Here is a 57,671-nt window from a genome sequence, read left to right on the forward strand (position 1 = left end):
AACTAACGATGCTTACACTACGCGCTTTGTTTGGCAGCCCGGCTCAGTCGCGTTCTGGGATAATCGGGCAACATGGCACTACGCCCTCAATGATTATCACGGTGATTTTCGTCTCATGCATCGCATCACCATTGAGGGCTGTCCGTTGGTTTAAGCTTTGCCAACACACCAAAGCGCGAAGGCGTGGCTGTCGGCTACTTCTTTCAGGCGGTCAAAACGACCGGATGCCCCGCCGTGGCCTGCTGTCATATTTACATCAAGTAGGAAGGGACCCGCGTCTGGGCTGAGTTCCCTAAGCTTTGCCACCCATTTGGTTGGCTCCCAATAGGTCACCTGACTGTCTGACAAAGCCGTCTGAGCAAATAAGGGCGGATAGGGCTTGGTGCCTACTTGGTCATAAGGGCTATAAGCCATCATGTAATCAAAGGCTTCTTTCGATTTGATTGGATCACCCCACTCGGTCCATTCTGGCGGGGTAAGGGGTAGCTCCGCGTCGGAAATTGTGTTGATAACATCGACAAAGGCGACACCACCAATAACCCCTGCAAAAAGCTCTGGGCGTTGGTTCATAACAGCGCCCACCAAAAGACCACCTGCTGAGCGGCCTTCAATCACGATTTGTTTGGGAGCCGCAAATTTCTGCTCCACAAGGGCTTCCGCGGCCCTGGCAAAGTCTGAGAACGTATTTTGCTTCTTCATCAGCTTGCCATCTAGGTACCATTGATAGCCCCGCTCTTTGCCGCCGCGAATATGCGCGATGCAATAGACCATACCACGATCGACCAATGGCAGACGCGAGATAGAGAAACTTGCAGGCATGGAAATGCCATAGGACCCGTAGCCATAGAGCAGAGCTGGTGCGGTCCCATCGATCGGCGTCTTCTTGTGGTACAGGATCGTCAGCGGAACGCGTGCGCCATCGCTGGCAACCGCCACTGTTCGCCGCACCACGTAATTGTTCTTATCGTGTCCCGATGGGATTTCTTGCGTCTTGCGCAAAGTCCGCGCTTTTGAGTCTAGGTCATAATCCCAGGTCTCGGTCGGGGTGGAGGGCGAATTATAGGTAAAGCGCAAAGTGGTTGTCTTCCACTCAAAGCCACGCAATACCGACAAATCATATGCTTCCTCTGAGAAGTCGATTTGATGTTCTCTGCCGCTTGCCATATCCCTAACCGTCAAGCGGGGTAGGGCGTCGACCGATTCTTCGCGTACCATATGGCCAGCGTAGAGGTGCACAGACTCAATAAAGCGGCCTGCTTCGTGTGGGATAAAGTCTGCCCAGTTGGCAGCATTGGTCTTGGTAACGGGTGTCTTCGAGATCTTGAAGTCCGTGGCTCCGCCGGAATTGTTGCGAATATAGAAATGCCCGCCATGATGATCTGGAAGATATTCTACCCCCTTCCGATACGGCGTGAACCTCTTGGGTTTCGCTGTTGGCGTGGCTAAGGGCAGGAATAAAACGTCGGAGCTTTCGCTTTGTGAACGATAGATGATCAGATATTCCCCAGAGGCGGTTTTGCCGATACCCGTCTGGAAAGATGCGTCCTTCTCTTCGAAGATCATGACGTCAGTCTTCGGGTCTTCGCCCACGACATGGCGCATGATTTTGGCAACGCGGAAATTGTCATCTAGCAGACAATAGAAGCAGGTCCTGCCATCCTTGGCCCAGACAAGACCTGCAGAGGCACCTTCAATCCTGTAGGGAAGGTCCGAACCATTCGCCATCGCACGGAAACGCAAGGTAACCTTATTGCCGCCTTCATAGTCGACAAAATAGGCCAGAATGTCATGTCCTGGGCTTTGTTCCCAATCCTGCAGGCGCCAGAATTTTTCCCCTTTCGATTCTTTGTCTCCATCGATCAGGACCTGTTCAGCACCTGTGGGTTCGCCGGTCGCTGCATCTACGGATTTACGGTACACGATTGGATATTGCCCACCCACCCGAAAACGGGTCGCATAAGCCCAATCGCCATCGCGGGCTGGTACGCTTGAATCATCCTGTTTAATTTTGCCCTTTAGCTCTTCAAACAGTTCTGTGCGCAACTTTGCGGTTGGATCTAGAAGGACGCTTTTTGTGTAGGCATTTTCCGCCTCAATGTGGATGCGTATTTCCTCGCTCAACTTTGAAGGTTCATCAATCACAGCTTGCCAGTTAGGGTCGCGCAGCCAATGATAGTAGTCCGTGCGCATCTGGCCATGTTGCGTGATCTTATGGGCTACCTTCTTGGCAATCGGCCCTAGCGGCGCGCCACGGCGTGGGGCGGTTGATTGTGCGAAGGCCGGTAAAGCGACTGAAGTGGTCATGGCGACACCTGCAAGTAGAACAGATCGACGGTCAAATGATTGTTGCATGTTATTCTCCTACACGCGTGGAGGCGTAACTCTACGTAGGACGGGCATGAGCGATCCCAACATGGCCGTCAAGTTGCATTTCGGTCATCTTGAAGGGGATAATGACAATCCTGCGGTTTGGGGTATAGCAATTCGATGTCTCAACCAACGTTACGCCAACTATCCTTTCTGACTGCGATCGCAGATCATGGTTCGTTCGTCGCCGCAGCGGAACAATCACTCGTGACCCAGCCGTCTTTATCGGCCGCGATAAAGGAGTTGGAGGCGGTTCTTGGCGCGAAACTGATTGAGCGTGGCAGAAACGGTGCCACCCTGACCCCTGCAGGCGAAATAGCCGCTTCAAGAGCGCGCGCCATCTTATCTGCTGTGGATGAGTTAGGTGAGGCCGTACAAGGTGCGGCAGAACCTTTGACGGGTCCTTTTCGCCTAGGGGTAATCCCAACCATTGCGCCCTTCTTTCTTCCGAAAGTTTTGCCTCGCGCCAAAGAAGCTTTTCCGAAGCTAAAGCTCTATTTGCGTGAGGACCTTACAAGTCGATTGATTGACGGATTGCGTGCCCATACTCTTGATGCAGCTTTGATCGCCTTACCCTATGAAGCCCAAGGGATCGACACGTTGCCACTCTTTGATGATGAGTTTTTGTTCGTCGGGCCGGCAAACCACCCGCTGTCAAAGAAGCCAGTTCTTTCAGCTTCTGACCTTGAAGGAGAGTCAGTTCTGCTGCTTGAGGATGGCCACTGCTTGCGAGACCACGCTATTGGAGTGTGTGGCATGACACGTCCTGGCCAAGAGGAAGTTCGCGCGACTTCCTTGTTTACATTAGTACAAATGGCTGCTGGTGGGCTGGGTATATCACTTTTGCCAAAAATGGCGGCCGATGCGGGCATTGTTGCAGATGGCTTGACCATTCGTGCCTTTACGCCACCCGTAATTGGCCGCCAAATTGGTCTTGCTTGGCGACGGAGCTCCGGCCGCTTGATCGAAATCAAAGCACTGTCTGCCATTTTGAAATCGGCATGACTGACGCGTCGCTGCGCCTTGCAACAACATTGGGCTTATTCGCCTTGTTTGCCGTGCTTGAATGGGTGCGCCCGGCTCGGCCGTCTCAGCTAAGTTTAACGCGGCTTATTCGTCATGGTGCGCTATCTCTTCTGGGGTCATTTCTGTCGCGTCTTGCTTTAGCTGGCGGCTTGGCATCGGTAGCAGGCTTTGTGCACTCAATTGACTTTGGCCTCGTCAATTGGCTGCAATTGAGTGGTTTCTGGGTTTGGATTGCGTGCTTCCTGATATTGGACTTTGCGGTTTGGGGACAACATGTGTTGAGCCACAAGGTTCCGTTTCTTTGGCGCATGCACCGTCTGCATCATTCTGATGTGGTGATGGATGTGACGACAGCATTGCGATTTCACCCGCTCGAAATTCTCGCATCGCTGATATTCAAGGCCGGGGTTGTCGCGTTACTGGGTGCACCCCCTGTCTTGGTCTTTGCCTTTGAGCTGGTTCTGGGTGCCGGGGCCCTTTTCACCCATGCAAACATCGAACTTCCCAAACCCATGGATAAAGCGTTGCGCTGCATCTTTGTGACCCCAGCAATGCATTTGATCCACCACAATCCAAACCCCAAAGCGACAAACAGCAATTATGGCTTTAGTTTCTCGATCTGGGACCGGCTCTTCCGCACCTATCGGGGCCATTGTCCGGCTTCATGCTCTGATATTGGTCTTGAAGAATGGCGTGATCCGAGAGATCAGACGCTCAAAGCTATGGTGCTAAATCCTTTTGCTTAGGTCTTGGTTGTATCCTTGGGCGGTCTGTAGCACGCTAGAGCAAATCAGGAGAAACAAGATGGGCCACGAAGTTCCAGCATCGATCAGTCAGGCAGAGATTGCCGCTGTCAAAACCCAAGTTCAGGCAATGACCGATCAGCTTCGCGAGCCGCCTAGCATCATGCAGTTGCGTGAAAGCTATGATGCAATGGGGCAAGTCTATCCAATCGCTGAAGGTGTAACTGTGACCACAGTCAGCCTTAACGGGGTTGCCGCCGAGAAGCTTACCGGCACCATAAACGGCGACGATGCCACTTTGCTTTATCTTCATGGCGGTGGTTATGGCATTGGCTCGCCCTCCAGCCATAGGCATTTGGTTGCCCAATTTGTTGCAGTCGCCGGCGTGACCGCTTACTCGGCCGATTATCGCTTAGCGCCAGAACATCCTTTTCCAGCCGCGGTTGACGATGCCGTTGCGGCTTATCGCGCCCTGCTGGACCAAGGTATACCGGCTGCCAGTATCATTATCGCAGGCGATTCTGCCGGGGGTGGTCTGACCGTGGCCACTGCGGTCAAATTGAAAGCAGAGGCTTTGCCTCAACCCGCGGGTCTATTCATCATTTCACCTTGGGTCAATCTTCAACAAGAAGGGGCAAGCTATGCTGCTAAAGCCAACTCTGACTTCATTGTGGATATGGCCAGCCTTGAGCGTTGGGCGTCGCTTTACTTGAATGGCACCTTAGCAAGTGAACCCCTTGCGTCTCCGGTGCTTGCAGATCTATCTGGTCTCGCACCCCTCCTCATCCATGTTGGTTCCGAGGAAGTTCTTCTCGCAGATTCTCTGCGCTTAGCTGAGGCAGCCGGGATGGCTTTAGTTGATGTGACTCTCAAGATCGTGCCATATATGCCGCATGTTTTCCATTATATGTGGCCGCAAGTGACTGCTGCCCGCATCGCTATCGGCGAAGCAGCAACCTGGATACGGGCGCGAACGACTTAACTCTATTGAGCAACAAACCTTATTGCTTGGCCACCACCAGGGGCCAAGCGAATGTCCAAGACAGTATCCCGCGTCACAACCCGTTCTTCAAAAACAATATTGAGCGGGTTTTTGTCCCAATCGGCACCAGGTCCGTCACGATAGATTTGGGCCTTATAGGTCCGACCTGCATCGAGAAAAGTAAGAGGTGTCTTGAGGCGCCGCGCGTGTTCATCTGTGATTGCGCCCAAATACCAATTGTCGCTCGCGCGATCCTTACGGACGATGGTGACATAGTCGCCGACCTCGCCATTTAAGGCCCGCGTTTCCGACCAATCGACGGGTACGTCTTTGATGAACTGGAAGGGCATCGGATTGGCAAGATAATGCTCTGGCAGGTCAGCCGCCATTTGAACGGGACTATACAGCGTGACATAGAGGGCCAATTGTTTTGCAATCGTGGTACGCGCCCGGTGGCCCTTTTGGGTAGGATTGATGGCGAAAATGCCCGGCGTGAAGTCCATGGGGCCAGCTAGCATTCGGGTAAATACAAGATTGACTTCATGCTCTGGCGGGTTCTCTGGATTGCCCCAGGCATTATACTCTTGGCCGCGGGCTCCTTCGCGAGAGACCCAGTTTGGGTAGGTTCGACGCAGCCCCGTGTCCTTAATCGGCTCGTGGGCGTTGATTGCAATTCTGTGGTGAGCGGCGGTTTGAACGACGCGCAGATGGTGTTGTGCGGCCGCTTGACCATCATGCCATTCAAATACAATTTGGCCATCAGGACCGCGATAGCGTGCACCGCCTGCGTCGGCGACGTATCCAGTCTTTACGCTATCTACGCCCAAGCTTTCATAAAGCGCAAAAGCTGCTTCCATCTGGGGTTCATAATTGGCGATGTTGGCTGCCGTCTCATGGTGGCCCACCAAACGTACCCCTTTAGACCGTGCATAGTCTGCGACAGCCTTTAGGTCGAAATCTGGATAGGCAGTGGTGAAATCAAAGCCTGTTTGGCCGCCAAACCAATCGCCATCCCAACCCAAGTTCCAGCCTTCGATCAAGACACCGCGAAAGCCGTGTTCGGCGGCAAAATCGATATGGCGTTTGGCATTTTCTGTGGTCGCACCATGCTTGGGGCCGCTGCCCCAAGTCGACTTATTGATGTGCATCTCCCACCAGATGCCGACATATTTAAATGGCTTTACCCAAGACACATCCCCCAAGGCGTTGGGTTCATTAAGGTTCAAGATCAAATGGCTCATGACAAGCCCGGCCGCGTCATCGCTAATCTGGATTGTCCTCCACGGGGTGGAGAAGGGTGCGCTACGCACGACTTTTGCCCCCCGCGAACTCGGTGAAAGAGCTGATATGAATTTTGTGCCGCCAACGTGGCGTAACCACATGGCGGAGTAGTCCACCAAGGCAGCTTCGTGAAAGGAAAGGTGCAGGCCACTCGTCGTCCGCATCGTGATGGGAGTATGGGCTTGGCCTACCTCGCGGATTGGCGTGCGATTATAGAGATATTCGTAGCGATTCCATTCCCCAGCTGGAATCCACCAAGCCGTACCATCTTCGGCAAGATTGAATTCGGTCATTTCCTCGCTGATTGCGACGTGTTTCAAATCTGGTTGGTCTGGGAAACTGTAGCGAAAGCCAACGCCGTCATCAAAAACGCGGAAGGTGACAGAGAATTGCCGCGGCTTGCCTCTACCATCTTGAAAAGTGACGGTCAGCTCGTTGTAGCGGTTCAGGATCGACTTAACTTCGCCCCAAGGCAACTCCCACTTCTCTTCAAAGGATCGGGTGCTATGGCTGACGGCGGATAAGGAGCGGTCGAATTTGGGTGCGTTTGTAAACAGAAAGCCCATCTTTGACCGGGTAATCACAGGCTTGCCGGAATAACTGATCTGATAGGTGGCTTCACCAAACGAGCTGCCAACCTCGACCACAATCTTCCCATTGGGGGAGGTCGTCTTAAACGACGGATCTGCGAAAGCGGGACTCGCCCAGATTAAGCATAAGCAGGCGATCAGAAAACGCAGCATGAACATTCCCCTAGAGACTGGTTTAGCTTCCAACTTTGTCGCACATTAGGTTTTTCTGGCAAGCGGGTCTTTTGGGCCTTAGCCCACAGTCCACCCGCGTCGTGCACAGGCCGCTTGCACTGTGTTTTGCAAGAGGCAGGCTATGGTCATTGGCCCGACTCCGCCCGGAACCGGTGTGATGGCACTGGCTACCTCAAAAGCTTCATCATAGGCCACATCCCCGACTAGGCGCGTTGCGCTAGGCCCCTTGGCCGGATTATCGACCCGGTTGATCCCAACATCAATAACCGTCGCGCCGGGCTTAATCCAATCGCCCTTGATCATCTCTGGGCGACCAACGGCTGGCACCAAGATATCGGCTGATCGGCACACAGTGGTGAGATCACGCGTGCGGGAATGCGCCAAGGTCACTGTGCAGTCCTCAGCCAAGAACAGAAGGCCAGCTGGTTTGCCGACTAGAATGGAACGGCCGACCACGACCACATGTGCGCCTTTGAGGTCGGTTATAGTGCGCTTTGCCAATATGACGCAGCCCGTAGGCGTGCAGGGGCGCAGGCCCGGACGACCTAGAACCAACCGCCCAGCCGAGACTTCGGTTAATCCATCGACGTCCTTGGCGGGATCGATGCAGGCAATTACGGCATCGCTATTCAAGCCTGCAGGTAAAGGTAATTGCACCAGAATACCATCGACCTCTGGGTCAGCCGACAGGGCTTTGACATGGTTTTCGAGTTCGGCTTGACTAACGCTTGCAGGGAGTTTGATCTCTCGCGAGATCATACCAGCCGCTTGGGTTCGTCGGCCTTTATTGCGTACATAGACTTGGCTCGCAGGATCATCACCAACAAGCACTACGCATAAGCATGGTGGCGCGCCGTAGCTTTGAACGAGACGCTCGACGTCGCGCGCAACTGCTTGATCGACCGCCTCTGCTATGGCTTTGCCGTCAATTATCCGTGCGCTCATCGCAAGTCCTCACTTTAGGGTCTGTGAGGGGGTTCTCTATCCTGTATGGCCCTGTCCGAACAAGGTCAGGGCGCTGTGTTATGATCAGAAAGGAATGAGAGGAACAGCGAAGTTTTGCAGAAATTGAATGCCAATAATCAAGGCAACTGGCGACAAATCGACACCACCAAGGCTTGGTATCACTTTTCGGATCGGGTTAAGCGCCGGAGTCGTCAAGCGCTCACACGTGTCATAGATGGTGGCCACGAAGCGATTTCGCAGATTGATGACATCAAAGGCAACGAGCCAGCTCATCACAGCACCTGCAATGACGACCCATAGGTAGAGACCCAGAACTGTACCCGTAAGCCACTCAACTGGACCTGGTGCACCCATGACTTTTCTCCTCGCGTGGCCTATTTGCCTCCACTTCCAGATTAACAAGTGGGCGAAACCACGCCTCAATTCAAGGGGTTTGCTGTTGATCGCGTTCAAACCGAAGTGACAGGGCTGCCTGCAAACGGTAAGTGTTTGCAGGTGATGGAACTTGCTGCGGTGGTGCGCACGCCAAGGTCCGGGCAATTTCAGCGTGCTTTGCAAGCGTCGCAACTGGTTCAACCACCGTTGAAAAAGGCAACCCACTTGCGGCGAATAGCCTTGACCTAGCATCAAATTGAAGCGCGAGAAGGAGCCTAGGCTCATTTGACTGACAGTCTATACTATAGGTGCTGATGCTTCTGCTGCTCCACAATCCAGAGGAAATCTTGTGTCGTGCCTCGCTCTTTTCCTCGCTGTCTATGATCATTGTTATGGTTGTCGAGCGGCCCTCCTTGCTGGCAGACGCCGCATAGATGATTGTATGGTTGGGTTCTGCGGCGGCAAGTCGCCAATTAGTCTCCTCTAAGGCTTTGATCTGGATTGAATATTTGGCTTCACAATCACTAAGCCTAGGAAGCGAAATGGTCGTATTGCCTTCTATACTGGGGTTGAAATCCGCAGGACCTTTCGCCGACAGGGCGAGCAAGAGTACAACTTGGCTATTCGTTTGGCTGGGGTCAGTGCCTGTATTCGGAGTGAGGTTCCAAGAGGGCTTCTTTGGGTCTGGACCGTACGATTCCACTAAGCCAGTAAACGCTGCTCTTTGACATAATGTTAGTTCGGATTGAGACTGGAGTGATTTGCTTTCGTTCATGACGGTAGCAGCTTGCTTGTCACTTTCCGCTCGCCCCCTCAGGATTGGCCCCTGAGTTGCAGAAGCTGTCCGCTCGCCTCCAGCCCTTTGGGGGGCTTTGGCTTGCAGTTCCACGAGTGCGGCCTTGGCGATTTCATTTTCGGGCATTAGCAGCAAGGCCTGATTCAAATACTCCATCGCTTGTACCTGATTAGGTGGCCCAAACATGCCCATTTTATGCATAAGTCCCAAGTTCGCGCAGGCCATGGCGTTCTCCGACTGGCAAGCGCGCTCCATAAATGCTCTTCCAGCCTTTGCGTCTTCGGCAATACCAATGCCTTGCACCAGCATTAGGCCGATGCCTTGGCATGCATTCGCGTTGCCAAGTTCACAGCCGCGCTTAAACAAACCCGCACTTTGCTCAGGTGTAGCGAGTGAGGCTTGACCTTGAATGATCAATTCGCCCGCAAATGCGCAAGCTATTGCCGTCCCTTCTTGGCAGGCACGGTCCGCAGATAGAAAGGCTGCATCAACCACCCCTTGGCCAATCGCAACTTGTGCGCTAACCCAGTGGCTGTTTCCGCTTGTTGTTGTGCTGCCGACACTGCCCGTTTTGGGATCAGATGCTTGAGCTTTTACTTTAAGATTACACGTAAAAGCCAACAACAAGATCGTCATCGCAAACAAAGGTATGCGCATTGATTTATCTATACCTTTCCGCACTAACGGCCCCGACAAGAGCTTATACTAGTTGGCAGATTAATGGGAATACGAATGATTCATGAGCCCATTTATCGGCAAATATCTGTTTCTTCATGGCTGTAAAAATGAGTATTTTATACTTGGTGATCACGGTTTGTGGCCATGACAATCAGTCATCATCAGCTCTAAATCTAGAAAGTGCACAATTTTTCAGCGGAATGGCCGCCTAAAGGCTTCCTTGATATGAGTTTGTTCTTAAATATCCATAATTTTAATCAATTATAAATCATGTATTTGATATTTAATCGCCGTATTGATAGTATTGGTAGGTTTTTTGTAAAATTTTATCGAATATAAAACCCAAGTTTTATTAAGTTCATGCGAGGCTGCCCTCATCTGATGGGGATAGTTTCGTGCAGTTACGCTCACTCCGCTTTTTTCTGTTAAGCCCTTTGGTTTGGCTGGCAGCCGCCTGTGCGACCGTTCCTCCCCAATCTCAGCAACAAGCGTCAAAAGCCTATAGCGCCTCTCTGCCGACCGGTGGCAGCGAAGCTAGCCCCGTTGAGCGCGGGGCTCCGGTAGAATCTATAGTTCTTCCAACGCGAGCTTTTCAGGGCCCCACGAGGCAGGTGGATAGCTCAAGCGGTTTCAGCGCTGCAGGTGGACAACGCGCAACTGTGCATGCGCTTGGCTTTGGTGCGCCTGAAACGGCCCCACAGGGGCTCTTGGACTTTTGTGCCCGGCAGCCTAGCGAGTGCGATCAGTCAAGCCCTGCTTGGAATCATCGCCAGCAAGCTCATGGCTTGATGCTTGCTAGTTGGGGGCCAGACCTATCTGATTTGCCGTTGGTTTCTCAGTCAAAGGTTAACCGTGTAGGGCCCATTCGGAGTTTTGCTGCAACCTCAGCCGACATTGAAGTGATCAACCGCGTTAACCGTCAAGTCAATCGGGCGATGGTTGGGGTTACCGATCAGGCGGCTTTCGGTCGAACCGAATTCTGGACAATGCCGCTTTCTGCGCCGGAAGTTCGCAGCATTCGAACCAAGCCATTAGCTGACTGCGAAGATTTCGCGTTGGAGAAGCGGCGAGCCTTGATAGCCGCTGGCATTCCTCAGTCTTCAATTTACTTAGCAGTTGCCGTTTCGCCTCGAACTAACCTGCACGCGGTAGTTATTGTGGCTACAGACCGCGGTGATTTGGTATTGGATAATTTGAACGATTGGCTCTTAGGTTACCAGGAAACCGGCTACACGTGGGTTAAGCGGCAGTCGACGACGTCGCTGTTGGATTGGACGGATGCCCGTGTTGCAGTTCAGGCTGGTGTTCAATCGGCGCGCGTTTCCCAGCCGGATCGAACCTATAGTGAAGCTCAAGCAACCGTTACGAGTGCAGCGGATGACTGGTCCACGCCCCGCTGGCGCGACACGACTTCACAAACAGCCCGAGGCGGTCGGTAAGATAATCTGCGCACCGTAAGTCCGATCGGCCATTTGGTTTTGATCTTGGCTTCACGGTTGCTGCTGTGGCTCGCAGCACCATTGCCTTCGCAAATGATCCCAAATTGTATAGAGTGTTTGCAACGACCGCGGATACAGATTCCAGTGGTTTAGAAGGTGCATTTGGGTAAATGTCTTTTTGGAAATGGCTTCGACAAGATAAGGCGCGTACCCAATTTATGCCTGATGGCAAGATCGCCTATGCTATCGGTGACATACATGGCAGCGTTGGCCTCTTGCACGCGATGCTGGACATGATCATCGAGCGCCATTTGGCAGACGACACCGCAATCAAGCCCAACATTGTTTTCTTGGGCGATTACGTCGATAAAGGTGATGATCCAAAAGGGGTTGTAGATGCCTTGATTCAAAGATCAAAGGATCAACGCTTCACGTGGATTTTCCTTAAGGGCAATCATGAAGATGCGCTCTTGACGTTTTTGAAGTATCCCGAGTTCGGACCTCAGTGGCTGCAGTTTGGTGGTGCACCGACTTTGCTGTCCTACGGCGTAAACCCGCCTACGGCTCGCGCGGAGCCAGAAACTTGGGTTGAGACGGCAGAGGCGTTTTTGGGCTCAATTCCGTCCGACCACATTGAATTTTATCAGAATTTAGGCCTCGCTTATCGCTTGGGTGGCTATTTCTTTGTTCATGCTGGCATTCGACCGGGCAAGCCGATCGAGTCGCAGAAGGATCAGGACCTGCTCTGGATTCGGAGCGAATTCTTAGAAGACCGGCGAGCGCTTCCGGTTGTCGTTGTTCATGGCCATTCACCGGATATGGAGCCTTATTCAGACCACCGCCGAATTGGCGTTGATACAGGTGCGTATGCAACTGGGCGTCTGACGGCAGTGCGGCTGGAAGGAGAGCGGGTTGACTGGCTGCATGTTACGCGGGCGGACATCAAGGCTGAATGAAACCAAGTTAGAACTCTAAAGGCCAAAACTAATCGGAACAGCCGCGATTAGCTGATTAATAGGATTTTACTGAGATAGGTTCGAGCCTCACGGGCTAGTTGGGAAAAAGGGGCAATCAAAGTGCGCGTATTAGTTGTCGGAGGAGCGGGCTATATTGGAAGTCATGCCTGTAAGGCCCTTCACAAAGCTGGCCATCAGCCTATCGTTGTCGACAGTCTCGTTTATGGCCACAAACAGGCGGTCAAATGGGGGCCGCTAGAAGTCGGCGACATTAGCGACGGGAATTGGTTGGACAGCGTGTTCGCGCGTTACAATCCCGAGGTTGTCATGCATTTTGCTGCTTTCGCGTATGTCGGCGAATCCGTAACTGATCCGGCGAAGTACTATCATAACAACGTTAGTGGCACACAATCACTGCTGGACGCGATGCGGCGCAATCACGTCTGGACCCTGATTTTCTCGTCCACTTGCGCCACCTATGGCGAAGTGACTAAGCTGCCGATTGAAGAAGACACACCCCAAGTACCCATCAATCCCTATGGCTATACGAAATTGATCGTAGAGCGCATGATGGCTGACTACCAACGAGCCTATGGCTTGGCTTGGGTTGCTCTTCGGTACTTTAATGCTGCTGGTGCTGACCCAGAAGGTGAAATTGGCGAAAGTCATGACCCAGAGACACATGCCATTCCCTTGGCAATTGCCGCGGCTTTGCGAAGCGGCGACGGATTTAAGGTCTTTGGATCAGATTATGAAACACCCGACGGGTCGGCTCTTCGCGATTACATCCATGTGTCCGACCTCGCGGATGCGCATGTGAAGGCAATGGACTATCTATTGGGTGGTGGTGCCCCGACGGCTTTCAACTTAGGCACAGGCACGCCAACATCGGTTTTTGAAATCATCAATGCTGTCAGCCGGGTAACGGGCTCGAATCTCCCACATGATCTTGTCCCGCGTCGCGCCGGGGACCCCCCAGCACTCTATGCAGCCGCCAACAAAGCAAAAGCCTTATTGGGCTGGGAGCCGACGCGATCTGACATTGATACCATCGTGAGAACGGCAGTTAATTGGCATCGCCAGCCCGCCTATTAAGGGCCAGAGAGCTATAACTGTATTCTTTGGGGGTGTAGTTGGAATTTCGACGACGCGGTTGGCGTGAGAAACCTGCAGCTGCAACCAAGGCGGTCCACTGAAGAAGGCCAATACCACTCATTGTGAACACAGTGGCTTCCCCAATTGCGCACAAGATAAACAAGATCGCCATTGATCTCCCAATTGAGCCCGTCGCTGCAACCCGCGACAAGACCCAGAAGAACAAACCAAGCCAGAACGGTGCTCCGAGTATCCCGTTCTCTTCCACAATGGCGACGAAGCTATTGCCCTTGTCAGACAAAATGATGAATTTACCTTCAGTCTTCAGAATGTGGAGGTTCTCGGCGGCAACAGCGGGATCGATTAAACGTGGGTCCGACGGAACCGCGAAACCAATTCCAGTTGCCAGATTGTCTTGGATATTGGCAAAACTTCGAGCTAAGGGACCGCTTCTTGAACTGGCGTAGCCCTCTAAGCTAAACACCTGCTTTTCCGCGCCTGGCTCAACTTGAACCACTGAAGTGCTGCTAGCAAACCAAAGTGAAGTCACCACGGCGGTAACAAAAACTATGGCGAGCATATGTTTCTTGAGTTGAAAGAGCACACTCCGGCGAGGCGGACTGTGAAGCGGCTTCAGGATAGGCAGTTTGTGCGCGCCACGTCGCAACAACTCAAACAGGGCAACAACAAGGATTGCAGCTAAACCCGTTCGACTCCATGCAGCCCATATCAAGGCAGCAGCCCCAAAGGCCCCTCCGATCCGCAGCCAAAGCGGCAAACGTCTCAAATTCAGCATCAGAAGCGCCATAGGGGCCATGCAAAGCCCAAGAATCTGTGGCTGCCAAACCACTCCATTGAGGTCTAAGCGATTGTAGTCAAAACCATTGCCTTGGAAAAATACAAAGGCGGATCCGATGGCCAGAGCCAATAAAGTACCGGCTACAGCATATGCACCTTCATAGGCATGGGTCGAGGGGCGGAACAAATTGTCGAGCCAAGCCAAGAGAATGAAAAGAGGAACCAAAAACTGGGCCAGGCCGAGCATGCTTGTCTGGGGGTCAGTTGTCGTGGACACCGTTAAAACAACTGCTAATGCGCATCCGCCAAACGCCAGCAATGTACTGCCGTTAATTCTCCATTGACCTAACGTTAGAAGGTAACATACTTGAAGGAAGGCAGTTCCAATCAAAGATTGTTCTATGAAGGGGGCCTCGGCTTGCAGTCCGAAAAGCGACAAACTTCCTTGCGGAAGGATTGCAGCCATACTAAGCAAAGCGAGTATAGAAGTCGCGGGCCGCATCATCGTGATGCAAAACATCGCAGCCAAAGCGCAACTCAGCCAAGGGTTGACCATAATAGCAGTGCCACTAATCAACCCGATCAAAGTCGATCGCCAAAACACACTTGGGCGCGTTCTGGCTTTCCAGTTTACTGTGGCGGTCAAATGGGGAAGTGCGTTCATACGCTTTGCTCATTACCCACTATAGGCCGTCTAGCGCCCGACTCTTGGGTGCCTCACGCCGTGTTTGTGGCAGGGGAGCCGTAGCGGGGGATGTCTGAGCGCTTTGCGGCAGAGGTGACGGGTTGGTCGCAATTTTTGGCTTGGGGATCAAAGTGGCAATGTCTGGATCAGGCATAAGGCCATCCTTGCCCGGCTCTGGCAGTGTAAAAGGGGTTGCCGCTTCTAGGGAATCCCCGCCGTCGACAGAGGCTTGTTGTGATGCAAGCGACTCGGCACGAGCCAATGCTCGTGCTGTGGGACTGAACTGATTGGGGTCTTGAGTCTGAGAAGCAAAATTTCCTGCGCTTGTGCCTCTTAACCCACTTACATCATCTGGTTTTTGTGAGAGCGCCGCCGCTGCTGCTGCAGATAGGATCTCGCCTTCCGCTGCACCGAGCTCAGGCGCAGTTGCCGCCGCTTTAGCTGGCCAAGCTTCTTTTCCTGCATAGGTGTTGGTAAAGGCGATCGGCGTGCCGCCCTTCCCTTTCCAAGTGTAGAAGATATGCGTCCCGATTTTGGTCAATTTTTTTAGTGTCGGGGCCCATTTAGGCGCAACCCAGTCGGTATGATAGTGGGTTGCAAGACCAACATCGGCTTGAACATACCCTGTGAGAGCAGCATACGCGACGCTTTGGGACGCGCGCCAGCGCCGCCCGGAAGGCGGCTTACGAAGTGCGCCATCGCAGGTGAATGTGAATTGGCATCCCGTTTTGCGCTCAGACCCTTGGAAAACTACACCGCAAATAGAATGGGGCCAGGCTGGGTGTCGCATGCGGTTAATCACGACCTGTGCAACAGCGTGTTGGCCGTTAAGGCTTTCTGATCCGGCTTCATAATAAACGGCTAAGCTCATACAATGAAGCGCACGGGCTCGGTCAATCGGCGTGCTGGCTGGCAGAATGAACGGGCGTGCCGCTGGACCTACTTCGGGCGCGAATGGCAGGGACTCGTTGAATTTGCGTGCTTCTTCTTTTGAGATGTTGGCATAGACAGAGGGGTTGTTCACCGTTTCTTCAACGTTGAATTCGGCCAAATTCCAATCTGGCCTATCGGTCCCAAATGCTAATTCTAAAGGGTCGTCCGGAATTGGAGGCGCAGCCGGAAGTTCTGGCAGTTTATCAATGCCATGTGGTAACTTTGGCTCAGGATTGTAGCTGGTCCAAATTAACACACCCAATGAACCGAGCACGAGGCTTGCTAGGCTCGCCAAGGCGATCAAGGCTGGCGTGCGGTTTGGGCGTGGCCTGAAGCCTCCTGGAAAATTCATCGATGTTACACCCGATTACCGAAGTTTGGACACCTGCTGGGTCCAGAAATGAGAAGTCCTACGAAAGATAAGCAATTTCGATGCCGCCAATGAATAAGACTGTTATGATTGCACCAGACCACGCATCGGGGGTTGATACCAATCTTATACCTTATTGAGGCCTAGATGAACCCTGCCTTAACCTGACATTGCTGCGGGCATGCTTTGAGTTCCACATCTCTGGCCTTGCTAGTTAAACGCCAATAAGGCAAATGCGGCCAATGTGAAAAGATCACAACTGATCGGGCATAGGATAGATGCCAGCTGGAGACTTGGATAGTGAAAACTGGATCATCCAAACGACTTCAGGAGACCAGTAATGACCTTCGAAGCAGTACGATAGCCATGCCTCGCAGACCTTCGGAATTTGAGCAGCTTTGGCAGGAAGTCATCCGTCCGTGGCTATGGCCAAGTTTGGTGGTCGGCCTACTCTTCGCATCAATTTACAGGCAAGGCGCAGAATCGCCGCTTGATACGATGTTGTTATCAACTGCTGCATCAACTGCATTGGTCCTTGCCTTGTTAGATCGAAGCAATTTGGACGCTTTAGCAAAGCTGCGAGACTGGAAATGGGCAGGCATAGGCCTTTTGGCAGTTTGGATGATTATGATCATTCAATTGCTTCCAATCCCTTTCCTATCGGGAAATTTGGAGCTCTGGGGACGCAGGGATTCGGTTACAGTAGATCCTGATCTTACCTTCCGTGCGATCGTAGCAATGGGGTCTGCGGCAGCGTTTTTTGTGTTTGGTGCGCTTTTTGCCGCTGACCGCCAGCGGCGAGAAATTGTGTTGCTGCTCGTAGCGATCATGTTGCCATTTCTGTTTTTCCAGGCCTTTGATGGGTATCTTTCGCGGGTGGCTCTTTTTGACTTACCGGATCAGCGAGCCTCGATAAGGATGGAAGGCACGTTTTTGAATGCCAATACTTTCGCAATCATGATGGTGATGTTCTTTGCCTGCAGCGTTGGTGTCTTCTTGTCGGAAAGCCGAACTTACAAAGGCAAGGAGAGGGTTTGGGTCCGAATTCTGGCGCTGCTAATCGCAGTTGGTGCTGGCTATTGCATCTATCTCACCATGTCCCGCGCGGCGTGGCTTCTGTCCTTTGGAATTTTGTTTGGCTTAGCTTGGCTTTTGCGTCCGGCCTCTCGCGTTCAAACCAGTCTGTTCGGGTTTGCTGCCTTGCTTGTTTTGCTAATCATTTGGAACTCTGCTGAGCAATTGGGTCTATCAATTAGACCTTTGGACTTAACACAGGGGTTCGACGGTAGGTTTAGTGATTGGCAGCCGGGTCTCGACCTAACAGGTACGCGCCCAGTTTTGGGGTGGGGTGCGGGTACATTTGCGCGCGCCATGGAGCCATTCCGCGATACACCAATTGAAGCTTCATCGCTGATTGTGATCACGCCACAGAACTCAATTCTTTTAATCACATCCGAAACGGGTGTGCTTGGTTTGGTGGCGTGGACAATTTTGATTGGCGGCATTTGCATATTCGCCGCAAATGGATTGCGAAATCGTTCTGCCGCGCCTACTTTGGCAGCAGCTTTACTTCTTGGGGCAATGGCTGCCGCTGTTCAAAGTCTCTTCGACTTCCCTATGTCGATACCTGCCATTGCAGCTTTGTGGTCGTTCATACTCGGGTATTGCGGTGGGCTCGGTGGGAAGACTCCCCGAAAACAACGAACGCGTGTTGTTGGCAATTCAGGGGGCAAAGCCCGCAGCCTCAACCCCCGGCACACTTCTGTTTAGCTCGTTCGAGCCTTAGAGCGGTAGCTAACGCGGCACCTTGCCCAGCTGCTGCAACAAAATCTAAAGTTTTTTGTCGTCCCCAGCGCATGCATAGGTTCTCGGCATCAGCAAGTGCCAAAAGCCGCGCCTCCGGAGCCAAGCGCCCCCATCCAGCTGCTGCAATCGAAAGCCGCCAGTCTTGAAGTGTGACGTCATGTGGTGCCAGCTTGTACCAAGCCAGAAATAGGTCGTTGAACTTATCTGGCGTTTCCGGTTTACGAAGAGCCAAATAGGTCTCCCTCATGCGGATTGACGGTCGCATGGGTGCTAATTGTCGAGCACGCCTCAAGGCCTCTCTTGCTGCAGTCGCATTAGCATCGATATTGAGCTTAATCAGACGGTCAGCCTCTAACTCCCACAGGCGTGCATCGCGTGGTTCTTTAAGGTCAAGTGCAGCTTGGTCCATCTTGGCCTTTGCCGATGGACCCAAAGCAAGTCCAGCATAGATATCAAGGCCGATAGCGGCTCGCTCACCACGCCACGACTGAAATGCTAAGAAGCTCCCAGCGATCACCAAAGCCGTCCCAATGGTAGTAATCCCTATGGTGCCTATGCCAATCGTGCGCATTTGCCTTGCCTTCAGATTTCGTCATCCAACGAATGCATGTTTGGGTTCCAGATAAGGATATTTGAATGAACAGCAATGGACTAAGTCATTTTGGAGCCGATCTTTAATCACTTCAAGCCGATTAGCCATTTTGGGTTCCGTATCTGAATTGCCACATTATTAATCAAAATGAGCTGAAAGCGATTTTGCATTGACCAATTTGTCATCTCTCCCGGCTCAAAATATTTCAAGTTTACCTAATGATTGTCATGTTCAAGTACCGATTAAATAGGGGCTTGGCTCTATTTTAATCTCAAATTTTGGCGATGTCTCCACCATAGGTAATCCGATTCATCATGCGACAAGTCAATCCTTTTGTACTTGCGATTTTTTCCTGAAAACATCATTGAGGACCTGCTAGGGACAAGCATAGAATTTTGTGAGTTTATTAATGTCACGTCGTAGAGCTGGATTGGTGTCGAATGCCTCAGGGCGTGGATTATCGCGCCTAACCATTACCCAAAAACTTGATGCCTCGAAAATCACGCCACGCCTCGTTGGTAAGAAGAGGTATGAGAGGATGAGGGGAAGGGTTTTGAGTGTAGAGAGGTTGGAGGGGCATTATGGTGAGGGAGACGTGTTGGGTGCGCGTGTGAACGGCTATGGTGCGAAGCGTTGGTTTGATTTGGGGGTGAGCGGTTCTTTATTGTTGTTTTTGTTGCCATTTTTATTATGTGTATGGATAGCGGTGAAGGTAACGAGTAAGGGTCCTGGTTTATATTGGTCGCGTCGGGTGGGGCTTGGTGGCAGCATGTTTATGATGCCGAAGTTTCGGACGATGCAGGTTGAGGCTCCATCGATGCCGCGAGAGGCGTTTGATGCGACATGTGGATATTTGACGCCGATTGGTCAATTTTTGAGGAAGCTGAGTATTGATGAGCTGCCGCAGCTTTGGTCGGTTGTTGTTGGGGATATGAGTTTGGTGGGTCCGCGTCCGTTGTTGGGGAATGATCCGACGACGAAGATCCGGCGGACGTTGTTTCCGGAGTGTTTTAGTGTGCGTCCTGGGATTACGGGATTGGCGCAGGTGAATGGTCGCAACAGTGTGAAGCCGAAGGCGAAGGCGCGTTATGATGCGTTTTATGCGGTGCATTGTCACGCGGGGATGGATTTTCACATATTGTTGCGGACGGCGGGAGCGGTTTTGGACTTGCGTCGGATATTGTAATTAACTGCTCGCGGGTTGGAGCCTGTGAGGAAATCAGAAAGAGAAGAAACAAAAATCAAATGGGCTGGGGCCTATGAGAAGATACCCGAGCGGGTTGGAGCCCGCGAGAAAACTAATAAGGAAGAGCAATGCTTGTATCTGGTGAGGGTATGAAGAGAGTTTTAGGCGGTTTGTTGCTGGCTTTGTGCGTGGTGATGAGCGGTCTTGGGCTGAATGCTGGCTTTGGGCTGGCCGGGGCTCAGGCTCAGAGCCAGAATCAGGGTCAGGCACAAAGACAATTTGTGCCGCTGGTTCGTGCGGGAGAGAACCAGACGGGCATGCAGCAGACATCGGGTCAGGTGTCTGGAGAGGAAGCGAGCGCGGCTAGCGGTTCGGGCACGGGGCTGGATTATGTCTTGGCTCCCAACGACCGGGTGCGGTTGATTGTGTTTGGCGAGGCGGATTTATCAGGCGAGTTTGTGATTGATTCTGCCGGGATGGCGTCGTTGCCCTTGGTGGGAGAGGTCCCAGCGGCGGGGATGAATTTGCGCACGTTCCAACGCGAAGTAGAGCGCCGCCTGAGAAATGGCTATTTGGTCGATCCGCGTGTGAGTGCGCAGATATTGAACTTCCGTCCGATCTTTGTGTTGGGGGAAGTGAAGATGCCGGGTGAGCATCCGTTTGCGTCGGGACTGACATTGTTGAATGCGGTGGCCCAAGCGGGGGGTTTTACACCTTTGGCCAATACCCAGCGTGTGTTTATTCGCCGGGAGGGTTCGGCTGGTGAAGAAGAGGTCGTGGTGCGCAGTGGCGTGCCGGTGATGCCGGGGGATACGATCCGGATCGAGAAGTCGGCGATGTTTATTTATGGCGAGGTTCGCACTCAGGGTGAGCAGCCTATTCCGCCTGGATTGACGGTACGTACGGCGGTGGCCCAAGCGGGTGGCTTTACGGAATTGGCCGATACGCAGACGGTGTTTGTGAAGCGTGCGGGCAGTGATCAGGAGATTGCGGTGCCGTTTGATTCGGGTGCGTTGGTACAGTCTGGGGATACGCTGCGGGTGGATAAGTCATCGTTCTTCATCATGGGGGAAGTGGCGAGTACGGGCGAGTTTCCGATGCGTCCTGGCCTGTCTGTGACGACGGCGGCGATTTTGGCGGGTGGATTTACGACGCGTGCAGATACGCGCACGGTATTTATTCGCCATGCGGGAGAAGCAAAAGAGAAGCGCTATCGACTGACCAATGATTTGGTCGTGAAAAAAGGTGACACGATCCGAGTACCTGAGAGGTTTTTCTAAAGCGCGTTTTGATCCGCAGGATCAAAGTTGCGCGGTAAGACAGACTGAAGCGCGTTTTGATCCGCAGGATCAAAGTTGTGCGGTAAGACAGACTGAAGCGCGTTTTGATCCGCAGGATCAAAGTTGCGCGGTAAGACAGACTGAAGCGCGTTTTGATCCGCAGGATCAAAGTTGTGCGGTAAGACAAAGCTAAAGGAACAGCTTTTGTTTCTTTAGGTAAGACTGGACTCTTAAAGGTTGCTCATTGATAATAACTAGGCAATTGCCTGAGAGCTGACTGAGAAGTCAGGTGGGGATATTGGTAATGATAAAGAAACTGATGATTGGCCTAGCTGGAATGGCAGTTCTTGGTCTTGGTAGTGTTGCGGGTGCGGCAGAAACATCCCAATCGCTACAAATGAAGTTGATTAGCGCGATCCAAGCAGCGGCTAGCGCGAACCAGCCTGTAGTGCCTGCCGTATCGGCGACGATTGAGGCTTCAGGGGCCAGCTCTGCGGTTGTGGTTGATGCGTTGACGCGCTTGTTGAACCAATGCCCATCTGGGGAATTGCTGGAGGAATTGCGCAAGCGGGCTCCAGAGCGGATTCCTTTATGGTGCAGTGAAGGTGATCAAGCAGGGCTTCGTGGCTTGCGGTCATTGACTTTGGCGTCTTTGGGGTCGGCAACGGGGGATACTGGGGGCGGTACGGGCCTGCCTTTGCCGCCAGCTGGAACCGGTGCCAACACAGGCTCAAGCCATCAACCAGCGCCTTGATGAGGCCTCTGATGGGCTAGGACCCATTGGAGAGAAGGACTTTTGAAAGTCTGGTTGTAACAAAGTTTATGGGGACAGGCTTTAAGTCTGTTGAAGATCAATCCGACGCTGGAGACAGCGTGAGTGTGGTGAACGAGATGATGCGAACGATACAAATGGGACTGGTTGCTGGCCTTGTGGGTCTGCCGAGCTTGGCTTTCGCTCAGGTTATTAACCCCAATCCAACCCTGATCCAGTTTGGAACTCTGCAAGCGGTTGGCTCGAGCACATCGGTGTCGAGCTATCGTGGCCAGTTTGTGGATCGGGGTCGTAACAGCGGCGTACGCGATAAGCCGCGCGCATCTGCCAGTGGCTTGCCATTAGAGCCGGTCAATGTGCGTTTGGGTGCCTTCATCCTCAGCCCGACGATCGACTATGATACGTTCCAGACCGACAATGCCAAACGGGCCAGCACCAATGGCCAAAGCGATACGGGCTATATCATTCGTCCGCGCATGACCTTGGCCTCCAATTGGAGCCGCCATGCGGTGAGTTTTGGGGCAGGGGTTGCGGGTACGGTGTATCAGGATTTCTCGACCGAAGATTCAACCGATCTTGAGCTGCAGGCTGCTGGACGCCTAGACATTCGTCGCGGGGCTAATTTGCAGGCGGCCTATCGCTATTATGAAGGTACTGAAAGCCGCTCGACAGCCGGTTTGCCCGTCAATGTGGCAGAGCCTGGTCAGTTTGAGTCGAGCGCTTTGACCGTAGGTGGTGTGTGGGAACTGACCCGCACGCGTCTGTCGGCCAATGTGGATGTCAGTGACGTCAGCTTTGATCCTGTGCCTTTGACCAATGGCACCACCTTGTCGCAGATTGACCGGAATTCGGAAGGGGCAGCTTTGACCCTGCGCACCGACTTTGCGCTAACACCCAGCACGGCGATCTTTGCCAGCGGAACTTATGGCACGCGTAATTATCAAGAGCGCACGGGTGGATTATTCCCTTCGCGGGATTCCGATCAGAGCCAAGCTATGGTTGGGGTCAATTTTGACTTGTCCAATTTGGCGCGCGGCGAGCTTGCAGTTGGCTATTTGGCGCAAAGCTTTGATGCAGCCCTTTATGATGACAGCGAAGCTTTTGGGTATCGGGCGGCTGTGGAATGGTTCCCATCGACTTTGCTGACGGTCGGTGTGGTAGCTACGCGCAACATCACCGATTCTCCCGTTCAAGGTTCAGGTTCAGCCATTACGACCGGTCTGGGTGGGCAAGTGGATTGGGACGTGCGTTCCAATTTGGTACTTTCGGCTCGCGCGCAACGTGAGATATTTGAGTATGATAATGTTGTGCGCCGTGACGAACGTACCACTTTGACGGCTTCGGGGGCGCTTTTGCTCACCCAATGGCTGTCTTTGGTGTTTAACGTCACCAATGAGAAGCTTGAAACCAACAATGCGGCTGGCCTGAATTTTGAAGAGACACGCTACGGCGTCCGTCTGTCGCTGCGGCGTTAAGCTTCCATAGGGTTCTTGAGGCATCTCAGGACCTCTAGAGAGGCCTAAGCTGGTCGAAGCGATGTGGAGCGTTCCAATTTGGGATGGCCACATTGTATCATAGCAGAATTCAAACTGGGCTGACTGAGACATTCTCAGCGCGCCTGTGTCAGTATGTGATTGGAGTTAGTAATGTCGGACGCAGCCTCGCTGTCGTACTCAAACGCCCGTGCCACCCGAATTGCTCCTAGTGATGACGGCTCAATCGGGACGATGGTAGATACAGCGTTTAATCTGCTGCGTCGTCGCTGGCCGATTTTGCTGGCAGGCATTGTGTTGGGACTGGTGCTTGGCTTTGTAAAAACAGCCGTGACCCCAGTACGCTATGTCGCCTCAACTTCCATTCTGATTGAGGATCAGAGCAATCAGATCGCCAGTGAAGATACCGCTGCGGTTAAAGCGGTTAGCCCGCGTCTGTCCAATGAAGTGCAATCCTTGCGGTCGCCAGCTTTGATGGAGCGGGTGGTACGTCAGTTGAACCTGCAGAATGACCCAGAATTCAATCCTTATTTGTCCTATGAAGCCCCCGCTGCAACTTCTCCTGCAACTGCTAAGCCTGCAGCCCCCGATCAGCCTGCTGTGCAAGCGCCTGACGCCCGCCATGTTGAGATAACAAAGGTTGTTCTAGCCCGCGCCCTCAATGTTGAGGCCGTTACAGGCAGCACCGTCATCGTCATCAAGATGACAGCGTCTAATCCCGTTAAGGCTGCCCGGATCGTTGATGCCGTCGCAGAAGGCTATCTGGCCGAACAACTGGATTCCAAACTCTCCACGACCCGTCAGGCCAAAGTCTGGCTACAACAGCAAGTGGATCAACTAGGTGCCCAACTCAAGCAACAATCGGCCGCCCTGCAAGCCGAACGTGCTTCCAGTGGTCTCAATGTTGGTGGCGCAGGCGGAGGCGTCTCCAGCTTAGCCGATCAACAAGTCAGCAGTCTGTCGGCGCAATTAAGCCAAGCCCGCGCCGATGTGGCTGCCCGCCAAGCGCGTGGATCCTCAGGCTATAGCGGCCCAAGCGGCGTTGACTCATTTGAGTCTCCCGCCGTCCAAGCCTTGCGCGTCAGCGAAGGCGAAGTCCAACGTCGCATCTCTGAACTTTCCGTGCGCTACGGCCCATCCCACCCCCAAATGCAAGTCGCCCGCGAGCAGCTCAACGACATTCGTCGCCAATTGCAGCAAGAAGTGGCTCGTGCCTCACGCGGCACCTCTAACGAACTTCAAGTTGCCCAACGTCGTGTTGCCGCCATTGAAGCCGAACTGGCCCGTTGGACTGCTGTTCTAGGCCGCGACACCCGCCGCGCCTCGGTGCAACAACAATTACAAAGCCAAGTCACTGCTACAGAAGCCACCTATCAAGGCTATGTGCAACGCCTGCAGCAAATCACCGACCTTGAAAAGCTCCAGCGCCCCGACGGCCGTATCATCGTGCGCGCCCAAGTCCCAGGTCGACCAGACTCGCCTAAGCCTGCCCAAGATCTCGCCCAAGGTCTGCTGGCCGGCCTCGCACTGGCCGGTGCCCTCATCGTCCTGCTCGAAAGCCTCCAACGCGGCCTTCGCACCCCGCAAGCAGTTGAAGACTGGACCGGGGCACCCTGCCTCGTCTCCGTCCCCAAACTCACCCTGCGCGAAGTCAAAGACCTCGCCGCAACCGGCGGACAAGGCCCGGCTGACTATGTCGCCGTCAAACCCCTCTCGCTCTATGCCGAGGCCCTGCGCCAACTGCGCGCCGACCTCATCCTCGCCCCAGATGGCGAAAAAGTCCCCCAAGTCATCCTATTCTCGTCAGCCGTCGCCGGGGAAGGCAAGTCCACCACCGCGCTCGCCTTCGCCAGAACCCTCGCCATGTCCGGGGCCAAAACCATCCTCATCGAAGCCGATATTCGCAGGCCAACCATCGCCACGATCGCCGGCCTCGAAGCCAAAACCAATCTCGTCGATGTCATCAATCATCATGACCGCCTCGAGGCCGCCCTCTCGCGCGACCTCCTCACCGACCTCGACATCCTGCCAACCCAACCCATCAACGACCGCACCGGCGTCGATCAAGCCCTCGAGCGCTTCTCAGGCCTCCTCGATACCTTGCGACCCCACTACCAATTCATCGTCGTCGATACCGCACCCGTACTCGCCGTCGCCGAAACACAAACCATGGCCCGACAAGCCGACGCCGTTATCCTCGTCGTCCGCTGGGGCGCAACCACCGGCGACGCCATCCGCATCGCCGTCCACGAACTCCAATCCGCCCGCATCACCCCACGCGGCGTCGCTCTCAACTCCGTCGACTTCAAAGCTCAATCCAAATACACTCGTGGCGACTCCGCATCTTACTACAACTCTTACTCCAAATATTACTCTTCTTAACCATTCTAGTGCTAACCAATTCGCCTTAATGCGTGTGTGGAGTGCGTAAAAATGGACGAGCAAAGCGATCTGGATCGCAAATCAGATTGGTATTTGGTCCATACACATTCTGGGAAAGAGAAGCTGGTTGTTGACCATCTTGAGCGGCAAGGCTACCGCGTCTTTCTACCCCTACACATCAAGAAGATAAAGGTTGGACGGAAAAGCAAAGAGGTCACCGCGGCACTGTTCCCCGCGTATTTATTCGTCAGCTTTGACCGAGCCACACAGAATTGGCGGCCAATTAACGGCACGTTTGGCGTGAAGCAGCTTGTTTGCTTCAACCAATGCCCAGCAAAAGTTCCGGGCGAGATCATGGCTGCTTTGTTTGCCCGCGTGGAAGGCGGCGGCTTGGTTCATCCCATGCCCATTCTCAGCACGGGGGATAGGGTTCGGATCGCGGATGGTCCCTTTGCGGGACAGATTGCAAAGATTGAGGCATTGCCAAGCCGAGAACGGGCGCGACTGCTCCTCGACATCATGAGCCAGTGGGTTCCTATTGAAATCGATCAAGCCTCTTTGGAATTAGCCTGATAAGTTTCCGTATTGCTCAAATCTTGGTCACATAAAGTCGGTAATCGGGGCACGTGGCATCCAGCTCGTTGTTGGCACTGTCTTTGCTGTTCAAAGGCCCGATCGGCGTATGTCTAAAAATACTACATATCTGTCGGATATGAACTAGAAGCTCGCTAATCAGGTGGTGGGCAAGCAAAGCGAAAGACAAAACATTCAGAAGTAATTCTGTCTGTCATGGTTTTGACCTGATCACGATTTGAACACCCGGACCTTGTAAGGCCCGGTGCGGTAGCCATTGAAGCCTGGTTGATTGCCTCACTCACTTATTGGCTAGGACTTGTGGTTAGTTCGAGATCGCCAAAGCAACTCATCGGCAAAACACTTGGAAGCGAAACAACCTCATGAAAAATGACCTCGAGCGCGTTATCAATTTTGTCAACGGTCACCCATTGACTAAAGACGACGTATTTTCTGCGCTATATCGCTTTCTTTCTTGGCAGGTTGTATCCCGGTTGCGGACCGAAATTGAATGGAATTGGATCGGCGGCTCCAAACTTGTTGTCCGGAAGGGGATGACCGGCGCAACCGGAAACATCTATGCCGGCCTTCATGAATTTGCAGACATGGCTTTCTTGTTACACTTCTTAAGACCAGACGATCTCTTCGTGGATGTCGGAGCCAATATAGGAAGCTACACGGTTCTGGCTTCGCGTGTAGTAGGTGCCCGGGCCATATCGGTCGAACCAGATCCCAAAACTATGGAGTATCTCAAAAAAAACATCGAAGTAAATCAAATCGCATGTAAGGTGCAGACTGAAGAAGTTGCTATCGGTGCCAGCCATGGAATGGTTCAATTCACCGTTGGTCAGGACACTACAAACCAAGTTACAAATGACCCAAGCGCCTTAACGCGGTCAGTCAAGCTAACGTCTCTTGACATCTTACTAGGCAACGAGGTGCCAGTCTTCATTAAACTGGATGTTGAGGGATACGAGCCAGAAGCTTTTGCCGGTGCAAATGAGACGCTTGGGAAAGTCAACTTGAAGGCCATTGCTACCGAATGCGACGATCCGGCCATTGCCGAGCTTCTTGTTCGACACGACTTCACACGCGTTTGGTACGATCCTTTTCAGCGCAACCTTCATCTTGAACCGTTTGGCAGACATTCAAACGCACTTTTTGTGCGAGATTTCGACTTTTGTGACACACGGATCAAGACCGCGAAGCGGTTTAATGTCCTAAACAAAGAAGTTTAGTTGTCGGTCCGATTAGGAATACACTTATGTGCGGCATTAATGGCATCTTCGCCTATCACGCGTCTGCTTCGCCTCCGACCGAGGCGGAATTGGTTGCGACGCGTGACCATATGTTCCGCCGCGGACCTGATGGCGTAGGGGCCTGGTGGAGTAACGACCACCGCATCGGCTTTGGTCATAGGCGGTTATCAATCATTGACCTTTCGGAGCGTGCCAATCAACCTATGACGGATGGTTCGGGTCGTTACACCATCGTCTTCAATGGCGAGATTTACAATTACCCCGAACTGAGGCGTGACCTCGAGGCAAAGGGCTGCGTGTTCCGCACAACGTCGGACACCGAAGCACTCTTGCACCTCTACGCCCTCGAAGGTGAAGCTATGGTAGGCCGCCTTCGGGGTATGTTTGCTATCGGAATTTGGGACAGAGATGCCCGCAGCTTGTTTTTGGCCCGCGACCCCTACGGCATAAAGCCACTCTATATTGCCGATGATGGTTGGACGGTGCGCTTTGCCAGTCAAGTTAAAGCCCTTTTAGCAGGCGGTCACGTTAGCCGAGAACCAGAGCCAGCTGGGATTGTTGGTTTCTATTTGTGGGGCAGCGTACCCGAGCCCTTCACCTGCTATCGCGACATTCGCCAATTGCCCGCTGGCCACACACAACTGATCGATGGATCGGGCGTGCATGCGCCAAAGCCTTATGCATCAATCGCCGCTATCCTAGCTCAGTCGACAACTCGCTCCTTCTCGCCCTCTGAAATTGAAGCCCGCATCCAATCAGCTGCTCTCGACAGTGTGCGCGCGCACTTATTGGCCGATGTTGAGGTTGGAGTCTTTCTTTCTGCAGGGATCGATTCCGGTGCCTTACTGGGACTAATGCGTGATGCCGGTCAGGAAAAAATCCGGGCAATTACACTCGCCTTTTCCGAGTTTGTCGGCACGACCGAAGATGAAACACCGTTGGCTCGCCAAGTCGCAAATCTTTATCAGGCAGAGCATGTCGTTCGCACGGTCGATGAAGCGGAATTTAAGCACGACTTGCCTGAGATTCTGGAGACCATGGATCAGCCATCGATTGATGGAATCAATACTTGGTTCGTTTCGAAAGCAGCCAAAGAGGCGGGCCTCAAAGTTGCTTTGTCAGGTTTGGGCGGAGATGAACTCTTGGCAGGCTATCCAAGCTTCCGTGAATTACCTAAGTGGGTCAAGTATTTATCTCTCCCGTCGGCCATCCCCGGGGTTGGTGCGTTGGGACGCGCAGCCTTTAGTTTGTTTAAACAAGCTGGCCTTTCGCCTAAACTGGCCGGCCTTTTGACCTATGGTGGCACTTACCCTGGTGCCTATTTGTTGCGTCGCGGTCTGTTCCTGCCTTTTGAACTCAAGACGATCTTGGATGGTGACCTTCTATCGGAGGGCCTGCGCCGTTTGAATCCTCTCGGACGTGTCGGTGAGAGCTGCACCCCTGACCCTAGATCCGCTATGGGACGAGTCAGTGCTTTGGAATCCTGCAACTACATGCGCAATCAATTGCTGCGTGATTCCGACTGGGCAGGCATGGCACAAAGTTTGGAGATTCGAACCCCCCTCGTGGATCGTGTTTTGCTTGAAGAAGTAGCCCCAACTTTAAGATCTTTTGGCCCAGGCTTTGGCAAGCAGGCCCTCGCAAAGGCCGCTAGCATCCCCTTGCCAGACAGCATTACACAGCGCGCAAAAACAGGCTTTGGCGTCCCAACCGGTCGATGGATCGCCAATCAGCAAGGGTCGAACATAAGTTCAAAAGGCGAGGCCTCTCGTGCTTGGGCCCTCGGGATTTTGGATTTGGAAGTTGGAGAAGCTAACCACGCGCACGGGTTTGGCGAGACTTTGGCTTCGGCTGGGCAAAGAACGTAACATGCGTATTCTTGCTCTTGTAACTGAATCCTATGGCGGCCGAGGCGGGATTGCATGTGCCGCCCGAGATTTCCTAGATGCCTTGGCTCGTGACACCAGGGTGGAGGTAATTGAGGTATTGCCTCGAAGTACTAGCGATCCTGTTTCAGAGTTGCCACCAAAAATTCGTCAGTTACCCGCAGTCAGGAGCCGCCTTGGCTATAGCCTCAAAAGCTTGGTCGCCCTTATCCAGTCATGGGATGTTATCTTCTGCAATCATGTCTACATGGCTCCACTCGGTGCTCTTATTGCGCGCCTTTCCGGTGCCAAGTTGGTGATTCAGGTCCATGGCATTGAAGTCTGGGGTCGGATCGGTGGCTTACGTCGCGCTGCGCTTGAGGCTGCGGATTGGATTGTAAGTGTCAGTCGAGACACCCGCTCCCGAATTCTGAGCGCGTGCGACGTCGCCCCGGAAACCATCCTCGTCATTCCCAATACGGTAAGTGGGGCTTTTGCTCCGGTCGATCGTAACGCGGCGCGCACGAAATTCAGGCTGACCGAGAATCCGGTTCTATTAGCTGTGGGTCGGCTGAGCGACCAAGAGCAATACAAGGGCCACGACCGGGTAATTCGTGCCCTAAAGTCGCTTCTGGCGGGCCATCCCAATTTGCTCCTTTTGGTTGCAGGTGATGGGGATGATCGTGCACGGCTCGAAGCCTTGGCTGAACAAGAAGGCGTGAGTAGACATGTCCGTTTCCTTGGCCAAGTACCGCAACAAGATTTAAATGACCTCTACAATGCTGCTGACCTATTCACTTTGCCATCGACAGGCGAGGGCTTTGGAATCGTCTTTCTAGAAGCTATGGCAGCAGGTACACCAGCAGTTGGTTTGGCAGTTGCAGGTGCCAAAGACGCGCTAGCGGATGGCGATCTGGGATTTTGTGTTTCTGAAGACAAATTCTCCGAGGCTTTGGCTCCAATTTTGAGCCAAATCGAAGGGACATCTGAAGAAGACCGTCAAGGCTTAGCCAAAGAAGTACACCGCAGATTTGGCAAGCCTGCCTTTGAAACTTCGATCCATAATCTTTTGACCCGAATTGCCGCCTAGAGTTTGGAAAACATGACAGAACAGGTTTCCCCAGCAGCCCATGCAGAAGGCATCGCGACCGAAAAGTCGCAGCGCATTCTCATTCTTGAAGCCGGACGAACGGAACGGAACTACTGGTCCGATCTCTGGTCCTATCGCGAATTGTTCGCGATTTTGGCTTGGCGTGATGTTGCCGTTCAATACAAACAGACCGTTATCGGGGTTGCCTGGGCAGTCATTCGTCCATTGTTGACGATGATTATCTTTACAGTTGTATTTGGCACGCTCGCCAAGCTCCCGAGCGAGGGAACGGCACCTTACCCCGTGATGGTCATGGCAGGCATGTTGCCGTGGTTCTTATTCTCAACGATCCTCTCACAGGCTGCCAATAGCTTGGTCACCAATTCAAATTTGATTGGCAAAGTCTATTTCCCCAGACTGATCGTACCTACTGCGAGTTCGATCGTAGCGCTGGTCGACTTCGCAGTTACATTTGTATTGTTGCTTGGTCTTATGGTTTTATTGGGCTTCTTCCCAAGTTGGCAGATACTACTTTTGCCTTTGTTTATCCTGCTGGCCGTATTGGCCGCACTTGGGCCCGCGCTTATTCTGGCGTCGCTTAATGTTCGCTATCGCGACTTTCGCTTCATCGTACCCTTTATTGTTCAGTTTGGAATGTACGTTTCCCCAGTTGGGTTTGCGTCGAGTGTAGTACCGGACAATCTCCGCCTAATCTATTCAATGAACCCTGTCGTTGGCGTAATCGATGGTTTCCGATGGTGCCTTCTCGGTGGGGAGGCTGAGATTTATTGGCCCGGCTTTGCTTTAAGCCTTATCGTCGTCGCTTTCTTCCTTTGGCTTGGAATTCGGACTTTCCGGGCGACCGAAAAAACCTTTGCGGATTTATTCTAATGACATCTGATACTGTGATCCGCGCTGAAGGGCTCGGCAAAAAATACATCATCGGCCATCAAACCGCTGATCGCTCAACGACATTTCGCGATGTGATTACCCAGAATGTTAAGAACTTTGTCCGGGGTGCGAAGGACATGGCGCAGGGTAAGGCAATCGTTGCTGGCGACGAATTGGAGGAGTTTTGGGCGCTTAAAGACGTAAACTTCGAGATTAAGCGGGGCGACGTTGTTGGCATTATTGGGCGAAATGGCGCCGGTAAATCGACATTGTTGAAAGTGTTGTCGCGCATTACGGAACCAACAGAAGGCCGGGTGGAGATCAAAGGGCGGGTAGCCAGTCTTTTAGAGGTCGGAACAGGATTCCATCCGGAGTTATCCGGGCGCGAAAACGTTTATCTCAATGGGGCGATCCTCGGCATGACCCGAGCTGAAATCAATCGAAAGTTCGACGAGATCGTCGATTTCTCCGGCGTTGAAAAGTTCCTCGACACGCCAGTCAAGCGCTATTCTAGTGGCATGTATGTGCGCCTTGCCTTCGCAGTTGCAGCCCACTTGGAGCCAGAAATTCTTGTTGTTGATGAAGTTCTTGCTGTCGGCGATGCCGAGTTCCAAAAGAAATGTTTGGGAAAAATGCAAGATGTTGCGGGCCAAGGTCGCACTGTTCTCTTTGTGAGCCACAATATAGGTGCCATTAAATCACTATGTAAATCCGGGATCCTTATGCAAAATGGCTCTGCCGCCTTTATCGGACAGGTTCAGGATACGCTTGACTTTTACGGACGCCAATTGAATGCCTCAAGGCACGGCGGGAGCGACGGATCTGGTCTTCGGGTTGAAAGCATTACCCTAGATTACAATGGCACTCCGGCTTTGGATATCAGAGTGGATGGGTTAAGTATCCCAACCGGTCGTTACGAGATACGTGCATTCCTAACCTCTGCCTCAGGTACAGCCGTTGGCGTTGGATCAGTTGGTGGATTTGGCAGCAAGGGACTGGAGATATCTGTTAAGAATCAGAGCCTAAACTTGTCCCTCCAACTTCCTAATCTTGCGCGGGATATATACTTAATCACGCTAGAATGGGTCGATGAAGCCACTCATAATGTCGTGGCCCGCCTCAATCTTGATGAAGTTGACTTCTTGCCACCGCCACTCACCGGCGAAAACCATGCCCTAGACTCAAGTTGGGGTTCTGGCTTTGTTCGGCTTCCAATTAGTGTGTCCATGTGAGTCAAAGACACACAAATGTTAACGATCCGCTTAGTGCGGAATCTAAGTATTCCACGCGAATTCCTGATGGAAAACAAATATGAGAATTACTATCACTGGCCAGACGTACTTAGTAAATTGATAACAAAGACGGTTACGACAACTTGGCGAACAAACCGTTCATGGGTTTGTACTCCTCAACACCGGTAATTTGTTGGCGATTCAGCTCCATCGTAACATAAACTGGATCAGACGAGCGCTTAAGCCAATTGACTTCGACACCGCCATTACAGTTGGATCTAGGCTTAGAAATGCCAAGTTGGTGCGCGCCCTTACCCGGGACTGTGAGAAGGAAACTACGTCAGCAAACCTAGATTTGGTTTTGCATGTTTTTGGGTCACCATTCCCATTTGAGCATGAGTCGACAATACCGTGCTTTCTCTATTTGGACTTCACCCAGCGGAATTCAGATCAAGAGTATCCACCTTGGGCAGCTTGCTCCTCAGATCAAGACAGAGAGCAGTTTATCAAAATGAGGACTACCGCCTTTCAGCAGGCCAAAAGCATTTTCGATATGGGCAAGAATTGCTCGGCAGTGCTTGAAAAAGACTATGAAATAGCTGCTGCTAAGATTTCTGTGGTCGGGAGTCCAGGGACGTGCCGCCCTGCCCCCAGCTTTCAACTAGACCTATCGGATATCAATTTAAGGCGCGTAGTCTTGTTCAATGGAACAGAGGTCCACCGAAAGGGGGCATCACTTTAGCCGCGTTCGAAGTAGTTCGAAAACGGCATCCACAACTTGAGCTTCTGGTCTTCGACTTGAGCGAAGGACCGACGCAAGAGAACGTAAGATATCCGGGGACTGTGACATTCGAGCAAATAAAAAGTCTCTAACAGTCCAGTCGAATGGTGATCGCTCCGGCGATTTACGACCCTTTCCCAATTGTGGTCATTGAAGCTCTGGGTTTCGGTATACCTGCCGTTATCTCCCGCAAGTATGGTGTGGCTGGAGACCATGAGAACGAAGGCGCGTTGTTGATTACAGATAATGCCCAAGAACTCGCCCACCAAATGATCTAAAGACTGGAGTCCGAGGCGCTTTGGGTTTCGATTTCGGATATGGCCATGCAACGTGTCGAGCAGGCCTATAGCCAAGAACCTTTCTCTCAAGCAATCTGAAACGAGTTATCGCGATTCACGCCAGAAGCGATTTAATGGCCAGATTTTTGGGCAAGACCCACCTAAATGAGGCAAAGGACTTAACGTGCCGCTTCGCATTTGTATGATCCTCCCCGAATATGATGGCTTCGGTGGCGGCATTATGACCTTTTATCGCCACTTGGCCCCCGCTCTCGTCCGCGCCGGCGCTGAGGTTACAGTGATTGAAGGGAGTGGCTATGCCAGTGCGCCTGAACAAGCACAGCGACTTATCGAGGGCGTCCAGGTTGAGGTTCTCAACAGCGCTCGTGTCGCAAGCTGGGTTGAGCGTTTTGGCGACCTAACGTCCGTGCCAACCTTACGGCGCAATCTAGCCGCCGCGTGGGCTAGCTGGGAACAAGCGCAAGTTCATGGCCCATTTGATGTTGTGGAGGCCACAGACTTTGGTCTGTTGATGGTTCCTCCGATTTTGGAAGCTAAGATTCCTGTTGTGATGCAAATGCATGGCAGCATAGGCCAAATTCACAGCTATGACCCAAATACCGGCGAGGAATTGGCAGGCCTCATGGCACTGGCGATAGAGACGGAAGTTGCGCGTGCTGCGACAATGATTCAGACCCATAGTCGCGCAAATCGTAACTATTGGGCCCGCGCCACCGGTAGACATGACATCGAGTTGTTGCTGCCAGCTTGGGCACCATCAACGGCGGTTGAGCTAACTTCACCAGATGTGCGACAGGTAATCTCTGTCTTTGGCCGTATTCAAATGTGGAAGGGGCCAAAAGTCCTGTCAGAGGCTTTGGAGCAGATACCAAATTGTCCGGATGTCCATTGGTACGGGCGGGATTTGATCGATTCTGAAACTGGTCTAGGATCAACGAAAGCTGAGTTACGCAAGTTATATCCGACGATCTGGGAAAATCGGATTATCACTCATGCTCCTGTCCCACCTGAAGCCGTTCAAGCGCTGCAAGCAAGCTCGCTGCTGAACTTGGTGCCTTCAACTTGGGATGTTTTTAACTTTACGGTTGCGGAAGCCATGGCGTCTGGGCGACCAGTGATCTGTTCTGACCGTGCGGGTGCGGCTGAGCTAATTGAGGATGGTGTGACAGGTTTCGTTTATGACGGCAGTTCAGCCCGTGCACTTGCGACTGCACTTCAGAGAGCGGCACAGCGCGATCCAAGGGATCTGACAAGAATTGGTATTGCAGCAAAAGAGCGCATTCTTTCCACCTTGCAACCCGACAAAATCGCGATCGAGCGATTGAATGCCTACAAAGCGGCAATAAACAGTAAGGTGGCCGTAGGTGAAGTTCCAGACTGGTTGCGGCAACTCGCTACGCCAAAGGGGGTGACCGGGTCTAATTATCGCTTTTTAGAAAAGTTGCCGTTGAGGCCACTAATCGACCATATTCTTGTACGAACAGCTAGAAAGCTAGGGGTATCGTAAACATGTCTAGGCCTACCCTCTCGTTATTGATCCCCGCGTATAATGCTGCGCCCTACTTGCCTCGCTTGCTGGACTCCGCGCGGGCGCAAACTAGGCCTTTTGACGAGATCTGGGTGTATGACGATTGCTCAACCGACAACACGGCCGAAGTCGCTATGGCACATGGTGCCAAGGCACTGCGTGGGGCCGTCAATAAGGGGTGTAGCGCAGGCAAGAATGCCTTAGCCAAACATGTTGAGACAGACTGGATTCATTTCCATGACGCCGACGACGAATTACTGCCGAACTTCGTGGAGCTTGCCCATAAATGGATCGCGAAGGACCAGTTTGATGTTGTCCTATTTGATTATGAGTATCGCGACAATGAAACAAATGAGCTCATTCTAACGCAGCGATTTGACCGAGCGGCTCTTGAAACCGATCCGAAGCGCTATTCAATCGGAAAGCAGATTAACCCTTTTTGTGGCCTATATCGCCGATCAGCCTATCTTGCTCTAGGTGGCTATGATGAGGACCAAAAAATCCTTTATGCGGAAGATTCTGCGTTCCATCGGAAGCTTGCTTTTGGCAATTTGTCATTCTCGAGTGAAGATGAATTGTCGATAATTAATTATCGTTTGAGTAGCTCAATGTCCGCCCAGAACCGGGTGAAATGTGCAATCTCAAATATGGAATCTTTCAAGCTTTGCCTCACCTATTCAGAGTCCAAAGAGTATCACCGTGAGATTGCTCGAGAGCTTTGGCACGTTGCCACCCTGCTTTTGTCCTATGATGAGAAAGAACTCGCAACTGAGTCAGCAAAACTCGCCCTCAAGCTCGCCCCGCAGGTTCGCCCCTCGGGAACGCCGCTGTTTGAAGGTCTCTCGATGTTTTTTCCGCTGACGGGAATCATGCTTCGCGAGCGTGCAATTCGGTTTTTTAAGCCGACACTTCGCGAAATGTCCTAAAACGACTCTACAGCGAGTCGGACGTGCGACGCGGACCGATCGAGCCCATGTTTAATGTTGGCATGACCTGTGCATGCCAAACTCGCCAAAGCGTGTGGAAAAGATGGAATCCATGACGGAGCGTAGAAGGGCGATTTCGGTTTTGATCGCCTGTTATAATGCAGCAGCCTATGTCGAAGCGGCCGTCCAAAGTGTGCTGGGCCAAAGCTTTCAAGACTTTGAAATTGTGATTGTCGACGATGGGTCTAACGACGCGACACGTTCTATCTTAGCGCGCTTCACGGATCCCCGCATCAAGGTGATATCAAAGCTTAATGGTGGTGCCTCATCCGCGCGCAATGCGGCCTTTTCTCAGTCTAACGGCGAATTTATCATTTATTTTGATGCCGACGACATCATGCGCCCGGACCATTTGCATGCACTTTATCAACGCAGCCAGGAAGGGGAAGGCGTCATCGCTTTCTCGCCTTGGGCTAGGTTCAAAGGTGAGAGCCTGCCCAGCCAGTTTGAGGTGCGCCCGAGTCAGATGGATATGCCTGGCCCGGAGTGGCTAGCATGCGAGTGGATGGATGCAAGGCAAATGATGCAATCGGCCATGTTCCTATTGCCGCGCACGATGATTGACCGCTTTGGCGGCTGGGATGAGGGTCTCAGCCTAAATGACGACTTCGAGTTCTTTGGCCGCATTTTGTCTCGTGCAAAAATGATGGCTTATGCCCCTGATGCCGGACTTTATTATCGATCTTCAGTCTCCAATAGTCTATCAGGAAAGCGAAGCCCGGAAGCGATCAGATCCGCATTTCGATCTGTCCATGGAGGCACTTCTGCGCTCCTTGAGGTCTTAGATAATCCGACCACCCGTTTGGCCTGCGCTAATTGTCTCCAAGACTTCATTTATTTGACGTATCCGGACTATACCGATTACCGCGCTGCCACTGCAAAGCGAGTTAAGGATTTGGGCGGTGCCACGCTTGCCCCAGATGGCCCTCCAGGCTTTCAAAGATTGCGCGCCTTGATTGGATGGCGCGCCGCGCGTGTTGTCCAAAAGGCTGCCGAAAGGCTAAGGCTAAACAGTGCCAGCCGCACCCGTTAAGAAACGAGGACATGTTTTGACGACCACGAAATTGAAAATTGCGCTAACAGCAGATCCAGAGCTTCCCGTGCCACCAACGCTCTACGGGGGTATTGAACGGATTATTGATATGCTGGCTCGCGGACTGGTCCGGCGTGGCCATGAAGTAACCTTGTTTGCCCACGCCGGCAGCCAATCAGCCGGCGATTTGGTAAAGTGGCGAGGCACAAATAGCAGGAATTTGTGGGACACCGTTCAAAATGCGACGGCGTTGTGGCGTCAGGTTCAGACTGGCAAGTTTGACATCGTGCATAGCTTTAGTCGGATAGCTTACTTGACACCCATTCTAACCCATTCAACTCCAAAACTGATGTCCTATCAGCGCGAGATCAGTCGCAAGACAACCAAGCTTGCCCACGATTTGGCAAGGGGTAGCCTCGAATTCAGTGCCATCAGCGACTGGATGATAGAGCCCGTAAATGACATTGGGACTTGGCACATGATCCCAAATGGCGTCGATCTTGCCATTTATGACTTTGTACCAAGCGTGCCTGCCGATGCACCGTTTGTTTTTCTTGGTCGCATTGAGGAGATCAAAGGTCCCCATTTGGCGATTGAAATCGCAAAACGGACAAATCGAAAGCTCGTTATTGCTGGAAACATTCCCGCCGAGAAGCAGGCGTGGGTAGATGCACACGTGCTTCCCCACGTCGATGGCGCACAGATTACCTATGTTGGTCCTGTGAATGATGCGCAAAAGAACAAGTTACTTGGCCAAGCGGCCGCGTTCTTAATGCCGATCCTTTGGGAAGAGCCGTTTGGAATAGTGATGGCCGAAGCGCTCGCCTGTGGCACCCCTGTCATCGGCCTCAAGCGAGGTGCGGTGCCAGAGGTAGTCGAGGATGGAATCTCGGGTATCGTCAGAAATACACTGGATGAATTGGTCGAAGCGATCCAGGCACCTATTAACTTAAGTAGGCAGGCTTGTCGGAGTCGCGCAGAAACCGCCTACTCCGAGAGCGTGATCGTGGATCAATATGCAGAGCTCTATCAGCAAATGGTCGCAAAAAGGGGGCATTCGTGACCCTCAAACGCGCGCTCTTTCTTACGAACTATCAACATATTGGCGAAGGTAAAGGCGGAGTTCAACGTTGCACGGCTGAATATTTGGATACGATCGAAGCCATGGGTCTCGGCGTTCGGGTTGTCCGAATAAGCAATGACCAGCGTTTGGACACTAAGGTGCTGAGGCAGCTTAACTCGTCGCCCTACTTTCGGCCTGTGGCGCAGGCGGATTTGGCGAGAGCCTGCGAGGCCGCGCAACAAGCAGACCTGATCTTTCTCAATCAGGTGGCCCTGTGCGCCATAGCGAAGCCATTAAGGCAAGTTGTTGGACCGAAAATCCCGATTATTGTATTGTCCCATGGCTGCGAGATCACGGACCTTTTGCATCTAGCCCGATTGCATCAAAAGTTGCCGCTTTCAGGCCGTCTGCGTCCGACCCCGAAACAAGCTTTAGCACAAGTGTTGACCGATGAGATTACTACCCGGACTGATATTGACGGTGTGATCGGACTTTCTGAATACGACGCGAATACTGAGACATGGCTTGGTTCTCGTAGAAGTACGTGGCTTCCTCGAACCGTAAAGCCGGAGCCCCTAGAATGGTCACCAGTATTGGGCCGATTTGGATTTGTCGGCACATTGGATCATGCGCCTAGCTTGGAAGGTCTGGTTCAGGTTCTTGAAGAAATCGAACGCCAGAAAGCGCGCCAACTATCGGTGCGGGTTGTCGGTGCCCCGCCACGCCTTGGCCGGTGGCTGGCAGAACGCTTTCCAAGTGTCAGTTATCTGGGCGCTTTGAACGACGCAGACCTCAATGAGGAAGCCTGCAGTTGGAATGGCTTTCTTAACCCCATCTTTTGTCAAGCACGTGGGTGCAGCACCAAACTTGCAATGGCGCTTAATTGGCAAATTCCAATTCTGACGACGCCCATTGGGCGTCGAGGCTACCTATGGTCTGAAGGCAGCTTGGCCGAAGCTGAGCATCCGCGAACATTCGTTGAAGCCATGATCCAAGCGCAGGCCAGCGAAGCTGTTGCCCGAACTCTCCAAGATCAGGTCCGGATTGCATCCCTAGCATCGCCAACGCTTCCAGAGGTGGCAAAAGCAATGCGGGCATTTTGTATGTCCGATCACACATGTTGAACACAACAACAAGCCAATTTGCGTCTAAGCCGCCCTTTGCAGGTCAACCCCAGACGGCCAGTTATAAATTCATCGGGCGGCCCACTAGGCTTACAAGTCATTCACATGCAACGGCCGTTAGTCTCAGGAGTACCTTTTGACTAGACCCGCACTTGAAAGCCCCGCGACGTCACGGATTGCGTTTCTGGACGGTTGGCGAGCTGTGTCTGTTTTGTTCGTGATGGTGGGCCATGGCCTAGGTGCCCTAAAACTTCATTCGGCACTTCCGATCGATTTGTCACGCTTGGGCGTGTACATATTTTTTATTATTAGCGGCTATGTGATCACTCGTCTCAGTCTAGCAGAGCGTGTGAGGACGGGGACCTTCAATCAAGGTCACTTTGTGATGCGCCGCGCCTTACGGATATTGCCACCCTTGGTGCTCTACGTGGTTGTCGTAACGACCCTTAGCGGGGTTGGTGATGGTGCATTATTGGCAGCATTTCGAGCACTGAGCTTCACGTGCAACATGGACATTCCGTTTGGGCATTGCGGATTTATCTTCGGTCACACTTGGTCGCTGGCGTTTGAAGAACAATTCTATTTGCTTTTCCCATTCATCTTCATGCGTCGGATATCTTTCTTGGCCGTACTTGCTTTGCTTTTCGCACTTCTACCCCTAGTGTTTGATGTACCTTGGCTTGGTAAGCTCACCTATCTGCAAGCATTTCTGCTGCTGACTTTGGGCTGTGTATATGCAGTCTATCAGAAGCGGATTGAAGAGCTACTCGGTAAGGTACCAACAATCTTGATTGTGGGTATGTGCGCCCTTGGAATCCTCTGGTTTGCGCTGGATATTGGCAAGGTACGCCTCATCACCGCGCCATTGGTTCCCTTCGCCATCCTGCTCTTCGTCTTTGCTATTCCTGCACGCTTTAGCTGGGTCGAACGCAGTCTTAGCTTTAAACCACTCTGCCAAATCGGGCTTTATTCCTATTCAATTTACCTTTGGCAGCAATTCTTCTTGATGCCCGGCAGTGCCGACAGTTTGCTGAAGGTTTGCTCTGCCATATTGATGGCGGTGCTGATCGGGGCAGCCTCTTACCACACCTATGAAGCCTACTTCCGTAAAGTGGCACACAGGTACAACGCGTAGCGCGCTAAGCCAAAAGGTCCTATTTCACGTGCCTAAAGTTGTCATTCTGTCTCCGCATTTTCCTCCGGCCACGCTTGCCGGCGTTCATCGTGCGCGTCATATGGCGAAGTATTTGCCAGCCTATGGTTGGGAACCGATAATTATCCGTGCAGATGAAGCGCATTATACGGAAAAGCTGGACCCAGAGTTGGCAAAGCTTGTTCCTCAGACGGTGCGTCAGATCCGTACTTCCGCGTTTCCTGCCACCATCGCACGGAAGTTTGGCGTAGGCGATATTGGCCTAAGGGCATACTTGCCATTCAAACAAGTCTTAGCCCAAGTCATCCCATCAGAGCGCCCAGATATCGTCTTTATCACTGGCTCGCCTTATTATCCCTTTCTTCTAACGCACTGGATCAAGCAGACCTTTGACATTCCAGTCGTACTCGATCTTCAGGATCCTTGGGTTTCTGCCGAGGGTGCTTTGAGGCCAAAGTTGTCAAAGGGAGGGCTCTCGCATCTGCTGTCAAAAGTTCTCGAGCCAATGGCCATTAAACACGCACGGTTCGTTACATCGGTCTCTGATCGACAGAATGATGAGATGGCTGAGCGCTATCCTTGGCTAAACCGTCTAGCTATGGCAGCGATCCCTATCGGTGGAGATCCAGAAGACTTTGATGCGCTGAGAGTTAATCCACCGCAATGTCCGATTGTCCGATTAGATCACACACGGATCAATCTAAGTTATGTTGGCACCTTTCTGCCGAAGGCCGGGCCCTTAGTTTCGACGTTGTTTAAGGCGTTGAGCCAGTTTAGAGAGAGGGCTCCCGACCTGGCCAATAAATTGCTGCTGAACTTTGTTGGCACCAGCAATCAGCCAAATGGCGGTGGCACGCATTTGATCCGTCCGCTTGCTGCTGCAGCTGGCGTTCAAGACCTCGTTAACGAGGTTCCTCAACGGGTCCCATTCCTTGAAGCTCTGAGTATTCTAGCAAACTCCAATGGGCTGATGATGATTGGGTCTGACGAACCCCACTATACCGCTTCAAAAATTTATCCTGGCTTGATGTCGGCCACGCCATTCTTGTCGATGTTCCATGCTGCTTCAAGCGCCCATAAAATCCTTACGGAAGCGGGTGGCGGTTTCCCGCATAGCTTCAATTCGGTAGACGAGTTGCCCAGCTTGCAAAAGAGCTTGGCTTATGTTTTTGAACGCTTCGCCACCGGGCAAATCAACGTCGCACCGCCCAATCCCGCTGCGTACGAAGATTATACCGCCAAGCATGTCGCTGGGAGCTTTGCGGATGTTTTCAATCGGGTCATTTCATGACCCAGCGCACCGAACGCATCCGCATGTTAGAGTATCTGCGCGGCATAGCGTCATTATCCGTTGCTTGGTTCCATATGACAAACAGCTTTACGGACTCTTGGGTTGCTTGGTCAGGGTCGGGAGGCTGGCTAGGGGTTGAGTCCTTTTTTGTCATTTCGGGCTTTGTTATCCCTTATGCGCTTTGGACCAGCTATCCGCGATACAGCTTGCGGGATATGCCCCACTTCCTTGGACGTCGTGTGCTTCGGATTGAGCCACCTTACCTGATTAGCATCCTCATGGTTTTGGTCTTGGGATGGCTTTCAAGTATGGCACCGGGGTTTCAGGGTCAGTCTCAAGCTTTTGAGCCAGGGCAAGTGGCAGCCCACCTCTTGTATCTGGTGCCCCTTACGCAGTTTTCTTGGCTCCAGCCTGTTTACTGGACGCTGGCTTACGAGTTTGTCTTTTATATTACCATCGCGTGCCTTTTCCCCAGCCTGAGTGGGCCCGGGCGATTTCATGTCTATGCGGCTGTTGCTACTGCTCTCGCCACTATGGTCGCGCTTGGTTTGGCATCGACTCTCTTATTGTTATTTGTAATGGGCGTTGGTGTTTATCGTTGCTTGACCGGCCAAGATCATCACCTCAAGACCTTGGTCATACTTGCAGCTTGTGGGCTCATCATGGCAGTTGAGAATGCACCAGCACAGGCGGCTGTGGGCTTTGTAACAGCCGTCTTCATCCTCTATCACGGCCGCTTAAGTCAATATCTCAGGATTTTCGCCGCACCCTTGGCCTGGCTTGGTGCGATTTCCTATTCGCTATATCTTGTGCATGTTCCGATTGGGGGTCGCGTCGTCAACATTGGGAAGAGATTTGTGCATGATGATGTTGGCTACATGTGCGTTGCGCTCGTGGCCTTGGTATTCTCGCTAGTAGCTGCGTATGTGTTCTATCGGCTGATCGAAGTTCCATCGATGCAACTGGCACAGAAATTGCTGCCGAGCCAGCCTAAGTCCGCGCAACTGGGTCCAGTTTAATGCCCCTCAAAATTCGCCTCGCAATTTTAGCTTCGCACCCTGTTCAGTATTACGCGCCTTTGTTCCGGGAACTCGCGAAGAAGGTTGATTTGCATGTATTTTATGCCCACGCTGCGACACCCGCCCAGCAGGCTGCTGCGGGATTTGGGCATGCCTTTGAGTGGGACATTGACCTAACGGATGGATATTCCTTTAGCTTTCTAAACAATGTGTCGAAGCGGCCCGGAGCGGACTGGTTCGGCGGGTGTGACACGCCGGAAATATATAAGCAGTTGAAGTCTGGCGGTTTCACAATCGTCCTCACCTTGGGGTGGCATCTTAAGTCCATGATCCAGGGCGTCTTGGCGGCAAAGCGGCTCAGATTGCCAGTCTTGGTGCGCGGCGACAGTCAATTGTCAACCCCGAGAAGCTCGGTCAAAAAATGGGTGAAAGCCATCGCCTACCCCATCTTGCTTAGGGCTTTTGATGCCGCTCTCTATGTCGGCAAGAACAATCAAGCTTACTGGCTGCATTATGGGTTTCCAGAACAACGCCTATTCTTTTCGCCACATTGTATTGAAACCAAGCGCTTTGCTGAAGGGGCTACAGCGGAGGCCCGCGATGCCTTGCGTAATCGTCTGGGTATTGCGCCAACGTCCTTCGTTGTCCTCTTTGCGGGTAAACTTCTACCTTTCAAACGACCCTTGGACATTGTTGCTGCCTTAGCAAAGCTCAGAAAAGCTAAGGTTGACTGCCGGATGATGGTTGCAGGATCAGGGCCATTGGAGGCGGAACTCACAGCGTTAGCGGCAGAGCTTCAAGTTCCGTTAGACTTGCTCGGATTCCAAAATCAGTCTCAAATGCCAGCTGCTTATGCTGCAGCCGATATACTTGTGTTGCCATCAGATGGCCGCGAAACATGGGGCTTAGTCGCGAATGAAGCCCTTGCTAGCGGTAAGCCAATCATTGTTTCCGACGCAGTCGGCTGTGCGCCGGATCTAGCTGCCGACGAAAGCTGTGGTCAAGTTTTTACCATGGGCGATCACGATGCGCTGGCAAAAGCATTATCTGTGGCGATGAATTCAAAAATTGATCTCGCATCCATTGCAAGAATAAGCGATAAGCACTCTATGCAGTGCGCGATCGACGGGATCCATGCTGCCATTATAGCATCGGTTAAGTAGAGCGAAAATCTTGGAGAGTAATCGTATGCAAGTTTCCGCGTCTCTCGCACCTGCGCGGCCTATTGGAAAGACTGGGAGGCCACCTGCAGCTAATGCACTTATGATTACGATTGCGTTTCTCACAGGTATCGGCATGCTCTCTAGTTCTGTGCCAACTTTGTTGTTGGGTTGCGCGATATGCCTGATTTTTGTGACTTTGCTTTTGTGGACAGGAGATGAGCCCCCGATACTGCTTCTCCCCATTTTGTTTCAATGGAGCGAAGTTGCAATCTTGCCCTATTCGACAAGTTGGCTTCATGTGCCGTTGGCCGAACTATCACCATATGCAGCCGACCTAAACATGTCGGCCATCTACGGCCTACTCGGTGTGACGGGGATGGCGATCGGGATGAAACTTGCAACCCTGACTGGTAAGCGGCGTGGGCTATCCTTTGCAGAGCGGATTAAGGCAGATGCCATGGCCATCCCGTTTGAGCGGGTCGTGATCATTTCGTTTGTTTTGATCGGCGTTGGATATGTCTTTGCCGCCTTATCCCCTTATGCAGGCCCATTGAGAGAGCCCGCCGGTCAGGTCTCAAGTGTGAAGTATCTGGGTCTCTTTATCCTCACTTATACCTGTCTAATCAGAGAGCGGGGTTATGCACTATTGATCGCTGTGGTCTGCTTCGAAGTTGTGTTCGGGATGACTGGATTTTTTGCTCAGTTCAAGGACTCTATTTTGACCTTCTTTGTGGCAGCTTTGTTTGCAAAGCCGCGAATCCGGGTCACGGACACCTTCGTCGTTTCCTTTGTGGCGATGATTATTCTGTCGGTGGGCATATTCTGGTCCGCGATTAAGCCTGAGTATCGTGATTTCGTAAACAAAGGGTCGGGCGAACAGATTGTCGAAGTACCGCTCGTCGACCGGATCGACTTTTTGTCTAATGCAGCTTTGACGTTCAATAACGAGAAAGTTGCTGAGGGCTTCCAAAAATTAGTCGCGCGGCATGGTTACATCGAGTTTCTTGGTTTGGTGATGCAAAACGTCCCAACGGGACTTGCCTATCAGAATGGCCAGATCACGCTATCAGTTTTCCGGCACATCTCTGTTCCCCGGTTTCTCTGGCCGGGTAAGCCACCGCTCCCAAGTGACACCGAAGTTATGTCAAAATTCACCGGTCTCCCTATGGTTTGGGGTAATGAGACGTCGATCAGTATTGGCTATCTGGGCGAACTCTATGCGGACTTCGGCTATTGGGGCGGCATTTTTGCGGCCGCAGTCATCGGTGGTGTTATTGGACTAGCCTATCGAATCGTTCGTGATGCAAAAAACACCTCACCCCTAATGGCGGCGGGACTGTGCGTCATGATTGCACTAAAGGTCAGTTCTTTTGGGACCGCCTATGTTAAAATGGCAGGGGCGTTCGTCTTAGGCACTGTGGTTGTGTTTCTTCTTATGATGGTGATTTTGCCATTTTTGATGCCGGCACGGCAAGCTACTATTCCACAATTTCCAGACGCAGAATTGCCACGCAGGCCGAAGCGCATATGAGTCCGCTTGTTCAGCCATGACCCCATCATGCCGTCACATCATCGCTGGACTGAGTCGGGAGTCCGGTGGCCCATCCTATAGCGTGCCGGCGCTGGCGGAAGCTCTCGCTGGACAGGGAAAGCCAGTTTCGATCTACTCGGTTCAAGATCTGGCTTCCACATGCCTACCTGTAGAAGGTAGTGTCCCGACACACCGATTCGAGCGATCCAAATTCCCGTGGGTGGCAATGATGAGCGGCTCGCCTGAGCTCAACCATGCGATTGGCAAAGCGATAACCAAGGGTGACGTGATCCATAATCATGGCCTTTGGTTGCTACCGAACCTGTATGCCGCTTGGCATATACAAAGACTACCACAGAGTTCTTCAAAGCTGATCCATGCTCCGAGAGGTATGCTCGGAGAAGCGGCCCGCAAAATTTCATCGTGGAAGAAAGAGCCAATCTGGTTGTTGTGGCAGAAGCAGGCGCTTCAACGCGCGCATTGCCTGCACGCCACTGCAGAGTCTGAGTATACTGAGATCAGAGCAGCCGGACTAACAAATCCAGTAGCAATCATACCAAATGGCATTCATTTGCCACCGCTCCTAAAGCAATCTGTCAAACCAAAACACCAGAATGTGGTGTTATCTCTTGGGCGTATCCACCCAAAGAAGGGCCTTGACCGCTTGGTTCGGGCATGGGCGCAAGTTGAGGACCGCTATCCGGACTGGTGTCTGAGATTGGTTGGGAATGCCGAGGTCGGGCACGATACGGAACTGGCTACGCTTGCGACAAACTTGGGTCTTAAGCGAGTTGAAATTCGTCCAGCAGTCTATGGCGAAGCAAAATGGCAAATGTTCCAGGAAACCGATCTCTTTGTCCTGCCAACACTGAATGAGAATTTTGGCATCACAGTTGCCGAGGCGCTCGCGTGCGAGATACCGGTCATTTCTACGAAAGGTGCACCGTGGCAAGGGCTTGAAGTCGAGCGATGTGGTTGGTGGATTAACCATGGCCCCGATGCAATTGCCGCTGCCCTAGACGTAGGCATGGGCCTAGATGCCAGATCCCGTGCTGATATGGGCAAACGGGGTCGAGCATGGATGATGCGAGATTTCGCGTGGCCTGCAATCGGAGCCGAAATGTCTAGTGTATATGACTGGCTTTGCCATGGCGGTAATCCGCCATCTTGCGTCCGTTTAACCTAGTCAGGGCCCTTCACGAGTTATGTCCAACATCGCCGCACTAGACATTGACGCCAACCGCCGCGCCAGAAAATGGAGCCGCAAAGAGCTCTTTGTGCGCCTGCTCTGGGAAGGTCTGCAAGCGCCCCTGTTTGCTTGGACCCCACGGCAATTCTGGGGCTTTAGAAATAGTGTCTTGCGGCTCTTTGGAGCCAGAATCGGGCGTCATGTTCAAATTCATCCGACCGTTCGAATTGCAATTCCTTGGAACCTAGATGTTCAGGACCATAGCTCTATAGGCGATCGAGCGATCATTTATAACTTGGGACCAATCCGACTGGGAGCCAGTGTTTCGGTTTCCCAGAATGCGCATTTATGTGCTGGCTCCCATGACTTTACCAAGCCAGATCTGCCACTAATCAAACCACCAATCGCAATAGAAGACGGCGCTTGGGTTTGCGCGGATGCCTTCGTAGGTCCAGGCGTGACCGTGGGGTCAATGGCAATCATTGGAGCGCGCGCTGTCGTGACGAAGGATGTGGAGCCAAGTGCAATTATGGTCGGCAATCCAGCTCGAAAACTGAAAAAGCGACGTGAGCTCACACACCCATGAATGTTTCGATTTTGATCCTGACCTATAATGAAGAGGTCAATATCGCTAGGTGCCTGAACTCTTTGGTTTGGTGTGATGACATTGTCGTGGTTGATTCCGGCAGCACAGACCAAACAATCAGCATTGCAGAGCGCGCCGGAGCCCGCATCTTAAGGCGCAAGTTTGATGATTTTGCGGGGCAACGAAACTTTGGACTAGAGCATGGCAAGTTCAAACATGAGTGGGTGCTTCACCTCGACGCCGACGAAGTTGTTACACCCGCGTTTCAGGCAGCACTCAACGATCTTGTGCCGCCGAATGGGATAGACGCCTATTTTGTGCCATCCAAAACAATGTTGTTTGATACTTGGCTAAAGCACGCCGGTATGTGGCCAACATACCAGGTCAGATTGGGGCATCGCGACAGGTTGCGCTTTATCCAAGTAGGGCATGGCCAACGCGAAGACGTTCCCCTTGAAAAAACAGCAAAGTTCGACGAACCTTATCTGCATTACTCTTTCTCGCATGGCCTGAAGCTTTGGCTGCAGAAGCATATTCGATATGCGGACGACGAGGCTGCTGAGCTTGTAAATGCGAGACTTGGTATGGCTAAAGAGATAGCTAATCAAGAGGGGCCAACCCTTGATCGAGACGTCAAAATGCGTCGGCGCATGAAACTGGCTGCCAATAGGTTGCCATTGATGCTTAGACCCATTGCAAGATTTTTTTATGTTTTTGTCTTGCGCCGTGGATTTCTAGATGGCCCGCTAGGCCTTCTCTATAGCTTTATGCTCGCTATATACGAAGGCATGATTGCCATCTTGGCTTACGAGAAGCTTCGTCAGAAGACCTAGCACGAACGCAACGCCACCAGCCTATAGGAAGTTGAGCTTGGCTGGACTGAAGCGATTGAGGTTCGGGAAGATATCTGGCAATGCCGAATCCGGTACTCCCAACCAACTCGCCAATGTTGAGCAGTATTGTTGGTTACTGATTGTTGGGATCGACATGGGGGAGCCACCAACGTTGATCAAGTCATTGCTGTTTTCAGCGATATCGGTCAGCGAACCATAGATATCGCCGCCTTTAACCGCACCGCCGACGACAAAGCTTGCGCCGCCCCAACCATGATCGGTCCCGTCCCCATTTGACTTTGCGCATCGGCCAAACTCCGAGGTTGTGAACAAGGTCACATTGTTGCTCAGGCCCATCGCCGCCAGGGTATCGTAGAAGTAGCCGATTGCAGCGTCTAAACGGAGGAAGTTGCGTCCGTCGAGATCAGCAGCCTGTGCACTATGGGTGTCGAAATTGCGCATATTCACGAAGAACACTTGGCGATTGACGCGCAGAACATTGCGAGCCGCGATACAGCGCGCCACGGTCCGTAAGGCCGCAACCACATCATTATCCCGCCATGCAATCCGATAGTTTGGTATCGACGTGTCAGTGGGGATAGGCGCAAGGTCACTGGTTGCGGCAAAAGCCTGATTGAGCTGGGCATAGGAATCCATGACCCGGCGATTGACTTTTAAATAATCTTGGTCCATCGCTTGGCTCATCGATGTTCGTTGCAGCAATGCGTTGAGTTCTGCAGAAGCTACGGCTGAGCCAAAGACAGCGCCGTTCAAACCAGCGATATTTGAGGCTCTACCCGTCACATCAGCTTTAATGACTTCGGTAGCGCTTCCGACACTGAAGGCGTTGTTTAGCGGGCCAACGGCCATACTTGAAAACAAGTTATCTGGGTTCATGGAGGCTAAGACATCCATCGCCCGGCCCCCCCAGCCATAGCGGGTACCATCGTCACCAAAAGTATGGATCTGGGCGTCACCATTGTTGTGCGAACCGGCAGCCGACGGTAGGCGCACGGCACCACTGAGGAGTTGGGATTTGGAAGCAGGCGCTTCCATGCCCCCATGACCATATACAATGGCCATCTTTCCTTGGTCATAGATCTGCTTCATGCGCGGCAAATTCGGGTGCAAGGCTGCCGTGCGCCCACCTTGGGGTGATTGGGTTCCGAGTGAGCTCAAAGCGGCGCGATCGGGCATTGCTATCCCTGGTCGCAAAGCACGCAAGGCATCGTAATTTGTGGGATCGGATGGAATAATGGTGTGCATGTGATCTAGCCCGCCATCAAGGTAAAGACAGACGAGGGCTCTATAGTCATTGCCTGCCGCTGTAGCATTTGAGGCTGCAAGTTGCAAAGCGAGCGGGGAGAAGCCCCCGAGGAGGGCTGCTCCGCCAAGAAAGTGGCGACGGCTGAGTTTGTGGGCGATCTCTAAGTTTGACATGACTCTTCTCGCTCTTCTTCTTAGCGTTGTACGCGATATTCTGGCGTTAGCATGGTCATCATGACGGCTAGCTTGATCCGATTGGTGCGATCTGTGTCCGTCACGGCTGGCAAACTATTAATGGATCGTACCAAAGCAGGCCGAAGGTCTGAAACGACAACACCAGGTGCGAGCAAAGTAAGCACCTTATCAGCCAACTTTTCGGCATCTGTACCTTCATTCCAAAACTCGTCATATGCGAATGTGTTTTGGACCTTTGCAGCATGGCCACAGCCAGTCCCACCTCTTTGCAATGCATGCAGGACGAAGCGTGACCAATCCAGAGCAGCGTTGGTATCTGTTATCTGCATTTCGGGTGCAGTTAGGTTCATTGCTGCCAAACGACCATTCGCTGGTGTAAAGCTTGGGCGATAGAAGTTAAAGACTGTCGCCGAATTATAAGGGCGTTCCATCTCGGAAATAATATCGAAGTAAATTTTGCAACCTGGGGCACCGGCCCAAACATTCCCTTTGCCATCGCCTGCCTTAAGTACCCGATTCAATTGGGCAATCGCCAAGATGGGTTCGCGGACCTTGCCAAACTCATAAGGAGTGTTGTTGCTTTGTACGCGTGCCTCCGGGTCAAGAAGGATCTGCTTGAGGACAGCTTTAAAGTCACCACGCACACCTTGCCCATTATTCTCAAACTTCGCGACAACTCGTGAAACATAAGCGGGGCTTGGATTGCTGGTTGTAAAACGCTGGATCAGTTGCTTGCTGATAAACGGCGCGGTATTTGGATGGTTTGCCAAGGTGTCAAGCGCAATGCCGATATTCTTGCGGCCATTGGCTTGAATTGTGCTGGGAGTCGAATTGGTCGGAATCGCGGGAATTTTCACACCCAGAAAGTTATGTTCCCGGGTGGAAGCGAAGTCCCATACCGACAACTCGCAGCGGACCAATTTGGCTTCTTCATTTGTCGGAGGCAACAGATTGCCCGCACGATCACGACAGGTCCCATATCGGTCACCGCCATATTGCATGCGTAACCCAGTGAAGACATAGGAGAGACCTGTTACATCGGCTTGGCTATAAGTTGGAATACGCGCACCGGAAGAGTCCAACTTCAGAGAGCCGTCTAGGTTAAGTTGCCAAAGCCCGATTGAAAAGAGCTGCATAACTTCGCGTGCGTAGTTTTGGTCAGGGGCGTTCCCATTGCGATCGGTATTATTCATATAATCGAGATATTGAGCCATGATCGGACTAAAGGTCGCGCGCTCCAAGAACTCCCGATATGTACCAAAGCTGTTGTCAGCGGTCAGATCCATCCAATGAATGGCATTCGCCCCAACTTTGTTCCGACTAACGACAAAGATTTGGGAAAGTGCCCAAGCCATTCGCAAGCGAAGCTGGTCAGGTTCCTGAGTAGATAATGTGAACCAAGCAGCACTTTCTCGGTCAGTATTGCCATCTGCAAACTCAACGGCGTTAGACGTCGGGCCGTCAACGCTATACCAGTTGATGAAGCTCTGCTTCCGAGGCATAGCGAATTGTTCGTCGAGCCAAGCGTTGTAACCGATGCTCATCAACCTATCGATCTCGGCGGAGGTTGCACCAAATGTCGCTTGATTAAGGAAGCGTGCCGCGTCTGCGCGCGAAGCTGGCTTATCCGGGAACGGTGGCTGCGGTGCCTGTACTGGCGGCGGCGGTGGCGGTGGCGGTGCCGGCTGCGGTAATGAAGAGGAGCTGCCAAGCCCTGCATCAAGCTTCGGGGCACCCCCGCCGCTGCCACAGCCGATGATAACCATAATCGCACCAACAATGGTGCCAAGCTTCAGTCGCCGTCTAATAGTCATACTCTCGCCCAACCTTTTGGCTTACCCTTCCCTTTTACATGAAGAAGGATACCGATCGGCTAAACGGCATGGTTAATACCCGCTAAAATGGTTCTAAGAGTTTTTACTCGGTCCCTTTGCGATCAGTTAAGCGATATTTCGCTTGATTTACTGACAGAAGTCTCGGTGGTGAAACTTTGATCTACCGAACTGGTTATGTGCGTAGGGGGTTTGGGGGGCCGACTATACAGTTGCTTTAGTCAGCCTAGCTCTGCTCGATATAGGCCGAGATGGCTGCAATCGCTTCATCAAGAGATCCGTCGCGCTTTGGTCTGGTTGCTACAACCCCTTTCAACCCACGCGACATACCAAGTAGAATGACCCGTAACCGCGCGAGGTCTAGGTAGGCAGGTGCCATGAATGGTGGATAGATGCCGTTCATTAGAGTTGAGAAGGTGCCTGATCCAGACATAGGAATTAAACTGATATCTTGCATATCGTCTCCCCATGCGAGGCTCATTATGCCGACAATTTCCTCAGATTTGATAGTGCCGCGCCCGGGTGGGATCATGACATGATATTTATGTGGCCGGAAAAAGTCCCGTTCAAGCTTATCGCGCTCAATGCCAAGGGACTGAGCCGCATCCTCCCAGAGCTTCACTTTATTCACGCCGAAATGACAGATTGCGCCCTTGAGTGAATTGTTAGGGTCTGGAAACTCCATGACGGCCAAATCGTCGCCGAGTAGCGGCCAGCCTGTAGCTTTGGACAGTGCCACCGAAAGTGTTGATTTGCCTGCGCCAGAGGGGCCCGTGAAAAGCCATACGCCCTTAGGGGATTCCACGGCGCTAACATGAAGCGGCACATATTGGCGTTGAAAGGCAAGGGTGGCAAACCCGCACGTGGTCATATAGGGTCGGATATCCTCGTAGGGGACGCCCTCAAAAAGATCCAGCGTGACGCGGTTGCCGTTGCTGACCAGCAAGCGACATTTTTCTGCTACCGAAAAGAGGCAATCTGTTTTGGTTACTTGAATCCAGTCGGCAAGTGGTAGGCTATCTTCCAATTGTTCAGGCACTTTACCATGTATCAAGTCAGCCCATGGGTATTCAACACCCTTACTTTCTTCTTCTGACATAGAAGTAAACTCTGGAAACTCGATTTCGGATCGAACTGCCAAACCAAAGAGTTGATATAGATAAATCGGTTTAACTTCTGAAGACATCAACAATACCCTATCGACTCTTAGTTAGCGCTATAGAGCGCGGTTTTTCATCGTAATATGCACTATAAGTTGCAACCGGGATGAAGGTGTCATTGCCTTCATGCCCAATCACCTCGATAGTGCAGCTTGTGACCCACGCATGTGCCCCAAGCTTTTGGATTCGGGCATCAGTCGGCTTCCGATGAACCCCCAAGATCAGCTCGCTCGGTACGCCTCGCAAGCGCAACATGCCGCGCGCAGACAACGCTAGCATTAAACAGGTGAACCTCGTGCCAAACACCCGATGGATAACAAAGTGAACAGATGCCACTTCGATCGCGATCGCCTTGTACGTATCAGTCACAAGTGTGTCGTTCGCGCTTGGACCAGGCTTTCCAAGCAATCCACGCCAGAGCGAATAAGGGATGAGCCGGATTAATATCCAAGCTGTTAAAAGTCGGGAAAATGCTTCCGCATACATCAGCTTGCGGACCAATGGCACCTTCCAGAAGCGACCCAAGATCCAAAGAAGTTTTAGAAGCTTACGCATCATAAAGGTCACATCAGTTACCACTATTTCGAACGAATTTGGGACAGCCTCGGATAGAAAAACATTAGCAAGAACTATGCCTTCAGGGATAGCCTGGCTGTATCTACTTGGGACTCCAACGTCGGGCCTAGAGGCCAGAAAGTGTCTCGTCGCTGTTCGTATTTTGTATCCCAGCTTTTCGTCTTCGTTTCCACATAAACCATAATCTAAGAGCCGTCATCAATTCACCAAAGCGGGCGACCCCATAGCTCGTAGATTGATCTAGCGGATTGCTGGCTGCCATGCGGAGTTTTTCCATGTCAAACCAAGGGCAATCCTCTTCGAGTAGCTCCTTTTGAAGCCTCTCACTGACAATCTTCCAACAGCTGAACCGCGCTTCCCTTCGATACAGCTCATTAGCTGCATCTTGCTTACTGACATCTGCAGGAATGACATCTTGAAGGATCGCACGCGAAAATCCGCGAGACCGTTCATTTAAAAATAGGATCTCCGGTGGGATTGAGAGTAAGAATTCCAATAGTCGTCTGTCGGTTAAGGGGTACCGATATTGCAATTTATAAGGCGCAGACCACGCCGCCCATGTCTCCATCCGCATCGACAAATGGCCATGTTTTAGAAACTTTAGAATATTCTTCTTTGGATCTGGAAAGAGGCGTAATGGCCGCCTGAGGCGCGCGATAAACTTCCGATTTTGCTCGGCGCGCACTTTACCCATAAAGCACAATCCATAATCTTTGTCCCGAAATGGATCAAAGAGCACATAAAGTATATTAGGCAGGCTTGGGTGAATACCATTCCACCAAAGCTCGGACACGACCAGGCGGACGTTCTTCAGGCCTCTGGTCCGTTGCCGAATGAATTCCGCTAATCTCTTGAACCTTAGTCGAAGTAGCAAGTAGCCAACATAGCCATAGCCATGTGCTGAAAATGCTTCATCCCCACCCCAACCCGATAGCAACACCCTTGCGCCGTCGTCTGCCGCATTGATTAGTATCGGAAGTTCATCTGCTAGATCAGCGTTACCTTCCGTTTCTAATGGGCGCTGGAAGAATGCAAACAAGTTTTCCCCTTCCGAGCCGCCGAACCGAACTGCGATATCCTCTTTCTCCGCGGTTGCAAGGATTCTGCGTCTTTCATCTGACTGACCCAGGTCGGGGTGTTGGGTCGAAATCGGAGGAGACCAAGCGTATCCTCCACAAAGTTTCTTACTCTTTTTTCTAAAGTGCCGATTTGCCAAAACAGCGACGGCGGTCGAATCGATACCACCACTTAAGTGCGCCCCAATTGGCTGGTTCGAGTTGCAGCGATCTGACACGGCGCGCTCAAGAATAGCACGACATTTCTGAACATATAGATCAGGTGAAGCCAAGGAAATGATAGGTGCTTTTCCAGGGTTCCACCATTGGTGCTGCGTGCTTTTGCCGTCAATGAACTCAACCTGAGAACCTGGCTTAACTCGGCGGAGACCATCAAAAAATGTGTCAGTCAGCGGGTCATTATAAGCGACCTGGAACGCAACTATTGCCTTCTCATCGATTTGCCACGACCCCTCATATTGATCAATCAAGGATTTGGCGCTTGTGGACCATATTAGACTGTTTCCATGTCTAGCCCAATATAAAGGTCGAGAGCCGATGTGGTCCCGCGCCAGAAAGACATGCTTCTTCGCTGGATGTGCAATTGCAAAGGAGAAATCACCAATTAAATGTTGAAGACAGTCTGCATGCCATTTGTCCCATGCCATCCCGATCAGTTGTGTGTCGGATAGCTGGCTCAGACGTTCGGGCCTCAAGTCAAGCTCAATCGCTAGCTCTGGCCGATTATCCAATATGGCGTCGGCGCACACCACATAGCCCGATGCAGTGAGAACAATGCGTTCGTATTGCGATTGGGGCGAAATCCAAAGTGTTGTCTGAATAAAGCGTCCCGAGGGAAGCTCCAAACTGTCCAGTGCGTCAGGGCCCCAAATAGATAAATCCTGTGCGATCGGGGCAAAATTTGCATCTTGAACGAGTTCGTCGTTCAAACTTAAATGACCATAAATCGCCCCCATCGATCCAAATTCCTTTATTATACTTCTGATTTCGAATAGGATTTTGTCAAGTTGCTTTCGCTGACTTAGGTCACTTTGCTTGGTAAACTGAACGCTGTAAGCACTCAGGCGGCCTCAATAGTAAGCCACGAAATCAAGTTAAGTGGTTAAGCGGCCCCGGGCAAAATCGGTTGCCCTATATGCAAATAGGGCCCGCAAACTGCGGGCCCTAACAAGCGTCTTCAAAACCGTAAGGTCAGAAGATTACTTAATGTTCGTGCCAGGAATCGTACCAAAGTTGGTTTGGGTCCCGCCGAGGTCGTTCAAAGTTGTTTCATAAAATTTAGTAACGGTACCGCCGAGGGTAGCCGAAATGCTCAATTCTTCCACAACTGGTGCAGTCCAAGTTTTTTTCATCATAACGCTATCTCCTTCTACGTATGATCGCTAACGCTATATCATGCTGAAACCTCGAGTCAAATGATTTTTCAATAATACCAATGGATTAGTCTCCTAAAAGGGGAAATTGCATGATGCATTACAGTTAACGCTTGGTAATTTGCACACTTACAAATTCATTCAATCAGCGACTTGTATTGATATTCTCTGGTCATGACTGCAAAGCTATGAAAAAGATCTGTTTTTTTATTGTCACATTCTTGGGCTGGGTAAACCCAGTCCTTAGTGTATAGCATTCTTACATATGCCTAAAAATTGGGCATGTGAGACATTTACCCCCTAAACGCACTTTTGATGCAGGGCTGCTTCGCTTTTCGACTGCGGGAAATTTGCTTTTCACCCTAAAGCTTGGCCCTTTTCCGCGTCGACCGATCAGCACGACGTCTACAGTGAATACAGACCGAGATGCATTTCGCCCTCGAGGCAGTGACAAGATTTGCTCCGCCTAGGGCGCAGTATGGGAAAGCGCTGGACTGAGCCCTGCCAGACACCCCCTTGTGACTAGGCGGTATTTTAGCACATAATGTCGCGCTTTTTCCTAAAAACAGTCATGTTCCACACTTGATCGAACAAAGACATCTTCAACTTAAACATAAAGGCCGGCACGCTGTGCATGCCGGCCCCAAAATCACATGTTGTGGTTCATCTGGCCATTGAAGTATAGTGAAATCAATAACACCCAACTTCAAAGATAAGCTCAGAGCGGCGTACCGCCAAGGTAAGCAAATTCTACTTACACTTTGCGATTATTCCGTTATTGCACCCTGGAATAGTACCAAAATTATTGATATTTCCGAAGATTGTGGCTTGTGTCTCTTTCCAGTCAGCAATGAAACCGCCAAGTGTTTCGCTAATTCCTAACTCTTCGATCTGTGGCTGTGACCAAACTTTTTTTAACATTGTTGTCTTCATCTTCAACTCCTACTAGTATTTGCGAATCAGAGGCTAAATGCCGCTGAGGTTTAGGTCAAGCAAAAATCTTATATTTCAAAGAGTTACTCTCCTAAATGGGGAATTTCTCTTTCTTCATTCAGGCGTGACAACTTCAACTAGATTGATTTCCGCCATTTTTCCAAGAAATTGACTAACTTGCTGGAAGCAGGTGGTTCGATCTACCTCATATGCTTCCATCAGCGCCTCACAAATTTCATCCATCGTCATGGGACGTTCAAGTAACGACCAAATGTCGGCACCAACAGAGCCAGTCGCAAAATACTTGCCCGCCCGCTCATCGAAGAATACGATTTCGTCACCTAGTGCACTTCCTTGAACACTTGAGCGTGAATAAACAGCACTACTTGATTCTTGACTCATAATTTTACTCTCTGTCTTGATGTTGCATCTTACATTATTTCAAAATGTAAAAAGAACACACATTGATTAAGCACTATTTGCGCTAGTTGTAGGATTAAACGCGAATGATTTCAACCTGATCCGCTTTTTTGGAGTCATCATTTCGATTTTTCTACAAATAGTGTTTGGCTTGCATATTGAATAGCCGCGCATAGCTGCCATTCAGCGCAATCAGTTCGTCGTGGGTTCCGGCTTCCTTTATCCGTCCATCTTCGAGAACATATGTGAAGTCTGCTTGCCTTACCGTCGAGAGACGATGGCTTATGATGAGTGCTCCGCGCTGACCCAAGCGCTCACGGAAGTTCTCAAACAGTTCGAATTCAGCTGCTGGATCAACAGCACTTGTTGGCTCATCCATGATAACAAACTGGGATTCAGGGAAGAGCGACCGAGCCAAAGCAATACGTTGCCATTGTCCAATGCTGAGGTCGTGACCATCATCAAAAAGCTTGGTCAAAGGTGTCTGATAAGCGGCAGGCAATGCATCTATGAAACGGTCAGCACCCGCAACTTCGGCAGCACGACGAATGACGTCCGCATTGTGAGGTAGCGCGACATTGCCGAA

Annotated in this window: 50 protein-coding genes (1 of these 50 running past the window's edge); 32 read left to right on the top strand and 18 right to left on the bottom strand. The window is 51.9% G+C overall.

Annotated elements, in window-relative coordinates; all coding sequences use genetic code 11:
• Positions 1-154: TauD/TfdA family dioxygenase (locus IOB61_RS08650; protein ID WP_290815266.1), on the top strand; the 154-nt coding region annotated here is incomplete at its 5' end.
• On the opposite strand, the gene IOB61_RS08655 is transcribed toward IOB61_RS08650, so the two are convergent.
• Positions 151-2,352, bottom strand: a complete 2,202-nt coding sequence (locus IOB61_RS08655) for a S9 family peptidase (RefSeq protein WP_290815168.1) — start codon at positions 2,350-2,352, stop codon at positions 151-153. The genes IOB61_RS08650 and IOB61_RS08655 overlap by 4 nt on opposite strands.
• Positions 2,353-2,487: 135 nt before the next feature.
• Between IOB61_RS08655 and IOB61_RS08660 the strand changes: the two genes are divergently transcribed.
• Genes IOB61_RS08660 through IOB61_RS08670 form a run of 3 tightly spaced genes read left to right on the top strand, consistent with a single transcriptional unit; the run spans position 2,488 to position 5,118 of the window.
• Complete coding sequence (locus IOB61_RS08660; protein WP_290815170.1) at positions 2,488-3,372, top strand: hydrogen peroxide-inducible genes activator; 885 nt, start codon at positions 2,488-2,490, stop codon at positions 3,370-3,372.
• Positions 3,369-4,139: a sterol desaturase family protein gene (locus tag IOB61_RS08665; RefSeq protein ID WP_290815173.1), complete on the top strand. Its 771-nt coding sequence runs from the start codon at positions 3,369-3,371 to the stop codon at positions 4,137-4,139. Before IOB61_RS08660 ends, IOB61_RS08665 begins: the two co-directional genes overlap by 4 nt.
• Before the next feature lie 58 nt (positions 4,140-4,197).
• On the top strand, positions 4,198-5,118 hold the full coding sequence (locus IOB61_RS08670; RefSeq protein ID WP_290815175.1) for an alpha/beta hydrolase: 921 nt from the start codon (positions 4,198-4,200) through the stop codon (positions 5,116-5,118).
• Between the two features lie 2 nt (positions 5,119-5,120).
• Here the strand turns inward: IOB61_RS08670 and IOB61_RS08675 are convergent, their stop codons facing one another.
• The 4 genes from IOB61_RS08675 to IOB61_RS08690 form a co-directional block, all read right to left on the bottom strand.
• On the bottom strand, positions 5,121-7,142 hold the full coding sequence (locus tag IOB61_RS08675) for a glycoside hydrolase family 97 protein (RefSeq protein WP_290815177.1): 2,022 nt from the start codon (positions 7,140-7,142) through the stop codon (positions 5,121-5,123).
• A gap of 78 nt (positions 7,143-7,220) precedes the next feature.
• On the bottom strand, positions 7,221-8,108 hold the full coding sequence (gene folD / locus IOB61_RS08680; protein WP_290815179.1) for a bifunctional methylenetetrahydrofolate dehydrogenase/methenyltetrahydrofolate cyclohydrolase FolD: 888 nt from the start codon (positions 8,106-8,108) through the stop codon (positions 7,221-7,223).
• Positions 8,109-8,192: 84 nt separating this feature from the next.
• Complete coding sequence (locus IOB61_RS08685; RefSeq protein WP_290815181.1) at positions 8,193-8,483, bottom strand: YggT family protein; 291 nt, start codon at positions 8,481-8,483, stop codon at positions 8,193-8,195.
• Between the two features lie 70 nt (positions 8,484-8,553).
• Positions 8,554-9,957 carry a hypothetical protein gene (locus IOB61_RS08690; RefSeq protein WP_290815183.1) on the bottom strand — a complete coding sequence of 468 codons (1,404 nt, stop codon included), beginning with the start codon at positions 9,955-9,957 and terminating at the stop codon, positions 8,554-8,556.
• Between the two features lie 809 nt (positions 9,958-10,766).
• Here IOB61_RS08690 and IOB61_RS08695 point away from each other — a divergent pair.
• The 3 genes from IOB61_RS08695 to galE all read left to right on the top strand — a co-directional run bounded on the left by IOB61_RS08695 (position 10,767) and on the right by galE (position 13,468).
• A complete protein-coding gene (locus IOB61_RS08695) occupies positions 10,767-11,417 on the top strand; it encodes a transglutaminase-like cysteine peptidase (RefSeq protein WP_290815185.1) in 651 nt (216 codons plus the stop codon).
• Between the two features lie 170 nt (positions 11,418-11,587).
• Positions 11,588-12,373, top strand: coding sequence for a metallophosphoesterase family protein (locus tag IOB61_RS08700; protein ID WP_290815187.1), 786 nt, complete (start codon positions 11,588-11,590; stop codon positions 12,371-12,373).
• Positions 12,374-12,487: 114 nt separating this feature from the next.
• Positions 12,488-13,468, top strand: coding sequence for a UDP-glucose 4-epimerase GalE (gene galE / locus IOB61_RS08705; protein WP_290815268.1), 981 nt, complete (start codon positions 12,488-12,490; stop codon positions 13,466-13,468).
• Here galE and IOB61_RS08710 read toward each other — a convergent pair.
• Positions 13,440-14,930, bottom strand: a complete 1,491-nt coding sequence (locus IOB61_RS08710; protein WP_290815189.1) for a hypothetical protein — start codon at positions 14,928-14,930, stop codon at positions 13,440-13,442. The two genes, galE and IOB61_RS08710, sit on opposite strands and share 29 nt — an antisense overlap.
• Before the next feature lie 19 nt (positions 14,931-14,949).
• A complete protein-coding gene (locus IOB61_RS08715; protein ID WP_290815191.1) occupies positions 14,950-16,236 on the bottom strand; it encodes a cell wall hydrolase in 1,287 nt (428 codons plus the stop codon).
• Positions 16,237-16,554: 318 nt separating this feature from the next.
• Here IOB61_RS08715 and IOB61_RS08720 point away from each other — a divergent pair, with 318 nt between their 5' ends.
• On the top strand, positions 16,555-18,024 hold the full coding sequence (locus IOB61_RS08720; protein ID WP_290815194.1) for an O-antigen ligase family protein: 1,470 nt from the start codon (positions 16,555-16,557) through the stop codon (positions 18,022-18,024).
• Here IOB61_RS08720 and IOB61_RS08725 read toward each other — a convergent pair.
• Positions 17,999-18,631 carry a hypothetical protein gene (locus IOB61_RS08725; protein ID WP_290815196.1) on the bottom strand — a complete coding sequence of 211 codons (633 nt, stop codon included), beginning with the start codon at positions 18,629-18,631 and terminating at the stop codon, positions 17,999-18,001. The two genes, IOB61_RS08720 and IOB61_RS08725, sit on opposite strands and share 26 nt — an antisense overlap.
• 631 nt (positions 18,632-19,262) lie before the next feature.
• On the opposite strand from IOB61_RS08725, the gene IOB61_RS08730 reads away from it, so the two are divergent.
• The 23 genes from IOB61_RS08730 to IOB61_RS08840 all read left to right on the top strand — a co-directional run bounded on the left by IOB61_RS08730 (position 19,263) and on the right by IOB61_RS08840 (position 46,832).
• Positions 19,263-19,838: a sugar transferase gene (locus IOB61_RS08730; RefSeq protein WP_290815198.1), complete on the top strand. Its 576-nt coding sequence runs from the start codon at positions 19,263-19,265 to the stop codon at positions 19,836-19,838.
• Positions 19,839-19,987: 149 nt separating this feature from the next.
• Positions 19,988-21,118, top strand: a complete 1,131-nt coding sequence (locus IOB61_RS08735) for an SLBB domain-containing protein (protein ID WP_290815200.1) — start codon at positions 19,988-19,990, stop codon at positions 21,116-21,118.
• 304 nt (positions 21,119-21,422) lie between these two features.
• Positions 21,423-21,872, top strand: coding sequence for a hypothetical protein (locus IOB61_RS08740; protein WP_290815202.1), 450 nt, complete (start codon positions 21,423-21,425; stop codon positions 21,870-21,872).
• Between the two features lie 137 nt (positions 21,873-22,009).
• Positions 22,010-23,365, top strand: coding sequence for an outer membrane beta-barrel protein (locus IOB61_RS08745; protein WP_290815204.1), 1,356 nt, complete (start codon positions 22,010-22,012; stop codon positions 23,363-23,365).
• Positions 23,366-23,536: 171 nt separating this feature from the next.
• Positions 23,537-25,765 (top strand): AAA family ATPase, encoded by a 2,229-nt coding sequence (locus IOB61_RS08750; RefSeq protein WP_290815207.1) that lies wholly within the window; start codon positions 23,537-23,539, stop codon positions 25,763-25,765.
• Between the two features lie 51 nt (positions 25,766-25,816).
• Positions 25,817-26,338: a transcription termination/antitermination NusG family protein gene (locus tag IOB61_RS08755; protein ID WP_290815209.1), complete on the top strand. Its 522-nt coding sequence runs from the start codon at positions 25,817-25,819 to the stop codon at positions 26,336-26,338.
• Between the two features lie 383 nt (positions 26,339-26,721).
• Positions 26,722-27,576, top strand: a complete 855-nt coding sequence (locus IOB61_RS08760; protein ID WP_290815211.1) for an FkbM family methyltransferase — start codon at positions 26,722-26,724, stop codon at positions 27,574-27,576.
• 26 nt (positions 27,577-27,602) lie between these two features.
• Positions 27,603-29,465 (top strand): asparagine synthase (glutamine-hydrolyzing), encoded by a 1,863-nt coding sequence (gene asnB / locus IOB61_RS08765; RefSeq protein WP_290815213.1) that lies wholly within the window; start codon positions 27,603-27,605, stop codon positions 29,463-29,465.
• Position 29,466: 1 nt separating this feature from the next.
• On the top strand, positions 29,467-30,552 hold the full coding sequence (locus IOB61_RS08770; protein WP_290815215.1) for a glycosyltransferase family 4 protein: 1,086 nt from the start codon (positions 29,467-29,469) through the stop codon (positions 30,550-30,552).
• 12 nt (positions 30,553-30,564) lie between these two features.
• Complete coding sequence (locus IOB61_RS08775; protein ID WP_290815217.1) at positions 30,565-31,443, top strand: ABC transporter permease; 879 nt, start codon at positions 30,565-30,567, stop codon at positions 31,441-31,443.
• Complete coding sequence (locus IOB61_RS08780; RefSeq protein WP_290815220.1) at positions 31,443-32,675, top strand: ABC transporter ATP-binding protein; 1,233 nt, start codon at positions 31,443-31,445, stop codon at positions 32,673-32,675. The genes IOB61_RS08775 and IOB61_RS08780 overlap by 1 nt, the downstream gene beginning before the upstream one ends.
• Positions 32,676-33,560: 885 nt before the next feature.
• On the top strand, positions 33,561-33,734 hold the full coding sequence (locus tag IOB61_RS08785) for a glycosyltransferase (RefSeq protein ID WP_290815222.1): 174 nt from the start codon (positions 33,561-33,563) through the stop codon (positions 33,732-33,734).
• Between the two features lie 184 nt (positions 33,735-33,918).
• Positions 33,919-35,262 (top strand): glycosyltransferase family 4 protein, encoded by a 1,344-nt coding sequence (locus IOB61_RS08790; protein WP_290815223.1) that lies wholly within the window; start codon positions 33,919-33,921, stop codon positions 35,260-35,262.
• Positions 35,263-35,264: 2 nt separating this feature from the next.
• Entirely contained in the window at positions 35,265-36,209 is a 945-nt protein-coding gene (locus tag IOB61_RS08795) for a glycosyltransferase family 2 protein (RefSeq protein ID WP_290815224.1), read from the top strand.
• A 73-nt stretch (positions 36,210-36,282) separates the two neighbouring features.
• Positions 36,283-37,302 (top strand): glycosyltransferase family A protein, encoded by a 1,020-nt coding sequence (locus IOB61_RS08800; protein WP_290815225.1) that lies wholly within the window; start codon positions 36,283-36,285, stop codon positions 37,300-37,302.
• A 16-nt stretch (positions 37,303-37,318) separates the two neighbouring features.
• Positions 37,319-38,365: a glycosyltransferase family 4 protein gene (locus tag IOB61_RS08805; RefSeq protein ID WP_290815227.1), complete on the top strand. Its 1,047-nt coding sequence runs from the start codon at positions 37,319-37,321 to the stop codon at positions 38,363-38,365.
• Positions 38,362-39,489 carry a glycosyltransferase gene (locus IOB61_RS08810; protein ID WP_290815229.1) on the top strand — a complete coding sequence of 376 codons (1,128 nt, stop codon included), beginning with the start codon at positions 38,362-38,364 and terminating at the stop codon, positions 39,487-39,489. The genes IOB61_RS08805 and IOB61_RS08810 overlap by 4 nt, the downstream gene beginning before the upstream one ends.
• A gap of 136 nt (positions 39,490-39,625) precedes the next feature.
• Positions 39,626-40,624: an acyltransferase gene (locus tag IOB61_RS08815; RefSeq protein WP_290815231.1), complete on the top strand. Its 999-nt coding sequence runs from the start codon at positions 39,626-39,628 to the stop codon at positions 40,622-40,624.
• Between the two features lie 28 nt (positions 40,625-40,652).
• Positions 40,653-41,933: a glycosyltransferase gene (locus IOB61_RS08820; protein WP_290815233.1), complete on the top strand. Its 1,281-nt coding sequence runs from the start codon at positions 40,653-40,655 to the stop codon at positions 41,931-41,933.
• The gene (locus IOB61_RS08825) at positions 41,930-42,952 is read left to right on the top strand and encodes an acyltransferase (RefSeq protein WP_290815235.1); all 1,023 of its coding nucleotides are present in this window, start codon (positions 41,930-41,932) and stop codon (positions 42,950-42,952) included. Before IOB61_RS08820 ends, IOB61_RS08825 begins: the two co-directional genes overlap by 4 nt.
• A 374-nt stretch (positions 42,953-43,326) precedes the next feature.
• A complete protein-coding gene (locus tag IOB61_RS08830) occupies positions 43,327-44,115 on the top strand; it encodes a glycosyltransferase family 4 protein (protein WP_290815270.1) in 789 nt (262 codons plus the stop codon).
• Between the two features lie 100 nt (positions 44,116-44,215).
• Positions 44,216-45,646 (top strand): hypothetical protein, encoded by a 1,431-nt coding sequence (locus IOB61_RS08835; RefSeq protein ID WP_290815238.1) that lies wholly within the window; start codon positions 44,216-44,218, stop codon positions 45,644-45,646.
• A 16-nt stretch (positions 45,647-45,662) separates the two neighbouring features.
• Entirely contained in the window at positions 45,663-46,832 is a 1,170-nt protein-coding gene (locus IOB61_RS08840) for a glycosyltransferase (protein WP_290815240.1), read from the top strand.
• Positions 46,833-46,869: 37 nt separating this feature from the next.
• On the opposite strand, the gene IOB61_RS08845 is transcribed toward IOB61_RS08840, so the two are convergent.
• Positions 46,870-47,037: a hypothetical protein gene (locus IOB61_RS08845; protein WP_290815242.1), complete on the bottom strand. Its 168-nt coding sequence runs from the start codon at positions 47,035-47,037 to the stop codon at positions 46,870-46,872.
• A 380-nt stretch (positions 47,038-47,417) separates the two neighbouring features.
• On the opposite strand from IOB61_RS08845, the gene IOB61_RS08850 reads away from it, so the two are divergent.
• Positions 47,418-48,254 carry a glycosyltransferase family 2 protein gene (locus tag IOB61_RS08850; protein ID WP_290815244.1) on the top strand — a complete coding sequence of 279 codons (837 nt, stop codon included), beginning with the start codon at positions 47,418-47,420 and terminating at the stop codon, positions 48,252-48,254.
• A gap of 21 nt (positions 48,255-48,275) precedes the next feature.
• Here the strand turns inward: IOB61_RS08850 and IOB61_RS08855 are convergent, their stop codons facing one another.
• From IOB61_RS08855 to IOB61_RS08895, 9 genes are all read right to left on the bottom strand, one after another.
• On the bottom strand, positions 48,276-49,694 hold the full coding sequence (locus IOB61_RS08855; RefSeq protein ID WP_290815246.1) for a DUF1501 domain-containing protein: 1,419 nt from the start codon (positions 49,692-49,694) through the stop codon (positions 48,276-48,278).
• Positions 49,695-49,714: 20 nt separating this feature from the next.
• Positions 49,715-51,529 carry a DUF1800 family protein gene (locus IOB61_RS08860; protein WP_367272835.1) on the bottom strand — a complete coding sequence of 605 codons (1,815 nt, stop codon included), beginning with the start codon at positions 51,527-51,529 and terminating at the stop codon, positions 49,715-49,717.
• A gap of 244 nt (positions 51,530-51,773) precedes the next feature.
• The gene (locus tag IOB61_RS08865) at positions 51,774-52,733 is read right to left on the bottom strand and encodes a hypothetical protein (RefSeq protein WP_290815248.1); all 960 of its coding nucleotides are present in this window, start codon (positions 52,731-52,733) and stop codon (positions 51,774-51,776) included.
• A 10-nt stretch (positions 52,734-52,743) separates the two neighbouring features.
• Positions 52,744-53,265, bottom strand: coding sequence for a lasso peptide biosynthesis B2 protein (locus IOB61_RS08870; protein ID WP_290815251.1), 522 nt, complete (start codon positions 53,263-53,265; stop codon positions 52,744-52,746).
• Between the two features lie 124 nt (positions 53,266-53,389).
• Complete coding sequence (locus IOB61_RS08875; protein WP_290815253.1) at positions 53,390-55,315, bottom strand: asparagine synthase-related protein; 1,926 nt, start codon at positions 55,313-55,315, stop codon at positions 53,390-53,392.
• 243 nt (positions 55,316-55,558) lie between these two features.
• Positions 55,559-55,714 (bottom strand): hypothetical protein, encoded by a 156-nt coding sequence (locus tag IOB61_RS08880; RefSeq protein WP_290815255.1) that lies wholly within the window; start codon positions 55,712-55,714, stop codon positions 55,559-55,561.
• A 768-nt stretch (positions 55,715-56,482) separates the two neighbouring features.
• Positions 56,483-56,665, bottom strand: a complete 183-nt coding sequence (locus IOB61_RS08885; protein ID WP_290815257.1) for a hypothetical protein — start codon at positions 56,663-56,665, stop codon at positions 56,483-56,485.
• Positions 56,666-56,779: 114 nt separating this feature from the next.
• A complete protein-coding gene (locus IOB61_RS08890) occupies positions 56,780-57,067 on the bottom strand; it encodes an HPr-rel-A system PqqD family peptide chaperone (RefSeq protein ID WP_290815259.1) in 288 nt (95 codons plus the stop codon).
• Between the two features lie 151 nt (positions 57,068-57,218).
• Positions 57,219-57,671, bottom strand: the 3' portion of a protein-coding gene (locus IOB61_RS08895; RefSeq protein ID WP_290815261.1) for an ABC transporter ATP-binding protein. The gene runs 1,377 nt beyond the window's last position; 453 of the gene's 1,830 nt are visible here — the last part of the coding sequence; its start codon lies beyond the right edge, outside the window — the gene reads right to left on this strand; its stop codon occupies positions 57,219-57,221.

This window comes from Aquidulcibacter sp. (assembly GCF_020253525.1).
In the GTDB taxonomy this organism is placed as follows: Bacteria; Pseudomonadota; Alphaproteobacteria; order Caulobacterales; family Aquidulcibacteraceae; genus Aquidulcibacter.

Bases quoted from the DNA above. Each gene is read 5' to 3' on its own strand.
- IOB61_RS08885 (WP_290815257.1), bottom strand. From the start codon at position 56,665: ATGAAGACAACAATGTTAAAAAAAGTTTGGTCACAGCCACAGATCGAA.
- IOB61_RS08655 (WP_290815168.1), bottom strand. From the start codon at position 2,352: ATGCAACAATCATTTGACCGTCGATCTGTTCTACTTGCAGGTGTCGCC.
- IOB61_RS08750 (WP_290815207.1), top strand. From the start codon at position 23,537: ATGTCGGACGCAGCCTCGCTGTCGTACTCAAACGCCCGTGCCACCCGA.
- IOB61_RS08825 (WP_290815235.1), top strand. From the start codon at position 41,930: ATGACCCAGCGCACCGAACGCATCCGCATGTTAGAGTATCTGCGCGGC.
- IOB61_RS08675 (WP_290815177.1), bottom strand. From the start codon at position 7,142: ATGCTGCGTTTTCTGATCGCCTGCTTATGCTTAATCTGGGCGAGTCCC.
- IOB61_RS08775 (WP_290815217.1), top strand. From the start codon at position 30,565: ATGACAGAACAGGTTTCCCCAGCAGCCCATGCAGAAGGCATCGCGACC.
- IOB61_RS08850 (WP_290815244.1), top strand. From the start codon at position 47,418: ATGAATGTTTCGATTTTGATCCTGACCTATAATGAAGAGGTCAATATC.
- IOB61_RS08695 (WP_290815185.1), top strand. From the start codon at position 10,767: ATGCTTGCTAGTTGGGGGCCAGACCTATCTGATTTGCCGTTGGTTTCT.
- IOB61_RS08875 (WP_290815253.1), bottom strand. From the start codon at position 55,315: ATGGGGGCGATTTATGGTCATTTAAGTTTGAACGACGAACTCGTTCAA.
- IOB61_RS08660 (WP_290815170.1), top strand. From the start codon at position 2,488: ATGTCTCAACCAACGTTACGCCAACTATCCTTTCTGACTGCGATCGCA.
- asnB (WP_290815213.1), top strand. From the start codon at position 27,603: ATGTGCGGCATTAATGGCATCTTCGCCTATCACGCGTCTGCTTCGCCT.
- IOB61_RS08770 (WP_290815215.1), top strand. From the start codon at position 29,467: ATGCGTATTCTTGCTCTTGTAACTGAATCCTATGGCGGCCGAGGCGGG.
- IOB61_RS08800 (WP_290815225.1), top strand. From the start codon at position 36,283: ATGCCAAACTCGCCAAAGCGTGTGGAAAAGATGGAATCCATGACGGAG.
- IOB61_RS08690 (WP_290815183.1), bottom strand. From the start codon at position 9,957: ATGCGCATACCTTTGTTTGCGATGACGATCTTGTTGTTGGCTTTTACG.
- IOB61_RS08740 (WP_290815202.1), top strand. From the start codon at position 21,423: ATGATAAAGAAACTGATGATTGGCCTAGCTGGAATGGCAGTTCTTGGT.
- IOB61_RS08890 (WP_290815259.1), bottom strand. From the start codon at position 57,067: ATGAGTCAAGAATCAAGTAGTGCTGTTTATTCACGCTCAAGTGTTCAA.
- IOB61_RS08855 (WP_290815246.1), bottom strand. From the start codon at position 49,694: ATGTCAAACTTAGAGATCGCCCACAAACTCAGCCGTCGCCACTTTCTT.
- IOB61_RS08835 (WP_290815238.1), top strand. From the start codon at position 44,216: ATGATTACGATTGCGTTTCTCACAGGTATCGGCATGCTCTCTAGTTCT.
- IOB61_RS08845 (WP_290815242.1), bottom strand. From the start codon at position 47,037: ATGACGCCCGATTCTGGCTCCAAAGAGCCGCAAGACACTATTTCTAAA.
- IOB61_RS08710 (WP_290815189.1), bottom strand. From the start codon at position 14,930: ATGAACGCACTTCCCCATTTGACCGCCACAGTAAACTGGAAAGCCAGA.
- IOB61_RS08670 (WP_290815175.1), top strand. From the start codon at position 4,198: ATGGGCCACGAAGTTCCAGCATCGATCAGTCAGGCAGAGATTGCCGCT.
- IOB61_RS08760 (WP_290815211.1), top strand. From the start codon at position 26,722: ATGAAAAATGACCTCGAGCGCGTTATCAATTTTGTCAACGGTCACCCA.
- folD (WP_290815179.1), bottom strand. From the start codon at position 8,108: ATGAGCGCACGGATAATTGACGGCAAAGCCATAGCAGAGGCGGTCGAT.
- IOB61_RS08860 (WP_367272835.1), bottom strand. From the start codon at position 51,529: ATGACTATTAGACGGCGACTGAAGCTTGGCACCATTGTTGGTGCGATT.
- IOB61_RS08755 (WP_290815209.1), top strand. From the start codon at position 25,817: ATGGACGAGCAAAGCGATCTGGATCGCAAATCAGATTGGTATTTGGTC.
- IOB61_RS08795 (WP_290815224.1), top strand. From the start codon at position 35,265: ATGTCTAGGCCTACCCTCTCGTTATTGATCCCCGCGTATAATGCTGCG.
- IOB61_RS08725 (WP_290815196.1), bottom strand. From the start codon at position 18,631: ATGCGCACGATTGGCATAGGCACCATAGGGATTACTACCATTGGGACG.
- IOB61_RS08745 (WP_290815204.1), top strand. From the start codon at position 22,010: ATGATGCGAACGATACAAATGGGACTGGTTGCTGGCCTTGTGGGTCTG.
- IOB61_RS08840 (WP_290815240.1), top strand. From the start codon at position 45,663: ATGACCCCATCATGCCGTCACATCATCGCTGGACTGAGTCGGGAGTCC.
- IOB61_RS08785 (WP_290815222.1), top strand. From the start codon at position 33,561: ATGGTGATCGCTCCGGCGATTTACGACCCTTTCCCAATTGTGGTCATT.
- IOB61_RS08735 (WP_290815200.1), top strand. From the start codon at position 19,988: ATGAAGAGAGTTTTAGGCGGTTTGTTGCTGGCTTTGTGCGTGGTGATG.
- IOB61_RS08780 (WP_290815220.1), top strand. From the start codon at position 31,443: ATGACATCTGATACTGTGATCCGCGCTGAAGGGCTCGGCAAAAAATAC.
- IOB61_RS08865 (WP_290815248.1), bottom strand. From the start codon at position 52,733: ATGTCTTCAGAAGTTAAACCGATTTATCTATATCAACTCTTTGGTTTG.
- IOB61_RS08685 (WP_290815181.1), bottom strand. From the start codon at position 8,483: ATGGGTGCACCAGGTCCAGTTGAGTGGCTTACGGGTACAGTTCTGGGT.
- IOB61_RS08870 (WP_290815251.1), bottom strand. From the start codon at position 53,265: ATGATGCGTAAGCTTCTAAAACTTCTTTGGATCTTGGGTCGCTTCTGG.
- IOB61_RS08715 (WP_290815191.1), bottom strand. From the start codon at position 16,236: ATGAATTTTCCAGGAGGCTTCAGGCCACGCCCAAACCGCACGCCAGCC.
- IOB61_RS08665 (WP_290815173.1), top strand. From the start codon at position 3,369: ATGACTGACGCGTCGCTGCGCCTTGCAACAACATTGGGCTTATTCGCC.
- IOB61_RS08880 (WP_290815255.1), bottom strand. From the start codon at position 55,714: ATGATGAAAAAAACTTGGACTGCACCAGTTGTGGAAGAATTGAGCATT.
- IOB61_RS08700 (WP_290815187.1), top strand. From the start codon at position 11,588: ATGTCTTTTTGGAAATGGCTTCGACAAGATAAGGCGCGTACCCAATTT.